At 42.3% G+C, this 48,233-nt stretch carries 46 protein-coding genes and 1 tRNA gene (1 of these 47 cut by a window edge); 13 read left to right on the forward strand and 34 right to left on the reverse strand.

Annotated elements, in window-relative coordinates; all coding sequences use genetic code 11:
* On the forward strand, positions 1-61 hold the end of the coding sequence (locus G5B30_RS14445) for a hypothetical protein (RefSeq protein WP_165320705.1). The gene continues 1,352 nt to the left of window position 1, outside the view; the window shows 61 of its 1,413 coding nt (coding positions 1,353-1,413); the start codon falls outside the window, past its left edge; the stop codon is at positions 59-61.
* A 96-nt stretch (positions 62-157) separates the two neighbouring features.
* Here G5B30_RS14445 and G5B30_RS14450 read toward each other — a convergent pair whose 3' ends face one another.
* The 11 genes from G5B30_RS14450 to G5B30_RS14500 form a co-directional block, all read right to left on the reverse strand.
* Positions 158-541 carry a hypothetical protein gene (locus G5B30_RS14450; protein ID WP_165320706.1) on the reverse strand — a complete coding sequence of 128 codons (384 nt, stop codon included), beginning with the start codon at positions 539-541 and terminating at the stop codon, positions 158-160.
* Positions 542-631: 90 nt separating this feature from the next.
* A complete protein-coding gene (locus G5B30_RS14455; protein ID WP_165320707.1) occupies positions 632-1,318 on the reverse strand; it encodes an SGNH/GDSL hydrolase family protein in 687 nt (228 codons plus the stop codon).
* Positions 1,315-3,804 (reverse strand): sugar-binding domain-containing protein, encoded by a 2,490-nt coding sequence (locus G5B30_RS14460; RefSeq protein ID WP_165320708.1) that lies wholly within the window; start codon positions 3,802-3,804, stop codon positions 1,315-1,317. The genes G5B30_RS14455 and G5B30_RS14460 overlap by 4 nt, the downstream gene beginning before the upstream one ends.
* A gap of 230 nt (positions 3,805-4,034) precedes the next feature.
* Positions 4,035-4,109, reverse strand: a tRNA-Val gene (locus tag G5B30_RS14465).
* 62 nt (positions 4,110-4,171) lie between these two features.
* Positions 4,172-4,855 carry a hypothetical protein gene (locus G5B30_RS14470; protein ID WP_165320709.1) on the reverse strand — a complete coding sequence of 228 codons (684 nt, stop codon included), beginning with the start codon at positions 4,853-4,855 and terminating at the stop codon, positions 4,172-4,174.
* An 18-nt stretch (positions 4,856-4,873) separates the two neighbouring features.
* Positions 4,874-6,061 carry an aminopeptidase C gene (locus tag G5B30_RS14475; RefSeq protein WP_165320710.1) on the reverse strand — a complete coding sequence of 396 codons (1,188 nt, stop codon included), beginning with the start codon at positions 6,059-6,061 and terminating at the stop codon, positions 4,874-4,876.
* Between the two features lie 68 nt (positions 6,062-6,129).
* Positions 6,130-9,888, reverse strand: a complete 3,759-nt coding sequence (locus G5B30_RS14480; protein ID WP_165320711.1) for a sensor histidine kinase — start codon at positions 9,886-9,888, stop codon at positions 6,130-6,132.
* Between the two features lie 93 nt (positions 9,889-9,981).
* Positions 9,982-10,755, reverse strand: a complete 774-nt coding sequence (locus G5B30_RS14485) for a succinate dehydrogenase/fumarate reductase iron-sulfur subunit (protein WP_165320712.1) — start codon at positions 10,753-10,755, stop codon at positions 9,982-9,984.
* A 97-nt stretch (positions 10,756-10,852) separates the two neighbouring features.
* A complete protein-coding gene (locus tag G5B30_RS14490) occupies positions 10,853-12,787 on the reverse strand; it encodes a fumarate reductase/succinate dehydrogenase flavoprotein subunit (RefSeq protein ID WP_165320713.1) in 1,935 nt (644 codons plus the stop codon).
* A 21-nt stretch (positions 12,788-12,808) separates the two neighbouring features.
* A complete protein-coding gene (locus G5B30_RS14495; RefSeq protein ID WP_165320714.1) occupies positions 12,809-13,594 on the reverse strand; it encodes a succinate dehydrogenase cytochrome b subunit in 786 nt (261 codons plus the stop codon).
* A 164-nt stretch (positions 13,595-13,758) separates the two neighbouring features.
* Positions 13,759-14,373 (reverse strand): porin family protein, encoded by a 615-nt coding sequence (locus G5B30_RS14500; RefSeq protein WP_165320715.1) that lies wholly within the window; start codon positions 14,371-14,373, stop codon positions 13,759-13,761.
* Positions 14,374-14,641: 268 nt separating this feature from the next.
* Between G5B30_RS14500 and G5B30_RS14505 the strand changes: the two genes are divergently transcribed.
* The 9 genes from G5B30_RS14505 (at position 14,642) to G5B30_RS14545 (ending at position 21,267) form a co-directional block, all read left to right on the forward strand.
* Complete coding sequence (locus G5B30_RS14505; RefSeq protein WP_165320716.1) at positions 14,642-14,857, forward strand: hypothetical protein; 216 nt, start codon at positions 14,642-14,644, stop codon at positions 14,855-14,857.
* A gap of 1 nt (position 14,858) precedes the next feature.
* The gene (locus G5B30_RS14510) at positions 14,859-15,197 is read left to right on the forward strand and encodes a tRNA-binding protein (protein ID WP_165320717.1); all 339 of its coding nucleotides are present in this window, start codon (positions 14,859-14,861) and stop codon (positions 15,195-15,197) included.
* A gap of 139 nt (positions 15,198-15,336) precedes the next feature.
* Positions 15,337-15,807 (forward strand): nucleoside deaminase, encoded by a 471-nt coding sequence (locus tag G5B30_RS14515; RefSeq protein WP_165320718.1) that lies wholly within the window; start codon positions 15,337-15,339, stop codon positions 15,805-15,807.
* 97 nt (positions 15,808-15,904) lie between these two features.
* Positions 15,905-16,513 (forward strand): superoxide dismutase, encoded by a 609-nt coding sequence (locus G5B30_RS14520; protein ID WP_165320719.1) that lies wholly within the window; start codon positions 15,905-15,907, stop codon positions 16,511-16,513.
* Positions 16,514-16,644: 131 nt separating this feature from the next.
* Positions 16,645-17,271, forward strand: coding sequence for a peptide-methionine (S)-S-oxide reductase MsrA (msrA, locus tag G5B30_RS14525; RefSeq protein ID WP_240903227.1), 627 nt, complete (start codon positions 16,645-16,647; stop codon positions 17,269-17,271).
* Positions 17,272-17,283: 12 nt separating this feature from the next.
* A complete protein-coding gene (locus G5B30_RS14530) occupies positions 17,284-18,153 on the forward strand; it encodes an AraC family transcriptional regulator (protein ID WP_165320720.1) in 870 nt (289 codons plus the stop codon).
* A gap of 31 nt (positions 18,154-18,184) precedes the next feature.
* A complete protein-coding gene (locus tag G5B30_RS14535) occupies positions 18,185-18,742 on the forward strand; it encodes a cupin domain-containing protein (RefSeq protein ID WP_165320721.1) in 558 nt (185 codons plus the stop codon).
* 101 nt (positions 18,743-18,843) lie between these two features.
* Complete coding sequence (gene pruA / locus G5B30_RS14540; RefSeq protein ID WP_165320722.1) at positions 18,844-20,478, forward strand: L-glutamate gamma-semialdehyde dehydrogenase; 1,635 nt, start codon at positions 18,844-18,846, stop codon at positions 20,476-20,478.
* 198 nt (positions 20,479-20,676) lie between these two features.
* Positions 20,677-21,267 carry an RNA polymerase sigma-70 factor gene (locus tag G5B30_RS14545; protein ID WP_165320723.1) on the forward strand — a complete coding sequence of 197 codons (591 nt, stop codon included), beginning with the start codon at positions 20,677-20,679 and terminating at the stop codon, positions 21,265-21,267.
* A gap of 26 nt (positions 21,268-21,293) precedes the next feature.
* Here G5B30_RS14545 and G5B30_RS14550 read toward each other — a convergent pair whose 3' ends face one another.
* The 6 genes from G5B30_RS14550 to G5B30_RS14575 form a co-directional block, all read right to left on the reverse strand.
* The gene (locus tag G5B30_RS14550; protein WP_165320724.1) at positions 21,294-22,121 is read right to left on the reverse strand and encodes an endonuclease/exonuclease/phosphatase family protein; all 828 of its coding nucleotides are present in this window, start codon (positions 22,119-22,121) and stop codon (positions 21,294-21,296) included.
* A gap of 102 nt (positions 22,122-22,223) precedes the next feature.
* Positions 22,224-23,150 carry a BT_3987 domain-containing protein gene (locus G5B30_RS14555; RefSeq protein WP_206367141.1) on the reverse strand — a complete coding sequence of 309 codons (927 nt, stop codon included), beginning with the start codon at positions 23,148-23,150 and terminating at the stop codon, positions 22,224-22,226.
* Positions 23,151-23,299: 149 nt separating this feature from the next.
* Positions 23,300-25,177 carry a RagB/SusD family nutrient uptake outer membrane protein gene (locus tag G5B30_RS14560; RefSeq protein WP_165320726.1) on the reverse strand — a complete coding sequence of 626 codons (1,878 nt, stop codon included), beginning with the start codon at positions 25,175-25,177 and terminating at the stop codon, positions 23,300-23,302.
* A 13-nt stretch (positions 25,178-25,190) separates the two neighbouring features.
* On the reverse strand, positions 25,191-28,559 hold the full coding sequence (locus tag G5B30_RS14565) for a SusC/RagA family TonB-linked outer membrane protein (protein ID WP_165320727.1): 3,369 nt from the start codon (positions 28,557-28,559) through the stop codon (positions 25,191-25,193).
* Between the two features lie 130 nt (positions 28,560-28,689).
* Positions 28,690-29,742 (reverse strand): FecR family protein, encoded by a 1,053-nt coding sequence (locus tag G5B30_RS14570; protein WP_165320728.1) that lies wholly within the window; start codon positions 29,740-29,742, stop codon positions 28,690-28,692.
* 86 nt (positions 29,743-29,828) lie between these two features.
* Positions 29,829-31,016, reverse strand: a complete 1,188-nt coding sequence (locus G5B30_RS14575) for a metallophosphoesterase family protein (RefSeq protein WP_165320729.1) — start codon at positions 31,014-31,016, stop codon at positions 29,829-29,831.
* 153 nt (positions 31,017-31,169) lie between these two features.
* Here G5B30_RS14575 and G5B30_RS14580 point away from each other — a divergent pair, with 153 nt between their 5' ends.
* Positions 31,170-31,640 (forward strand): hypothetical protein, encoded by a 471-nt coding sequence (locus tag G5B30_RS14580; RefSeq protein WP_206367142.1) that lies wholly within the window; start codon positions 31,170-31,172, stop codon positions 31,638-31,640.
* Here G5B30_RS14580 and metQ read toward each other — a convergent pair.
* From metQ to nth, 5 genes are all read right to left on the reverse strand, one after another.
* Positions 31,624-32,433, reverse strand: coding sequence for a methionine ABC transporter substrate-binding lipoprotein MetQ (metQ, locus tag G5B30_RS14585; protein WP_240903228.1), 810 nt, complete (start codon positions 32,431-32,433; stop codon positions 31,624-31,626). The genes G5B30_RS14580 and metQ overlap by 17 nt on opposite strands.
* Before the next feature lie 7 nt (positions 32,434-32,440).
* Positions 32,441-33,097, reverse strand: coding sequence for a methionine ABC transporter permease MetI (metI, locus tag G5B30_RS14590; RefSeq protein WP_165320731.1), 657 nt, complete (start codon positions 33,095-33,097; stop codon positions 32,441-32,443).
* 8 nt (positions 33,098-33,105) lie between these two features.
* Entirely contained in the window at positions 33,106-33,852 is a 747-nt protein-coding gene (locus G5B30_RS14595; RefSeq protein ID WP_165320732.1) for a methionine ABC transporter ATP-binding protein, read from the reverse strand.
* A 114-nt stretch (positions 33,853-33,966) separates the two neighbouring features.
* Positions 33,967-34,977: a recombinase RecA gene (gene recA, locus G5B30_RS14600; protein WP_165320733.1), complete on the reverse strand. Its 1,011-nt coding sequence runs from the start codon at positions 34,975-34,977 to the stop codon at positions 33,967-33,969.
* Positions 34,978-35,044: 67 nt separating this feature from the next.
* Positions 35,045-35,722 (reverse strand): endonuclease III, encoded by a 678-nt coding sequence (nth, locus tag G5B30_RS14605; protein WP_165320734.1) that lies wholly within the window; start codon positions 35,720-35,722, stop codon positions 35,045-35,047.
* A 97-nt stretch (positions 35,723-35,819) separates the two neighbouring features.
* Between nth and G5B30_RS14610 the strand changes: the two genes are divergently transcribed.
* Both G5B30_RS14610 and G5B30_RS14615 read left to right on the forward strand, forming a co-directional pair.
* On the forward strand, positions 35,820-36,044 hold the full coding sequence (locus tag G5B30_RS14610; protein WP_165320735.1) for a hypothetical protein: 225 nt from the start codon (positions 35,820-35,822) through the stop codon (positions 36,042-36,044).
* Positions 36,025-36,423, forward strand: a complete 399-nt coding sequence (locus tag G5B30_RS14615; RefSeq protein ID WP_165320736.1) for a type II toxin-antitoxin system VapC family toxin — start codon at positions 36,025-36,027, stop codon at positions 36,421-36,423. Before G5B30_RS14610 ends, G5B30_RS14615 begins: the two co-directional genes overlap by 20 nt.
* A 6-nt stretch (positions 36,424-36,429) precedes the next feature.
* Here the strand turns inward: G5B30_RS14615 and G5B30_RS14620 are convergent, their stop codons facing one another.
* The 12 genes from G5B30_RS14620 to G5B30_RS17300 all read right to left on the reverse strand — a co-directional run.
* A complete protein-coding gene (locus tag G5B30_RS14620) occupies positions 36,430-37,923 on the reverse strand; it encodes an NADH-quinone oxidoreductase subunit N (RefSeq protein WP_165320737.1) in 1,494 nt (497 codons plus the stop codon).
* 3 nt (positions 37,924-37,926) lie between these two features.
* Positions 37,927-39,528, reverse strand: a complete 1,602-nt coding sequence (locus G5B30_RS14625; protein ID WP_165320738.1) for a NuoM family protein — start codon at positions 39,526-39,528, stop codon at positions 37,927-37,929.
* Between the two features lies 1 nt (position 39,529).
* Complete coding sequence (nuoL, locus tag G5B30_RS14630) at positions 39,530-41,545, reverse strand: NADH-quinone oxidoreductase subunit L (RefSeq protein WP_165320739.1); 2,016 nt, start codon at positions 41,543-41,545, stop codon at positions 39,530-39,532.
* Complete coding sequence (gene nuoK, locus G5B30_RS14635) at positions 41,546-41,851, reverse strand: NADH-quinone oxidoreductase subunit NuoK (protein ID WP_165320740.1); 306 nt, start codon at positions 41,849-41,851, stop codon at positions 41,546-41,548. It lies immediately after the preceding gene.
* Positions 41,848-42,390 carry an NADH-quinone oxidoreductase subunit J gene (locus G5B30_RS14640; RefSeq protein WP_165320741.1) on the reverse strand — a complete coding sequence of 181 codons (543 nt, stop codon included), beginning with the start codon at positions 42,388-42,390 and terminating at the stop codon, positions 41,848-41,850. The genes nuoK and G5B30_RS14640 overlap by 4 nt, the downstream gene beginning before the upstream one ends.
* Before the next feature lie 3 nt (positions 42,391-42,393).
* On the reverse strand, positions 42,394-42,957 hold the full coding sequence (locus G5B30_RS14645) for a 4Fe-4S binding protein (protein ID WP_165320742.1): 564 nt from the start codon (positions 42,955-42,957) through the stop codon (positions 42,394-42,396).
* A gap of 4 nt (positions 42,958-42,961) precedes the next feature.
* Positions 42,962-44,035 carry an NADH-quinone oxidoreductase subunit NuoH gene (gene nuoH, locus G5B30_RS14650; protein WP_165320743.1) on the reverse strand — a complete coding sequence of 358 codons (1,074 nt, stop codon included), beginning with the start codon at positions 44,033-44,035 and terminating at the stop codon, positions 42,962-42,964.
* 276 nt (positions 44,036-44,311) lie between these two features.
* On the reverse strand, positions 44,312-44,812 hold the full coding sequence (locus G5B30_RS14655) for a peptidylprolyl isomerase (RefSeq protein ID WP_165320744.1): 501 nt from the start codon (positions 44,810-44,812) through the stop codon (positions 44,312-44,314).
* Positions 44,813-44,822: 10 nt separating this feature from the next.
* A complete protein-coding gene (locus G5B30_RS14660) occupies positions 44,823-46,847 on the reverse strand; it encodes a thioredoxin domain-containing protein (RefSeq protein ID WP_165320745.1) in 2,025 nt (674 codons plus the stop codon).
* A 32-nt stretch (positions 46,848-46,879) separates the two neighbouring features.
* Entirely contained in the window at positions 46,880-47,401 is a 522-nt protein-coding gene (locus G5B30_RS14665) for a hypothetical protein (protein WP_165320746.1), read from the reverse strand.
* Between the two features lie 49 nt (positions 47,402-47,450).
* Positions 47,451-47,669 (reverse strand): DUF2683 family protein, encoded by a 219-nt coding sequence (locus G5B30_RS14670; protein ID WP_165320747.1) that lies wholly within the window; start codon positions 47,667-47,669, stop codon positions 47,451-47,453.
* 227 nt (positions 47,670-47,896) lie between these two features.
* Positions 47,897-48,233, reverse strand: a 337-nt coding sequence (locus tag G5B30_RS17300) for a hypothetical protein (RefSeq protein WP_206367144.1), incomplete at its 5' end; no start/stop codon positions are given.

Raw genomic sequence — 48,233 nt, forward strand, 5'->3', positions numbered from 1 at the left:
GTTTTTCAATGATATAGACGGGGAGTCTTTGTATTTCTTCAAGATAAATTTAGAAGGATAGTCTGAAGCAATACTTATGATTAGTTCTTTAAGTAATTACGGGGGTCCATCAGCTGATAGATCCCCGCAATAAGTACGTACGCATAGGCATCCGTATCTAGTCTTGATTTTGTTTCTTTCTTTCTTGTAAAGCTTTGCGCCGCTCGATCCTTTTTTCTTTCTGTATAGCTTTGAGTTGTTTACTTTGTTCGGGGGAGAGAATATGAGTATGGAGATATTGCGCAGCTGCAAGCCTGATTTCTCTCCGCTTCTTATTCTTATCCTGGCGGCTCAGAGACTTGTCTCTAAGTACGGTGTGAATTTGCTGTCGTACGGATTTTAAATGGTCAGTGAGCTGTGTTTTCTGCTCTTCATTTGCATTTACTAAATCCAGCGCTTCTGTACTTAATACCTCAAAAGGTTTAGGCACCTGTACCTCCTGTGCATAGATGGTTAACACTAATCCCAACATAACTGCTAAACTTAAAATTGCTTTTTTCATATCATTTATTTAATTTATTATTGTGTACGCTTACGGAAAATTCGTTTTTTCGAAGTTAAAATAATTTTTTTGCCCACGAGAGCAGCTGCTTCATTTTAGCTTCTTCTTTATTGCGTCGACTATCGGTTTTGACAGTTCCTCATACCCCTCTTTGGTGTAGTGGACATCGCCTTCCTTTAGTCGATATTGTTTATGTATATCTACGGAATACCTGTGGAGGTCTACTATGTCTACATCGTATTTTTTCATGACTTCTGCAGCGGCTTTATTATAGATGACCTCATCTCCCTCAAAGCGACCTGCTTCATCAGGAGGGACCACGGTCGTGGTAACGAAAAGAAGTGGTGTTTTGGTGTTTTTCAACTTTTGTACAAGTTTGTCCATATTCGCTTTATACCTATCGACTGTAAAGGTTACTTTACCATTAACCTTATCTCTTTTTCCCTGCACAGTGGATTCCGGATGCCGATAAGTAAGATCCCATAACCCCCAATTGAAGAGTATGAGGTCATACTTTTCTCCATCTAACCATTTATCCAATAACCTGAGTCCCGCGCCTGTATGCCGGGCATTTCCTGGGTTGTGCGAAACCTCTGCACTTTGGGTTAATGCATTCCTTACAAAAGGAAAATAACCGATAGAAATAGAATCACCTATTATCAGCACTTTCTTTTTAGGTGGAGCGGACGCTGCTAACGCAATTATGGTTACAGATAATCCGATGAGGAATAGCCAGTTATTTGTCTTCCGTTTTCTTATGATCGTCTTATTTTTCATCTTTTTTTGTTAAAATTTACATAGCCGGACTTTAAGCCTTTAGCACTGAAATCGACGCTCACCGGCTTATCATTGCCTGCTTTTATTTTTATATAAGCAGTTAAATTGCCTCGATGTGCGTTATGTTTGTTGTCGGTATAATTCCCCATGTCACTGTTGTTACCACCCTCCAGTCCGAGTAGCTCGGCCTCTCCGTTGATATTACATCGGATTTCGTGGGAAGCATCGGTCACAAGGTTTCCTTTATCATCAACAATTTGTAATCTGACTTGTGCTACTCCATCTTTTTTGCGGATTAAATCATCACATTCTACCACTTTTATGGCATATGGCTTTTGGGGCGTCACAATGCTATAGTGTGCTACTTGCCTGTCGTTGGCGTCCATACCAATTACTTCCAACGTACCCGCTTCATAGGGCACGTCCCAATACGTAATGCCTGTTTTGGAGTCGTAAGGCTTAGGCAGTCCCCATTTTTTTCCGTTTAGTATCAGCTGTGCATGAGCCGTATTTGTATAACATACGACCCTTATAAGTTCTCCCGGCTCGTATTTCCATTGCGGCCAAGCGTCCATAGATAGGCGTATTCTTGCTTTGCGCTTATGTTGCTCTGTCTGGGACAACACATCTTCGGATATAATCTCCTTAGCTATGGAATAAGTGCCTAAATAGGCCATAGGCTTATCGCTCCAGAGCGACTGTCGGAAATAGCCACGCGGTTTTATCAATCCGGCAAAATCCATTAGGCCCGAATAAAACCCCCGTGATGGCCATTTTCCCGATTCGCCAAGATAATCTATTCCGGTCCACAGAAACTGCCCGAAAATATGGTCGTTTTCCATCACAGCTTTCCACGCTTTTAAATCGTGGCGGTTTTCACTACCATAAATCACACGATTCGGGTATTTTTTGTGATCCGAGATATATCGGTTTTCCGTGTAATTGTAGCCGGCAATATCCAGTGCGCCTGGATATGTTGTCTCATTAGACATAGCCACGCCAGCTAACCCTGCTGTCACAGGTCGAGATGTGTCGTGCTGTTTTACCACTTTCACCAATTTCTCGGCGATTGTTCCCAGGCGATTGGCATCCGGTGCTTCTTTTTTATATCCCCCGAAGCTTTTTTGGGTAAATCCGCCGTCTCCATCCAGAATAGGGTGAGAGTAAGGGTCATTAGGGTAGTCTACCTCATTTCCAATGCTCCAGGCAAATATCGATATGTGGTTTCTGTCACGCTTGACCATATCGGCAAGATCCTGTTCTCCCCAGCTCTCGAAGAAATCATAGGAGCCATCCAATCCGGGTATACCCACATTCCATCCTTCTATCCATTTCCTTTTGGGAAATTCCCACTCATCAAATGCTTCGTTGAGCACCAGTAAGCCTAATTCATCGCAGAGCGCATATAAGTCTGGCGATTGAGGATTGTGTGAGGTGCGGATAGCGTTACAACCTATTTCTTTGAGAGTTAGTAGTCGCTTTCGCCACACTTGTTTTGGAACTGCCGCACCCAATACACCGGCATCGTGATGCAGACATACGCCTTTTATTTTCATCGGCTTTCCATTCAACGCAAATCCCTTATTCGGATCGAAGTTAAATGTACGAAACCCCGTGGCGGTATTTGTACTGTCTAATATCTTTCCATTGAGGCTCACTATTGTCACGAGCTGATATAGATTAGGATGGTCAACGTCCCATAGTAAAGGATTCTCCGGTTGCAAAGAGGTGATAAGTTTATTGTCTTGTTGTTTTTCTACAGTCAGAGATTGTGATTTTTTTGCCACCGATTGGCCATTTGGTGCAAATAGTTCGTTTGTTATCAAGAGTGTCTCACCATGAGGAGTATGGTTTTGAAGGGAAACTTCTATTTTGAGTGACGAATTATCTTTCTTTGGATAAGCAGAGACACCCCATTGCGCAATATGGATAGGAGGGCTGTGGATCAACCAGACATTCCGATATATACCGGATCCCGTGTACCATCGCGAATCTGCATGACGGCTGTGATCGACTCTTACAGCAATCATGTTGTTCTGATCATATTTGATATATGGGGTAATATCGTACATGAACGAGATATAGCCATTCGGGCGGTGCCCCAATAATTGTCCATTGATATAGACATCGCTACGATTGTATACGCCCTCAAAATAGATATAGATTTTTTCTCCACGTCTGTCGCCAGATATCTTTAAAGTTTTCCGATACCACCCTATACCCCCAGGCAGATAACCGGTACAGCTGGCCAGAGTCGGATCCAGCTTTCCTTTTACACTCCAATCGTGAGGTAGGTTTATGGATTGCCATTTTGTTTCGTCAATAGCTGCGTTTTTAGCGTCCTTTGTGTCTTCCAGTATAAATAACCAGTTCTCGTTGAGTAATTCGCTTTGTCCGAATCCAACTTGGGCTTCTGTCCATTTTGGGAGACCCAATAGAGACGAGATGAACAAACAGGCCAAAAGATGCCAATGCTTTAAGATCATATGATGTTACAAAAGTTTATGTTTGATAAATAATACCACAAGGGCTGTCTGAAAATTCTCACAAAGCTTACTTTTTAGAAACACCCTTGTTTGCAAAGGAACGTACTTATTGGATAAAAAATATCTCAATATGGGAGTGTGTTTATCTCAAAACAAAGTAAACCTACGATTTCTTTATACAAGGGAAGACAACCGGAGGGCAGATAAGAAAATAATAAGGGGGAAGTTTGTGGGAATTACTGGATTCGAACCAGTGACCCCTACCTTGTCGAGGTAGTGCTCTAAACCAACTGAGCTAAATTCCCAAACTGTCTGCAAAGATTAGAAAAAAAAATGAAATACAACCCATCTATTTGCAAATATTATTTTAGGGCTCTAAGCTCCATATTTCGTAGATCGGATCGCCTTTAGAGCTCAGCCCGTTGTGGTGCCAATCTTTGTTTTTGATCTCTCCTTTAAATTCCAAAGTATTTCCCACACGGCTATTGTCTCGGGAGAAAAATAGAAGATGTTCGGTGTAGTTGTTGTCCGAAAATGTATAATGTCCACCGCCTGTGCCATAGAAGCCTTTTTCTGCCGGATTGATCGCAATCCACTGAAAATAGCCATCGACTAATATCTTAATCGTTTTGCGGTCTCGTCGGGGAATGGTGCCCATACTTCCGTCCTTTGCCTGACGGCCCGTAATACGCCACACGCCATCTAACCCTTGATTCTGTGCGGGTTTCTTGGCGAGTGCCTGTCCTCCGATGGATAGCGATTCGCTGCTGCTTGATGTAGGGAGACGGATCTGTGTACCAACGCTTTGTGGGTTTTCATCGTTATATTCTAAAGTAATGTGCAGGGTCTTGCCGTCAAACTGATACGGCCCTCCTTGCGTAGAAAGATATTCCTGATCTTTAAATAAAATCTGGCTGCTGTAACCATTTTTGAAAAGCCATACCGTATTTGTGTCGTCTGACTTTCCTACATATACACCGTCCAGATTTATGGCCTGACCGAAAGCTGTCGTGGATACACACAGACACAGCAAAAGTGTTTGCAGTTTCATAAGAATATAATTTGAGATTTACCCCATGTTCAACTTACCTCTGATTTCTTTTTGTATCGCGTCTTTATGAAGCAATATTGAGATTGTTTTGTAGCGTACAAATTCTTTGGTCACATACATATATCCCTGATAATCGTTGGATGTACCCCACGAGTTTTTAACGATATAATATTCCTTTCCGTTTTGATCGCGACTGATTCCCACAATATGCATGCCATGGTCATCCGTTGTCCTATAGTCATCAAACGCCGCCTGACGTTCGGCCGGACTTTTTGTTCCTTCTGCTTTTGGCCCGTTAAACATATCCTTTTGCTCTTCTTTCGACATCGCTGCAAGTTCTTTTGCCGGAACATAAGCTACACCATTTTTCCAGCTGAAATATTTCTCCGAAACATCTGTAGCCCACGCTACGGTATATCCGGTCTTTAATGCATGGTCAATGATGTCGGTTAAGTCTCGCATCTGCACATTGTAAAAACTTTCGAACGACCAGTTGTCGGGTATCAATAATACGAAAGGTTTATAATAAGGGTAAGCGTCGAAAGAGCTGATACCGACATAGTCGTCCGGATGTATCCCGACCACCTGGTCTGCCCAGGAGCGTGGTGTATAGCTTTTCCCTTTATAGGTGAAAATCTGTGGTGGAGTGCCGAGGTAGGCATCCATGACACCGGTTATTGCTTTTTGCCAGCTTTTGGATAATGTTTTGTTTTTAGCAATGCTTTCGTTCATACTCTCGAGAACACCGCTCATTTCGCTAAAATTATTGCGTGTCTGTCCGTCGAGTAAACCTGTGTAAGCCTCCTGGGGTACCGCTCCATATCGGCGATAAATAGTCAATACATCATGTAACTGCCCGCCTTGACCCTGACTTTGCCCGCCGTGCAACCGCATAAAGTTTTTCGCCTTTTCGAGATAGGTATAGTAAGCCGTGAAAATCTGTGATATCTCTACAGGCTGCCTGCCCATGCGGATCATCTCTGATTCGAGAAATGAATTTCCGGAATAGGACCAGCAAGTGCCGGATGAGCCTTGATCTTTGACAGAAGTGGTCTCGAGATTGATAACTTCCGTAAAAACAAACTGATTCTTACTGCTATCGCTAACATTACTCTTGAGCGCGTGGATTAAATTATCCTGTGCAAAAGTGTGAAAAGTAGCGGCAAATAATAAGGTAGCAATACCTAGTGGTTTTCTCCAATTCATATCAAAATACTGTTTTTTACGAATATAAAAATTGATTGGGCAAATCGATCCCCGATTTTGTAAAATCTTTATGATACGAGGTCTTGTCCTTCTATATACAGTGGAATATCGATAAAGAATGTTGTCCCTTCATTTAACGTACTTTCAAACCTTATCGTGCCATTCATGCCCTCAATGGTCTGTTTGACAAAAGCAAGTCCCAATCCTGTGCCTGAACTTTTTGTCGTAAAGTTTGGCCGGAAGATATTGGGAATAACATCCGCTGCGATACCTAGGCCATTGTCCTTGACCTGGATCTCTATTCTATTGTTGCCTAAGTTATTGATAATAAAATCAACTTTGAGCTTTCTCCGTTTTGGACTGGCCTCCATAGCGTTTTTCAGAAGATTGTTGAAGGTACGGAGCAGCTGTCCTCGATCACCCAAAACATTAAGTTTTGGTATACCTGTATTATTTCTTATCGAAATCTGCGTGTTCGGATTGCTACTGAATGTGTCGATAGATTTGGTGATCTTACCGATTAAATCGATCACGACCATTTTTGTTTCAGGGAGCTTGGCGAAAGAGGAAAACTCAGAGGCGATATGTGACAAAGCATCGATTTGTTCAATAAAGGAAGTGGATATCTTTTTGAAACGTTCTTCCAGTTTGGGATCTCCTTCATGGAAGGACCGGCTTAATTGCTGTATACCCAACTTCATAGGTGTAAGCGGATTCTTAATCTCATGGGCAACCTGCTGTGCCATTTCGCGCCACGCGGCCTCACGCTCTTTGTTGCGGAGCTGTACGGCATTTTCTTCCAGCTTGACCAACATGAAATTGTACTCTTTGATCAGCGAGCCGATTTCGTCATTTTTGTCCCAATATAGCGGTTCGTTGGTCTTGCCGCTGAGCGATGTTTCAGCCAGTTTCTGACCGATAAACTCTAAAGGTTCGGTGATTTTCCGTGCAATAAAAGCAGACAGAAAGGCAAGAATGATAACGATAATCGTATAAATATTGAGGATCGTGTTTAATAGCACATTTTGGCTGCTCGTCTCTTCATCGTTCGATAAAAAATAAGGAATACTCAGGTATGCCAACGTCTGATAGTTGGCATTTCTAATGGTAGCATAGGTGACATCATAGTTAAAGTCAGCCACATTTTCTTTATTCATGATCTCGCTTTTCTTCAACACGTTCAGATTTAACAGCGCATCAATATGGATATATTGGGAAATCAACTTTTGGTCATATATCTTAGGTTGTGTCGAATATATAAGTTTTCCGTTGCTGTTATATAAGTTGAAGTCCATGGTCAATACATCGGAAAGATTTCTTATCAGATCCTCGATATCATGCACGACTTCCCGGGAGGCCGAGTTATATATATTGCTTTCTATTTTATTGGCAATTTTAGAGATGTGTTCTATTTTTTCGTTTTTTCTGTTTTCTTCCGATTGATAACTGATACTGATAAAGGTGATGACACCGGAAATAATGACGGCAAGGAGCACGGATGAAATGACCAGCGTTTGTATCCGTGTACTATATCGGATATTTTGCCGGAGCCGATACAATCGAAATACCAGATGACGAAAAGAGAGGTTTTGAGAAGTGAAAACAGGGATGATAGTCAATAAAAGATTGATGAATGTTGTAACAACGTAGAGTAATAGAAATGATGCGGATGCTAAGGCAATAAATTCCCAATAGGATTGGGTCTCTTTACTTACGATAATCGTCGTGTAGCTGTTCGGCCTATACATAACCTGGACAAAGCGGTCGTCTTCCTTTAACACGATATACTCTTCGATCGCCTGAGGGAATGACGCATCGGTACTTGGATATATGTATTTGCCGTTTTGTGTAATTAACGTTCCATTTTTATAAAAAGCATAACTGTTTTCACCAAAATTCTGCTCATTTAATTGTGCATCATTCTTATTTGCACCCAAGAGTATCGGAAAGGGTAACGCTTGACTGAACACCTTATTGGTGAAATTCAGAATCAGGGTAAGTTCATCTTCCGTCGAGAGGGGTATTTTTAAGATAGCAAAGTATTCCAACTTGCCGATTTCTGTGGCGTGTTTGTAAAAATTGGATGTAGAGTTTATTTTTGTAGAGTTGATAACCTTTTCACGATAATCTGTAATCTTGTTTGACGTATATTTCTCTATTGGATCCGTGTTGAGATAGTAATAGCCCTGAAAATCATATTTCGAAAGATACCCGTTGAGGTATTTTCGTTTGATGTAGGAGGACAAGAACTTACCGTCAATATCCGGATAGCTGAAATGTAAAATTTTTAGCAGGTGATCGTCGCTTAAGAGATCGCTTTCGATGGAATCAAATTGTACGATAGCCTCGGGATCATCGTTAGACTTCAATAAGGAGATGGTCTGTTTTAATTGTTTTTCCTGTGCTTTATTGTAGGATTTGGAGAAGATAATTGCTGTTATCAACGCCAAGGATACCAATGAAATAACATGTGTAGAGATTCGATTTTCTCGAAACATCGAGTGATCAAATGATCGGATCAGTACAATCAAACCAATAAGAACATTCACGAGGTCAAAACTATCGAATACAGCCGATAAGATCAGGAATTGGACCAGCACGAGCAGCTGTATATTGAGAATATGGGTGGATGAATTGTGACAGAGACCTTTGCCGAGATATAGGATAAAATCGGTCAACAAAACCAAAGAAACGATATTGATACAATAGATGAGAACGAAAAGTAAACTAAAAGAATGTGTCTTTAGTAGTTCAATAAAGTTGTAATCAATAATGGCCGAATGTGTCACCAGTGTTCCGAGATAATGGAATATCTGGTGATAGACAAGGTACAGAAAACACAATAAGAGGTAAAAAAAGATAATGTTGTTCGGCTTCTTTTTGAATTTCTCCTTAATGACAAGATTGTTTTTTACATAAATACAGTGACAGATTACCCAAAGGATCGCCACGCTATTAGCGATAAAAGTCCGTATGTTGGTAATAAAAGGAGGGTAGGAGTAGATTTCGGATCGGAATATCGGGAGGTTAGAAATTTCGACTAACCAGTTCGTATGCGTGTCTAGTAACCTGACCAGAAAAAGTAAGGTAGCTATAACAACGATGGACAGCCAGGGGTATCCTTTTTTCGCGATATCGATACATATACCCTGAATGAGTATAACAAAAGTAAGGGTCGCTAGAAACCAGCATAGCAATTGGATCTTTATAAAGATGCTATTGTGTTTATCCGTGTTGAGTTTGACCGAAAACAGGTAAGTATCGTCTTTTGAATAAATGTTTTTGATATTCTGACTGTCGCTGAAGTCAGCGATTTCCAGGTTATTTGTCTTTAGGATGCGCTGTGAGACAGCTGGTTTTAGATAATCGTCATTGTTTCGAAATAACCTTTTAACGGTTATTATCGCCAAGAGTGTCGTCTCATCGTTGATCTCTTTTTTCTTAACGATAAAGGACCTGTTTTCAACGGTGATGTACGAAATATTATTTTTTAAGCCATTTACGGTTTCCGGTACGTAGATATTTGAACTCCAGAATATAGGAGCATTGTTTTTATAAATAAAGAGGAAGATCGATTTTTCCCGATATTTTTTTGATATTTCTCTTACCTGTAAGGGGTATCTTTCACTGTTCGCGAAAGTTTTTAAGAGTAAGTCATCGTTAAAAAGATGATCGATAATTTCTTCTTTTTCATGGATATTCTCTGTCAGGAGTTTGCTGTCCATATCAAGAATCTCATTATCGTTTATGCTATTGTTGATCGTAACAGCCGTTGCTATAAATAGAACTGTAAGTACAAATAAAAATATCCGTATATTATTACTCATTAGCAGAGAGCTTAACGTTGCAATAGTAAATATAACAAAAAAGTCCTTACAAGATTTTTTGTAAGGACTTTTTTAGTACCATTTGTGATAAGACTAACTGTGAACGTCTTCCTGACGGAATATTTTAGCATTCAGATATTCCCGATTTAGTCTTGCAATATTCGTTAATTTAATACCTACCGGACATTCTGCTTCACAGGCACCTGTATTGGTACAGCTACCGAAGCCCTCCTTATCCATCTGATCGACCATCGCCTGTGCACGCTCGTAACGTTCTGTCTGACCCTGTGGAAGTAGGGCAAACTGCGATACCTTTGCGGAAACAAAGAGCATAGCCGAAGCATTTTTACATGCCGCAACACAAGCACCACATCCGATACATGTCGCTGACTCGAAAGCCTCATCAGCAATACGCTTAGGAATAGGTATAGTATTGGCATCCGGTACACCACCTGTATTCACGTTGACATAGCCTCCCGCTTGTTGTATACGGTCGAACGCCGTGCGGTCGACGGCTAAATCTTTCAATACAGGGAAGGCTGCGGCACGCCAAGGTTCGATAACGATGGTTTGCCCATCGTGAAAGCTTCGCATATGCAGCTGACATGTCGTTGTTCCTTCCTTAGGTCCGTGTGGCCGGCCGTTAATGACCAGCGAACACATACCACAGATACCTTCGCGGCAATCGTGGTCAAAATATATAGGATCTTCACCTTTACGGGTCAAATCTTCATTCACAACATCCAACATTTCCAAGAAAGACATATCGTCAGCGATGTTGTTAGCCTGGATAGTTACAAACTGTCCTTTTGCTTTGTTATTTCTTTGACGCCAAACTTTCAGCGTTAAATTTAACTCCTTACTCATATGTTTATAGTATTTAGTAATTAGTATTTAGACTTTAGACATAAGAATTTTGTTTCTAACGTCCTCTATCTAATGTCTAATATCTATTATCTAATGTCTATTTATAACTTCTTTGTGTTAACTTCACATTTTCGAAAATCAACTCTTCTTTGTGCAGTACTTCCGGTTGATTGTCTCCCTTATATTCCCATGCGGATACATAGGCGTAGTTCTCATCGTCGCGTTTTGCTTCACCTTCTTCCGTTTGTGATTCCAACCGGAAGTGGCCACCGCACGATTCGTTGCGGTTCAGCGCATCGTCGACCATCAGTTCGCCGAGTTCTAAGAAATCGGCTACACGTCCGGCTTTTTCCAGCGACATATTAAGCTCTTCGTTCTCACCTAGTACACGCGCATTCTCCCAAAACTCTTTCCGAAGTTCCTGGATAAGGCCTTTTGCTTTAATAAGTCCTTCCGCCGTCCGGGCCATACCGCAGTATTCCCACATGATATGTCCGAGCTGCTTATGGATATCATCCACAGTCTTGTTCCCATTCAACGATAATAGCCTGTTGATATTACTTTCTACTTCTTTGCGTGTTTGCTCAAAAGCCGGGTGATTTTGATCCACAGGTGCAAAGCTTCCTAAATTTGCCAAATAATCGCCGACCGTATAAGGGATGACAAAATAACCATCCGAAAGCCCTTGCATCAATGCGGATGCACCCAAGCGGTTGGCGCCGTGATCCGAGAAGTTACATTCTCCTAACGCATATAAACCGGATACTGTGGTCATTAGGTTATAGTCCACCCATACTCCGCCCATGGTATAGTGAACAGCAGGGTAGATACGCATCGGTTGTTTGTACGGGTTCTCGTCTGTAATCTGATAATACATATCAAATAAGTTGCCATACTTTGCACGTACGGTGTCTTCACCCAAGCGTTTTATAGCATCTGCAAAGTCGAGGAAAACCGCTACGCCGGACTTACCGACACCACGACCTTCGTCAACGACCTCTTTTGCATTCCGCGACGCAACATCCCGGGGCACTAGGTTACCGAAAGAAGGATATTTACGCTCTAAGTAGTAATCGCGATCCTCTTCTTTGATATCTGCAGCTTTCAGTTCGCCTTTCTGTAATTTTTTTGACAGCTCAACGGTCTTTGGTACCCATACGCGTCCGTCATTACGGAGTGACTCCGACATCAGTGTCAGTTTTGACTGATGGTCACCTGTAACCGGGATACAGGTCGGATGAATCTGTGTGTAACAAGGATTGGCAAAGAAAGCACCTCGTTTGTGCGCCCGCCATGCAGCTGTTACATTACATCCCATGGCGTTTGTAGAAAGGAAATAGACGTTACCATAGCCTCCAGTACAAAGTAACACAGCATGTCCCGCATGTGATTCTATTTTTCCGGTCACCAAATCACGTGTAATGATACCTTTCGCATGTCCATCAATGGTAACGATGTCCAGCATCTCGTGGCGTGTATACGATTGTACTTTGCCCTTTTTGATTTGACGGTTCAGTGCCGAATACGCGCCTAACAATAATTGTTGTCCCGTTTGACCGCGCGCATAGAACGTACGGGATACTTGTGCTCCACCGAAAGAGCGGTTGTCAAGCAAGCCCCCATATTCACGGGCGAAAGGAACACCTTGAGCCACACATTGATCAATAATGTTGACAGACACTTCCGCAAGCCGGTAGGTATTACCTTCGCGCCCACGGTAGTCACCGCCTTTAATAGTGTCGTAAAATAGACGGAAGACTGAATCTCCGTCATTTTGATAATTCTTTGCCGCATTGATCCCTCCCTGTGCAGCGATGGAGTGCGCACGGCGAGGAGAATCCTGATAGCAAAATGTCTTGACGTTATAACCGAGCTCTGCTAATGAAGCTGCAGCTGATGCACCGGCTAACCCTGTTCCCACCACAATAATCGTAAATTTACGCTTGTTGGCCGGATTAACCAGTTTCATGTTGAATTTATGATTGGACCATTTTTGGGCTAATGGACCCGCTGGTACTTTTGAATCTAACATATTTATTCCTTTCAATAGATGTTATAGACTTTTAAAATAGAAATATAAGGGCATCGTTGCAAACGCTATCGGTATGATGATACCGAATACCCATATTCCGATTCCTCTTACTAAACCTATATATCTTCTGTGATTAAATCCTAATGTCTGAAAAGCCGATTGAAAACCGTGAATAAGGTGGAATGCCAGTGCTGCCATCGCAACGATGTAGAGCAGCACGATGAAAGGGTTTTGAAAGATATAAGCTACCTGCTTATACAAATCTTTGGATTGCACGATCTCCACACCATTATTGACGTAGATTTTGTAGCCGGTGTAATCCGACGGTAGGTCATCCGAAGCAATAATCTGGCGGTTGCCTGTGGCAAGCTCTGTTTGGTATTCGACGTAAGGTGTCGTGCCAAATTTATATTGCCACCAGAAATGTTGCATGTGGGTAACTAAAAATACGAGAATGACCGTTCCCAGGATTCCCATGTTACGCGAATTCCATTTACTGTTTTCGTTACCGCTGCTCTTATAGTAGCCAACAGGCCTTGCTGCCTTGTTTTGCCGGGTTAAAATAAGGGCATAAACAGCATGGATGACAATAGAGGCATAAAGTAGGTAAGAAACCACCTTAATAGGTGTAAAATGGGTCATGAAGTATGCATAGTTGTTAAATGCATAACCCGCGTCATCTTTAAATAATTGTAAGTTGCCAATCAAATGAACGACCAAAAACGAACACAAAAATAGTCCGGTTAAGCTCATGATTAGTTTCTTCCCAAGGGAAGAAGTTAAAACTGGCTTCGATTTACTACTCATTATCCTTTAAAATTTAATGTAATGCACAAAAGTATCCATTTGATTTATTTAAAACACGTCCTGTTTTAAAAAACATTTAATTTAGAATTATTCTAATCAAAACAAACAAGCTGCATGATTTTTATGATCATGCAGCTTGTTTTCGCCATAGGAAATAACCCGGATTATAACAGATTAAACCCAAGGCTTACCGTCCAGATATTTAAGGTCTGTTTTTCCCCTTCGTATTTCGTGATATTACCTAATCCGTATTCATAGCGTGCATCGATGGTGAATTTGCCGATATCCAGGCCCAATCCACCTACAACAGCCGCGAAGTTGTTTTTATAATCTTCTAACGCATTTTTAAAAGTCTCTGAGGCACTAGCGCTATAAGAGGCATTTTTATCGATGACAAAAGAAAATAACGGACCAGCTTGAATTCTGCCTTTAATCGGGCCAAGTGGAAAATTGGTGCCAATTAAGAGCGGTATGTCAATATTGCTGAATTTTAAATCACCGGTCATCAAATCTTCCGCAGCTCCCCCTGGGGCCTGTCCTTTTACAGTGGTATTTTTACTGGTAAAATACACCTCCGGCTGAAAATGGATCACACCTGCACCCACACGTCCCCACGCTCCTATGATATATCCTGTGTTATTATCCGAGTCGAGCCATTGTTCATCGCTTTTCAACTGGGAGAAATTCGCTCCGGCCTTGATGCCGAGTTTAATGTCCTGTCCAAAGGAGGTACTCGCCGCTATTATCAGCCCGAGTATGGAAAGTATTATTTTTTTCATGGATAAAGTGTTATTTTTAGCGATCTAAAATTAGCTATTTTTTGTTTAAGTAAGGTAAGAGCCTGTTTAAAATTTTACCGAAATTTTTATTATACACTTTTGGACTTATCTTTGCTATATTTTTATGCTCTTTTGAGCCTATTTTTCACTTCATATTCTTGATTTAGCCCGCTAAATCTATGAACAAGAAGCAAAAAATCCTTCTCAAAATAACTATAAAAATATTAGCAATAAAATTTAAACAGACTCTAAAAGTAAAATATAAATCATGAGTGTCTTTAAAATAACCGCTTCGGACTGGGAAATTCTTAAACTGAAACTCCAACGTAAATATAACCATCTGTCGGATGCCGACCTTCAATATACGGAAGGGGAGGAAGATCAGTTGGTCGATCGGCTGGCAAAACGCTTACACCGGACGAAAGACTATGTCCTATTTACCCTTTCCAAACAGTTGGCTGATTTATCAAGCAACAGTTTGTAGTATGGAAGAGATTACATGGGCAGATTTTGAGCAGGTCGAACTGCGTGTGGGGACGATTATAGGTGTTGATGATTTTCCAGAGGCCAGGAAACCTGCTTATCGTTTAACGCTGGATTTTGGCCCGCATATAGGTATAAAGAAATCGAGTGCCCAGATTACGACATTATATACAAAAGAAGAGTTGGTAGGCAAGCAGATTGTCGCGGTGGTCAATTTTCCGAAAAAGCAGATCGGAAAGTTTATGTCCGAATGTCTGGTTACCGGTTTTGCCGATGAAAATGGAGATATTGTACTGACTACCGTGGAGCGCACAGTGCCCAATGGGGCCAGATTGGTGTAAGGTGACGTGGTTATGATGGTTATGTAAGTTATGCGGTTATGGTAGTTATATAGTTATGGCGGTGGTGGGTATTGTGTGTCGAGATAGGTGGGTGGTAGGATGATTCGTAATTCATAATTCTCAATTCGTAATTAAAATAATGCAGGTATTCAATTTTGAAAATCCGTCAGGGGGACCAACGCCAGACGAAATATATATGAAGGAAGCGCTTAAGCTTGCGCAGAAAGCGTTTGAAGAAGATGAGGTGCCTATCGGTGCCGTTATTGTGGCACAGGGTAAGATCATTGGCAAAGGATACAACCTGACAGAACGGTTGAATGATGTGACGGCCCATGCGGAGATGCAGGCCTTTACAGCAGCCTCTAATTTCATGGGGGGGAAATATTTGAAAGACTGCACATTATATGTAACCATAGAACCTTGTGTGATGTGTGCGGGAGCCTCCTATTGGACGCAAGTGTCCCGTATCGTGTATGGTGCGCGTGACGAAAAGAGAGGATATTCGTCTTTTAGCCAGACCATTGTTCATCCCAAAACGGAAATAGTCGCGGGGATAATGGCGGAAGAATGTGCCGCTCTTATTCAATCATTTTTTCGTAATAAAAGGTGATTTTTCCACAATATGGGCATTGTATAGAACAATGACCTGTCAAATTTGTTATATTCGTATTCATTTCAAAAATTTAACAACTTAAAAATAAATAATTATGGCATTTGAATTAGAGGCGTTACCCTACGCTAATGACGCATTAGAACCACACATTGATAAGGAAACCATGGAAATTCACCATGACCGTCATCATCAGGCTTATGTTGATAATCTGAACAAGGCAATTGCCGGTACCGACGCCGAGAATAAATCATTGGAAGATCTGCTTAAAAATATCAGTAAATATTCTGCTGGTGCGCGTAATAACGGCGGTGGGCACTACAATCACAAATTGTTTTGGTCGGTATTAGGTCCAAACGGAGGCGGAGCACCTACAGGGGAGTTGGCTACGGCGATCAACGAGGCTTTTGGATCGTTTGATGAATTGAAAAAGAAATTACAGGAAGCGGGTGCCACACGTTTCGGATCGGGATGGTCTTGGTTAATTGTGACGGCAGACGGTAAGTTGGCCGTAACTTCCACACCGAATCAGGATAATCCGTTAATGGATGTAGCGGAAGTGCAAGGAACACCTATCTTTGGTATTGATGTATGGGAACATGCTTATTATTTGAAATATCAAAATAAACGTCCCGCCTATTTGGAAGCAATATTTAATGTGGTCAACTGGGATGCCGTGGCCGCAAACTATGCTGCTGCAAAGTAACAGAACAAAACGGCTTAAATGAAGTAAATTACTCCGTCATTTCGTTGTATCCCCTCATCGAAATGACGGTTTATATTTTTAGATAATTTCTTTTTTAGATATTTGTCTATATGCGCAACGTGTCATCCTATATGTTTCTTATAATCTTTGTGTTGTTGTCCTGTGGGCAACAGGCATCAAGAAGCAGAATGGCTGCGCCTCAGGAAAACAAGGTTATGATGGAAGATAATATAGCTATTTTTGCGGGAGGCTGTTTCTGGTGTACGGAAGGGCCTTTTATGTTGTTGGAGGGTGTCCAAAGTGTGACATCGGGATATATAGGCGGGCATATGCCCCATCCTACCTATAAGCAAGTCTGCACTGGAGCAACTGGTCACGCTGAAGCGATCAAGATTGTCTACGACACAACGAAGGTGAGTTATGAAGAGCTGCTGGAGGTCTTCTTTACGGTACATGATCCGACGCAGCTTAACAGGCAAGGTAACGATATCGGTACCCAATACCGTTCAGCTATCTTTCCGGTCAATGATGAGCAGCGAGCGAAGGCAACGCATTATATCGCAGCATTGACAGAGGCACGTGTATTTGATAAGGCAGTAGTGACGACCATCGAAGATGCAGATGCTTTCTATCCGGCAGAAGATTATCATCAGGATTATTTCAATAAAAACCCGGAGGACGCCTATTGCCTCTTTGTTGCTAAACCTAAGTTGGATAAAGTCAGGAAGCTGTTTGCCGATAGGTTAAAGAAAGAATAATACGTTGACGCTATGAAGCCGATCCAATTTACAGTTCCGGTATATGGAGAAGGTGTATTTGCACTATTGGAAGACAGAAAGGAAAATTTTTACAATTATTACCATCGTCACACAGAGTTGCAGATTACTTACATCCTGAAGGGGAGCGGTACCATTATGGTCGGTAATATGGTGCAATCGTTTCAGGTTGATGACGTGTTTGTCCTCAAACCGGATGAACCGCATATGCTGGATAAATATGGTGATGCTAATCCGACTGATGGTGAAATACATGCCGTACATGTGTTCGTCAATCTAGTGCGCATGCAAAAGCTGTTTGTACTTCCAGAATTTGAGTCTGTAGGACGGTATTTATTGGAGTTGGATTCGAGTAAAAAGATCGATCCCACCGTTTCGCCACTTTTGAAGGGTTTCTTTGTAGATTTATTGACCCAAACCTCGATTCCCCGGTTTGCAACATTCATTCAATTACTATATAGCCTTGTACAACATGCAAATTCAGCCATTTCGCTTTATTCAGGCGTGCGTTCCTTAGCCTATTCCGATAGGGATGGCGTAAGGATCAGCGAGGTCTATAAATATACTTTTGATCATTTTCACGAAGATCTCACAGTCGATACTGTTGCTTCGATCGTACATATGACACCCACTTCATTTTGTAAGTTCTTTAAAAAACACAGTATGAAAACCTATATTGGTTTTTTGAATGAAGTGCGGATTGAAAAGGCCTGCCAGCTGTTGATCAACAAACGTACGGAGAGTATTGCAGAGGCGGCTTTTCAAGTAGGGTTTCATAATGTTGTACACTTTAACCGGGTATTCAAACAAGTGACAGGAATGCCGCCCCGACAATATCTACTGCGCCATCAGGCGAAATCATGAACAAAAAATTTTAACATCAAATCCAAACAAAATGCCTAAAAAAGGACAAATAATCACCAACCCGATAAACGGAGACTCTTATGAGTACATGGAAACCGCCAATGACACGAAAGGCGAGCGTATTACTTTAAAAGCTACTGTCAACACAAAAGGACCGCTCGTGCCTAAGCATTACCACGTTTTACAGGAAGAAGCATTTGAGGTTGTTTCAGGACAGCTCAACATTTGGGTAGATGGTAAAACCACCATATTGACGGCAGGTGAAAAAATGACACTGCCCAAAAATAAGCCGCACAATCATTATAACAATGATGATGTCCCTGTTGTGTATATCCATACCGTCACACCGGCATTAGACTTTGATTATTTAATTGAAAACTTAGTCGGGCTGGCTGCCGATGGTAAAAGTAAAAACGGCAAATATGGCTTAGTGCAGGAGTTGGTAACACTCAAATACATGGATAGTAAAACATTTCTCGCAGATATTCCACAAGGTGTTCAAAAGCTATTGATGAATATCATTGCGCCGGTTGCTAGACTATTCGGTTATAGAGCGATTTACAAAAAGTATTCGGACATCGAAAAATAATCCTACGTCTCTTTTCAAGATAAGATATGTTAATAGATGGACAGTAGCCGTCTATAATTTCGGCATTCAATTTCCGTTCTTTATAAAAGAAAAGAAAAGCTATGTTGAAAGGATTTTTTAATGTTCCGGCCCCTGTCAATGAGCCCGTCTACACATACGCTCCCGGAACCACAGAACGTACATTATTGAAAGAAGCCGTAGCGCAAGCTCGCAGCCAGGAGATCGCTATTCCCATGTATATCGGTGGCAAAGAGGTCTTTACCACGAAAGAGGTAAAGTTAACACCCCCCCACGATCATAAACATATTTTGGGCTATTATTCCCAAGGTACAAAAGCGCATGTCAAAGAAGCTATACAGGCGGCTTTAGAGGCCAAGGGAGCATGGGAAAACCTGCCTTGGGAGCAACGTGCAGCAATTTTTCTCAAGGCTGCTGAGCTTATTGCAGGAAAATATCGCTATAAGCTGAATGCCGCGACCATGTTAGGGCAATCGAAAAACGCTTTTCAGGCCGAAATAGATTCGGCCTGTGAGATCGTTGACTTTTTGCGTTTCAACGTTAAATATATGGCTGAAATTTATGGACAGCAGCCCCCGGCTAATAGCAAAGGAGTATGGAATAGGGTAGAGCAACGTCCATTGGAAGGCTTCGTATTTGCATTGACCCCGTTCAACTTTACGGCGATTGCCGGAAATCTTCCGACCTCCGTCGCCATGATGGGCAATGTCGTCGTGTGGAAGCCTTCGAATACACAGATTTATTCGGCTAATGTATTGATGCAAGTCTTTCAAGAAGCAGGGTTGCCCGATGGCGTTATCAATTTGATCTATGTTTCCGGTCCGGATGCTGGTGATGTTATTTTCAAACATCCGGATTTTGCCGGAATTCATTTTACCGGATCTACGGCCGTTTTCCAAAACATATGGAAAACAATCGGCGAAAATATCCATTTGTATAGGTCTTATCCGCGCATTGTCGGCGAAACAGGCGGCAAGGACTTTATTCTGGCTCACTCTTCGGCCGACCTCGATGTATTGAATACCGCTCTGGTTCGGGGAGCCTTTGAATATCAGGGACAAAAATGTTCGGCTGCCTCCCGCGCCTATATTCCAAAATCACTATGGAAGGATTTAAAGAAACGGATGGAGAGCGATATCAAGACGTTCAAAATCGGAGGTGTAGAAGATTTTAGCCATTTCATCAATGCGGTGATTGATGAAAAGTCTTTTGACAAAATTACAGCCTATATCGACCGTGCCCGACAGTCGAAAGATGCGGAAATCGTCATAGGTGGTGAATATGACAAAACAAAAGGTTACTATGTTCATCCTACCGTGATTGTCGCCAAAAAGCCGGATTATGAGACGATGACCGAAGAATTGTTCGGCCCTGTGTTGACTGTGTATGTTTACGAAGATAGCAAATGGGAGGAGACCTTAGCGTTGGTCGATCGTACGTCGATCTATGCATTGACCGGTGCTGTCATTGCCCAGGATCGTTATGCTATCGATCAGGCCACCCATGCATTGCGGCATGCCGCAGGAAATTTCTATATTAATGATAAATGTACAGGGGCAGTGGTAGGTCAACAGCCTTTTGGTGGCGCCCGAGGCTCCGGAACAAACGATAAGGCCGGCTCGATGGTCAACTTGCTGCGGTGGGTATCTCCCCGAACAATTAAAGAAACCTTCCATCCAGACACCGATTATAGGTATCCATTTCTGGCGGAAGGATAGATGGTGATAGCTGTTAAGCACAATTAAAATACTTTTATATGTGGCGTAATTATAATTGCATATAAAAGTATTTTTATTTAAGTTTGAGCATATATAGACCTGACGGAAAATCATTTTGTTTGTTTTTTTTGTTAAAGAATATTTAATATCTAATTTATATAGAAGAGATAATTTAGGGATCAAAAGGGAATAGTTGTTATGTCAGTAACCACAGAGGTGTATTGGATTAATATTCGTTTGCGGGATGGCGATCATAAAGCTTTCTTGGAAATCTATAATCGTCATGGTAAGACGTTATATTATTTTGCCAAGAAATTCATTCAGGATACAGATGTTATTGATGACATCGTTCACGATTCGTTCCTTAATCTCTGGAATGCCCGGCATCGTATAAAAAGTGAATACCCTATTGAAAATTATCTATTCCGTATTGTCAGAAATTTAGTATTCAAACATCTCAAATCGCAGTTAAAATCTCATGAAGCTTTGGTGGAACTGAAGCATTTTGAAGAAAAGCGGATTGTCCAGCAATCTGCCGAGCAAACTGTTATCGAAGAAGAGTACGATGGTATTTACGAATTAGCTATTGAGCGTCTACCTCCGCAACGTAAGAAAATATTTATGATGTGTCGGGAAGAGGGGCTGAGCCATAAGGAAATAGCACAGTTTCTCAATATATCGCCTAATACGGTAAAAGAACACATGTCCTTAGCGATGAAAACCATTCAGGATTATATCGCCAAGGATCATGGAGTTATTCTTTCATTGGTGTTTGTTCTTTTATTTTAATAAGACTGAACTCTTTTTGTGAATTCTTAAAAATTGAGTTTAAAAGTAGCCAATACGGGAAAATGGTCAGACTCTTTGTTGGCCCATGTATATGCACTGTATAATTGGGGTGTAAAAGCATTCAACGGAGCATAGATGAGATAGTCTATTGTTCTATTTGGGTTATCGGTAGAAAAAGTGAATTGCGTGCAATTGCCGTTTGGACAGCCGTATGTGAAATGCGTACGTAATATGTTCATAGGATTGGAATCGGGTAACGCATTGAAATCAGCTCCCGTGATAACAGGTTTGTCAAAAGTTTTTGCCAATGCAACAAAATCGGTAGCTTGTTTTATACGATGGCGTTCGTCGCCAAGATGGTCAAAGTGTGTACTTATGAAATAAAACTGCTTGTTGTCTTTTTCAACAAGAATACGTGCTACGGACCGTCTTTCACCAGCTAAAGTTGGGTCGATCTCTAGGTTGTATCCTTTCTTTTCTTTAATAGGTAATTTGGAGAGTACTGCATCTCCGTATTCTCCACCATAAAAATTTTCCGCTTTGGCAAAAAAGTAATCCATACCCGTTAGCTCCCCTAATTTTTTGGCGATATCGCCGTGCTTGGCATTTCGTGTCGTGTTTTTATCTACTTCCTGCAATGCAACCAAATCCGGATCAGCACGTTTGATAACATCGGCAATCACCTGTAAATCCGGAATGCCGCCACTTCTTGCTCCGTATATATTGTAAGTCATCACTTTCACCGTAATTTCTTTCTCTTTGGGCGGTTGTTTATCGTCAGGATTATCAGGTTCCTTTTTCCCACAGGAATAGACGAATGAGAGAGCTAATAGGGTATAGAATATTTTTTTCATTGCGCTTTTTTGTATATAAAGTATCTGTCTCTAATAAAAGCAAGGTTCACCACAGGTCTCCAAAGGTTTATATCGTTCGGAGATCTGTGGTGAACCTATGATCTAAAATGCTTCAATCTCTGCAATAGCAGTCGTATCTCCATTGTTACTGTGGCTGCTCAATACTGTAATTTTGAAATACCTACAGGTTTTACTCTCTTCCAAAAATACTGTAGCTTTCGGGAAACGCGTTGCTTCGTTTCCTACCTCACCACCTGAGGGATAAGGAATAGTAAATACTCCGGCCGATTCCCATGTGGTGCCGTCGAGACTGGTCTCTATATGTATTTGTTTTGGAAATAGGTAGGTGTTCTGAGTCGCACTTGTAGTGCTTATACGTCCATGTATAGTAACTCCGTGTAAGGCCATTTCTGTTCCTTCATTATCCTTGTCTGTATCAATTACAATATGGTGCGGGTGCTGAGGACGCCAGTTATTTACTTTTGTATAATTGGAAAGCCAAGCCGTGGCTACATTCCCATCGATAGCATGGCGACCCAAGCCTTGCACAACAGGGGTGCCTTCCGCTCTATCTGACGATACCTCTATTACTTCCCAATCAGTCCTTTCATAAGGTTCATACGGATTTGTTTCATAAAAGCCTTTTACGATGAAGTAGGTCGTCTTCAGCTCTTCTATAACAGGGATGTCGGCGCTTACTTTACTAATCCTAACGGGTAGTAAATAGGCTTTGGTACCGTTTAGTTTTACGGAATTTATTTCAACTGAGGTCGAGTTGCTACCTGTCTTACCTGCAGGGATTTCTACCTTCAGATTGTCAAATCTGTAACTGTCAGCTGGCGGAAGTTCATAATTTGTGTTGTTTTGCTGATTATATATGTCTACTTGATCCTGGGCAATTTCAAAATTGACCTGTATGTTTTGGTCAAGACTGGCAGGACCGCCATATCCTGCCCCGAATGAAAATGTAACCCACTCGTCTGCTATCGGTAACGATTTTTCGATAGCGCCATTACTTGCAGATTGCATAAAAATTCGGGAATATGATTCCTGATTTTCCAATTGGTATATTGGTTCCTTGCAGTTTTGTAAGAATATAATTGATAACAGGGTTATCAATAACATCAAATGTCTTCGTTTCATGGTCTAATATTTTCTGTTAATACCTTATTTATTTTTTACCATCCTGAATTTTGTACCAGATTAGGGTTACGCTGGACTTCGGCCTGTGGAATTGGGAAGAAATAGAAGCTTTTCCGGAAGACGCGGCTTTCAAAACGTGTACGTTGGAAAAATGCTAAATCGGTATTGGAGGTTCCTACTTCGACATTCATGCCATAAAAGGCACCTGCATCCGTTTGCTCCGCAATTTTCCATCTCCTCGTATCGAAATAACGAAGATGTTCCATAGTTAATTCAATTCTTCTTTCGGTACGGATTTGTTCACGCATTTCGTTCTGATTCAGTCCTGCACCTAAGGGAGGGATTCCTCCCCGCTCACGGATTTGGTTGAGATATTTTAAGACATCCGGGTTAGTGGGGTCTGATTCGTTTAATGCTTCCACATAATTCAAAACTATTTCAGCGTACCGCATCATGACAAAAGGTCGGGCTACGTTGTTTTGTGTAGGATGATAAGTGGGAGATACGTTTTTCCGAAAGAGGTATCCTGTCTCCGAGTAATCATGTGAGCCTCCCTTTCCTGACTCACCAGTGTAATAGAGTTCAATTTCACGTACACCTAAGCTTGATGTCGTATTGATCCAATCACTGCCGCTGTAGGTTACTGTTGCGTAAAACCGTGGTTCCCGGTTGACGTACATGTTAAATGTATTTTTCGCACGAGTTGCACCGGGAGCAGTAAAGCTGGAAAAGCCTGTTTCGCTGTATCCGCTTGCGGTGTTGATTATCGGGCTGCCATCGGCGTTATGGCCCGTGATTGGATGCTCCCCATTTGCCATGCGATAGGTATCAACCAACTGTTGAGTGGGGCCCATAGAGGCATAGCCATTTGCAAGACGAGGAGTACACGAACGTTGATAATTTCCTATGGAATTATTGTTTCGTGCTAATATCCATTCCATGTTCCATGAGTCTAAGAAAACATCCCGGTATGAAAGGAATGGATCTAAAGTTGCGCCATTGTACTTTTTATACAGCCCAAGCTTTCCTCCCGAAGATTCTGCATAGTCGATCACAGCTTTTGCTGCATCAGCGGCATCGGCCCATTTGTTGGCATTGTAGGTCGTATTGATGAGTGCCTTGCCGTCTTTGTTTTTGAAATTGGCATATTCCGTATTTCCGTTGACGAGAGGACTAGCTGCATACAGGAGTACCTTGCTTTTAGTAGCACGGCATAGTATCTTGCTGGCTCGGCCCATATCATTTTCCAAAACGGCATCTCCGCTATAATAATGTTCAACATCGAGATCATTTTCTGCCAAGTCTAACTCAGAGACGATATAGTCTACACATTCATCGTATGAACTTCTTGCAATCTGCATAGATGGATCAGTTGAGGGAAGATCTGGATCTATTTCTTCGTCACCTAGGATTATAAATGGTCCATATTGTTTTAAAATCTCAGCATAGAAGAATGCACGTAAAAAACGGGCTTCCGCTTTTCTTTTCTTGATAAATGCAGCACCCTCGCGTTCTTTCATAATTTCCTCATTGCCATCAATGAGATTAATATATGTAGTGGCTGTACGAATACCTTTGTAGTAATGTGTCCAAAAGTCCCAGTAAGTGGTTGCTTCGCTTGAGGCACTCCAGTTTCCCAGGTTCACACGAAAAGGATGATTACGTTGTGATACATCATTATCGTCAGAAAGTACGTCCCAAGGGGTACTATTTGTACGGTGAGCTTCATCACGAATATAATTGTAAGCATTGGCTAGCCAAGCCTCAGATAAGTCCCGACGATTAAAGACTTCTTCCAGAGTCAGTCGGTCGTCTGGCACCTGGTCAAAGAATTCTTTTTGACAGGATGTGTTTACTAGTAGAACAACAGCCAGGGTAAGAGCTTTTATTATAAATTTATTATTGAATTTCATATTGTATCCTTTTTTAGAAATTAACATTTAGACCCACAGAATATGTCTTCACATTTGGATAGCGTGTGCCTCGTCCATCACCTAACTCAACATCCCAAAATTTGAATGGGCTCCATGTCAATAGGTTATATCCAGCAAAAAAGATGTTAGCGTTCGAGATATTGACACTATTGACAAAGTTTTTCGGTAGCTGATAGGCCACTTGTAGGTCTTTTAGACGGAGATATTTCCCGTTCTTGAGCCACCAGGTACTATTCGAAAAGTTGCCATTTGGAGAGCCGTCTGATAGCCTAGGATAAAAAACATCCTGTCGTGGATTATCGATCGTCCAACGGTCTTCGATATTACTGAGTAGGTTCCCTCGACTTAAAGATACGGAGAAAGGATGTACGCCCTCACCAGACATCATGATATCCACATTGCCTACACCTTGGAAAAGAGAAGAAATCGAAAAGCTTTTATAGGTAAAAGATAATCCAAAACCATATACCCACTCGGGAATAGTACCATATCCTATAGGCATTTCGTCGAAGTCATCGATCTTACCATCGCCATTGGTGTCCTGGAACTTGATGTCGCCGGGTTTCACCGTTCCGGGATGCAGAGGGCCATTAGCAATCTCATCTTCGGATTCGAATAGTCCCAGAGCTATGAGCCCAAGACGACGACCGACTTTCATACCGCGCTCGTCCAACCACGGATACAGGGGAGTGGGTTGATCGTTTTCAACAATTTTGTTCCGGTTCCATGTTACATTTCCACGAAGCTGAACAAACAAGTCGTTAAATTTCTTGTTCCAGGTCAGGGATGCATCAAAACCCTTGTTGTCGATAATACCGAGGTTTCCTGTAGGTTGGCTCTGTAGACCTACATAACTGGGCACGCTACCACGTTGGAGGAAGATACCGGATCTCCTTTCTTTGAAGAAATCGAGCTGTAGATTTAATTCATTGTTGACTGTTTGAATATCTACACCAAGATTACTTTTAACTGCTGTTTCCCACGTCACGCTGACCGCATATTCGTCGACGTTATAACCCCCGAAATTGTTGTTTCGGCCTTTGCCAAAGCTGTAGCCTGTGGCCGATGTGATTTTGGATAAATAGGCGAATCGTTTTTCTTCATCGCCGATCATGATCTTGCTGTTGCCGACCTTACCGTGTGAGAAGCGGAGCTTGATAAGAGAGAATGTATTTTTGATATTTTCCATAAAAGGCTCTTCACTCAAGGCCCACGCCACACCGAAAGAAGGAAAAAAACCATAGCGATTTTCCGGTGCAAAATTTTCAGCACCATTATAACCGAAGTTTACTTCCGTGAAGTATCGGTCTTTGAAGCTATATGTTGCTCTTCCGGATAAACCCATATAACGAAAGGGAAGAGACTCTTCTAGAGTTTCAGCTTGTGTGTCTACCCGATCGCTTTTATTAAATAAGAGCATACCGGAAGTGTTATGATTCCCGAATATGCGTTTGTAGTTTAAGGCACCTTCGATATAAATGGTACGCTCTCCCTGATTAGGGCTACTGAAACTTAGAAAGCGTTCTCCTACATAGGTTTGTTCGTATTGCATTTCGCCGTTGGCATCCCGACCTATGGCTAAAAAGCTGTCAGGGCGTTTGGTACGGCGCATACTCGTATAATTGTATACATCGAAGGAGAACATAGCTGTTGCTGAGAGTCCTTTTGTAATAAACGGCAAATCTTGAGTAGCCCGTAAGTTGGAAAATAGTTGATTGCGCCATTGGTTGGCATATCCCGTTTGGGTTACCTGTGCATAGGGATTGACCAGTGAGCCTGCGCGCTGATCTGGTACAGTACCATTTTCAAATACTTTTGGATGTAAGACTGGTGTGACCATCCATATATCTTCAAATATATCTCTTTGACCAGAGCCTGGATAGTTCGCATTGGCGAGATATCCCTGTATGCCGAGTTCAATTTTAGTCAGGTTGGATGCCTGTATGTTTATATTGGATGTCATATTGTACCTCTTGTAGCCCACTTGTTGATTATAATTAACAGCGGGATCTTCTTGATACAGACCTTTCTCATCGAAGTAACTTGTACCCACATAATAGGTTACTCTATCTGATCCTCCATTGACATTGAGATTTCCACGACGTTGCCTGCCAAAATCTCTGTATACAGCATCCATCCAATTCACATTGGGATAGAGATATGGGTCTTCACCACTCGCTGTTTTGGCGATGGTCTCCTCACTGTATCTTTCAACGGCTCCTCGGTTGGTCAGCGCTTCATTGGACATACGCATGTAAGTTATTCCGTCCGCAAATTCGGGTCTTGTTGTGAGGGAGGTCAACCCTTCGTAATACCTGAAACTGAATTTTGGCTTACCGGGTGTACCCCCTTTTGTTTTTATAATAACAACACCATTTGCTCCGCGGACACCATATACCGCTGTTGCAGCAGCATCTTTCAGCACGGTAAAACTTTCGATATCTTCTGGATCAACGTTGGACATTTTGCGTGGAGCGCCATCAACCAAAACTAACGGTTCGCTCAACCCTTGGCTAAATGTAGATATACCCCGTATCCAGATGCCTGCATCGTCAAATCCAGGTTCCCCTGTACGTTGTACAGAGACAACTCCTGAGATGCGTCCTGCTAATGCGTTGGTTAAATTGGCTACAGGTACTTGTAGATTCTTTGCTTCGACTGTTGATTGTGCACCGACAAGACTAATCTTACGTTGTGTACCGAAACCTACAACGACGACCTCGTCCAATCCGGCTTCCGTTATTTCCATGACAATATTTAAAGATCTTTGGTTGTTGATAGGTACTTCTATGGTTTTATAACCTACCATCTCGAAGACCAAGGTGCCGGAATTAGGTACAGCTAATATAAATTTACCATTGATATCCGTTGTGGTTCCTACTGTCGGTTTTTCTTTCAAACTAACCGATACGCCTGCTAGCAGCTCTCCGTCTGCACTGCTTATACTTCCTGTAATCTCCCGTTGTTGTTGGGAGAAAATTGTTTTTGAAACAACAGTCTTCCTAACCAGCCGTACGAAGTCATGCCGGACTTCGTAGGTCATATTTTGGGTTTGAAGGATATCTTTTAGTACATATTTCGCTTGCTTATGGGCGGAATAGTTGATTTTGGAAGTAAGAGAATTATCCTCATTGCTATATGCTAACGGGATAAGGTATTTTGTTTGGAGCTGTTCCAATGCATCTTTTAGACTGATGTTTTTAAAGTCTACGTGAATGATCTTATCCAGTTCTTTTTGTCCAAAACTCTTATTGCTGGCGAATACTATACAGGTAGTGAAGAGAAGACACCAGAGCATAAATGAGATACGCATAATCTGAAAGAGGTTAGAAATACGATAATTATGTCTTTTTTTTTGCATCTTTGCAATAATTAATAAAGGTTAATACTTTGTTAATGACCTAGATGTGGATCAGTTTGTTTCTCAGGCGCGCTGATCGCATCGTTTGCTAAAACCGGAAATGCCTGGCATTTCTGGTTTTTTTAATCCATTACTTTTTTGTGATTGTCCAAGTGTTTGTCATCTTGTTGTAGGTTAGTTTTCCATTACATAATTCTGCTAGTGTATTTAAAACTTGTTCTTTCTTGCGGTTTTTGAACGTTATAGTGATGTTTTTATCTACCATACTGGGGTGTACAGCTATTGAATCACCATAGTTTCGATAGGCCTTTCTAATCACTTGATGAAGCGGTTCGTTGAGGTGTACTAATTCATTGTCAAACCAGTTTTTATAATAATAAGTCGATACTTCCCAACTATTCTGCTGGTTGAGCTGTGCTTTTTGCCCATTTAATAAGAATACATGCGTATTTGATGTTTTATTAATCAGTGATAGTATATTTTCGGAGGTGTTATGGCTCATATCGATAAGCTCAATTGTTTTATTCTCCGGTACGGCAAAGACATTTACTTTCCCGGTATTTACCTCAACGACCCTGCCGATATCGGAATCAATATTGAATGAAGTTCCGACCACCTGCGTTGTAAAGTCTTTTGAAACAATTAGAAAAGGTTTTTTTTCATTTTTTGCCACATCGAAAAAGGCTTCTCCCTTCAGTTTTACTAACCGGATATGCTGCAGCATTTGCGTGGGATAAGCTAACGTTGTGTTACCATTTAATAATATGATTGTGCCATCACTTAACGTTACTTTCTTACGTTCTCCCGCCTGGGTGTCGACTGTGGTCCATTTCAGTTCCCCATTGGTATCTGTGACTTTGTCCGTTAAAAAGACGAAACCAACAATAAGGCAAACAGCCACCACTGCAGAAGCCCAGTAATATCGTCTCACCCGGTTCTTAGGAACGATAGAATTTTTCTCTATATGTCTAATCAACCGCGACCGAATGGCTTGCTCTTGTTTAAAGCTCTTTAGGGCTTCGGAAGAATCGGAAATCTCATCAAATTTTTCACGCATCAACTGAAGAAGAGCTTTATTGCCACTGGCTTCATGAAAAAGATGCTGTAGCCTTTTTAATTCCTCTGTAGAGATGGTCTTTAATTGAAGTTTTTCAATCAGGTATAAAATTTCTTTCTCCTTCATACCCTATACTATCCAAAAGATAGATATTGGTAGGGGTTGAAAAAGAAAATATTTTATAAATATCTTATAATCAATAGTTTTTTTTATTATGCTACGTCAAAACTATTCACCACCTCGCCATTTTCTTTTCGAAGTATCAGATTGAACTTTTTGCTAGAAGAGGTCACCTCGATCAATGTTCGCTGCCCCTCTTTTGGCCCTCCACCAATGATGACGTGGTAGTTGTGATCCTTGTCTGGTGGGTAGAAGCCAAACTTATGGGTATGCCCTGAGATAACAGCGCTTACTTTGTGTTTTTGTAGGAGATCATGGAAGCAAGCTCTGTTATGCAGTGTGCCGTGCCAATCGTCAGAATGGAAGAAAGGTATGTGTGTCACGACGACAGTACGTTTTGCTTTTTTCCTTTCGTTGGACTGGAGCACATGCGATAGCCATTCCTGTTGCTCGAGTCGATAGCTATCGTAATCTGTCGTGTTTGCGTAGACTTCGTGTGTGTCCGGTTTATCTTCGCCGCCATCTAATATGATCCAAAATGTAGAGCCTAAAGAAAATGCCTGATAAAATTTATTTTGCGGATAATCAAAAAAGGTTTTGAAATGTCTTGCAAATGCTCCTCGCGTTTCGTGGTTGCCACGAACCATAATAAAGGGTGTTTGGGAAGCAAAGACATCGGCCACCGGTTTCAGCAGTTTGCTGGTGAGGTCCTGCGGTTTGGTCGTATAATGAAAAGAATCTCCATTTAGAATGACCAGATCTTTTTTCGGCAGTGTACTCTGATCATACAGCAACTTATAGCTTTTTGTGTTTTCATGGATGTCATTGAGTATCAATACGTGCGCTTCGGAATCTTTTGTGATGAGAGGGAAGGCTGTTTTGAATGTATCAGACTGTATGCTTGCACCATATTCAATCTTATAGGGATCAAATCGAGTAATTTCCTTTGCCCGAATGCGGTATGAAATGTCTTTCCCCTCATGTGGAACCTGAAACTTAAAGAAAGTAGCGTTTGCATTTCGCATACCATCTTCTACTTGGTATAACATCTTTTTGATACTGCCATCGGTGTTTAGTATTTCTATCCAGGCTAAACAGGGGATATTGAAAACAGTACAAACTGTCACGTAGTTGGCGGTATAATTTTGTAGATAGGGTGGGGTGGTGAATGCAAAACCTTCTTCCCGCAAAGATGCTGTATGTGCAGAAACCTTTTGTGTAGAGGCAGCCAGCCCCAATACCCCTATACTTTTTAAGAAAAACCGTCTATCTAATGTCATCGTTGTTGTGATTGGTTGGCCTAAATTAGAGAATAGTGCAGGTATTGTAAAGAATGAAACATCTTTTTTACGTATGTGAATAAAATACTTTTTTATCTTTTATATTTGTGTAACGATATCAGATATCTAAATCATATTTTTTAAATGAACTTTATGAAAAATCCCGTAGCCATCCCACTTATTTTTATATGGGTAGGATTTGTATGTGCAATTAGTTTTATGGAAGCTTGGCTCAAATTTCAAGCTCCGGGAGTTACTATTCCGATCGGTTTGGGAATAGGTCGTTTGGTTTTTGGTGCGCTGAATAAGGTGGAATGGGTTTTATTTCTGGGCAGTGTATGGAGCTTATTTCCGATAAAAAATCTATTTTCCAGACAGCGCGTATTCTTAATTGTATTGTTCATTATCTTGTCTATACAAACTTTCTGGATGCTGCCGGTATTAGATATGCGGGCTGAACTTTTTATCCAGGGAGCGGAGGTGCCACCGTCGAATATGCACGTTTATTTTGTGGCTGTGGAGCTTCTCAAAGTAGTAGCGCTTGTCCTATTGGGCACGAGTTTGTTTGGGAAGTCGACCGAGACTGTTTCTCAGCAAGCAATGAAAGTTACCAACCTCGGATAGCCCCTCCTTTAAATGCTTCTTCGGCAGTAGCTTCGACCTCTGCAGATTGGTAGGCCTGTACAAATTTTTGGATTTTTGAATCTTCCTGATTGTCCCTCCGGCAAACGATGATATTGACATATGGGGATTGCCCATCTTCCATAAAGATGCCGTCTCGTTTTGCCGTCAGGTTGTTGCTGGCGGCAAAGTTGTTGTTAATAATGGCTACGGTTACCTGTTTGTCATCCAAGGTCCGTGGTAGCTGAGGCGCTTCTAATTCCAGTATCCGAAGGTTCAGTCTGTTTTCCCGGATATTTTGTGCCGTTGGCAGTAAACCTACGCCCTCGTCCAATTTGATTAAGCCCACTTTCTCTAATAGGAGCAAAGCTCTCCCCAGATTACTGCGGTCGTTGGGTATGACCACAGTATCTCCGTTTTTTAATTCACTGATATTTTTTATTTTCCGGGAATAGCCGGCCATCGGGTAAACAAATGTGTTTCCCACGATAACAAAATCATATCCCCTGTTTTTAGACTGATCGTCGAGGTAAGGCTTGGTCTGAAATACATTGACATCGATGTCCTGTTGATGTAAGGCTTCATTCGGCATGACATAGTCATTGAAAGATATCAGTTCGACATCAAGACCATACTTCTCTTTGGCTACCCTTTGTGCTGTCTCCGCGAGTTTGTATTCCGGACCTGCCTGTACGCCTACACGGAGCGTATTGCTGTTGGTGGAAGGTCCACAGGACCAAAGTAATCCGATCAAAGTGCATAAAGCGATAAGCTTATAAAATAATGTCATATTCATGAGTCTGTTATTTACGATGGTCCACATATTTTGAGATTTTATCACCGATAAACTGTATGCCGAAGACCGTACCAATTAAGAGGATAAGAACGGTATTCATGATGAGTGCGTCATAACCGATATAACCATATTGGTAGCCGATATGACCAAGCCCACCTGCTCCCACGGCACCTCCCATAGCGGAATACCCCACCAAGGTAATAAGAGTTAACGATGCATTGTTGATTAAGGATGGAAGGGCTTCGGGAATAAGCACTTTCCGAATAATTTGTAAGGTTGTAGCCCCCATGGATCGAGCAGCTTCAATCACGCCATAAGGGATTTCCAATAAGCTGTTTTCGACAAGGCGTGCGACGAAGGGAGCAGCGCCGACACTCAATGGAACGATCGCTGCGGCGGTACCGATGGAAGTTCCGACAACCATACGTGTGAACGGGATCATCCATACGATGAGTATGATAAAAGGTATAGAGCGAAAGATATTAACAAAAAAAGCCAGTATGCGGTTTAGTGTTGTGTTATGAAGCAATTGGCGTTCTCGGGAAATAAAAAGAAGGATGCCGAGCGGTAAGCCTAACACGAAACTAAAGAAGCCCGAAGTAAAGGTCATAAATAAGGTCTCCCAGGTGCCATTTGCTAAAAGCCAAAAGGTATATTCGGACATACGATAGATTATTCGGTAAATAGTGATGGATTTAACAATTCTTTTGTTACGGGCATTGTCGGATGTAGAAATAACTGTTCGACCGTATTCTGCTCGATAATTTCGCCATCCGATATGACTGCCACTTTATGACAAATAGATTTGACGACTTCCATTTCATGGGTAATCAATACGATCGTAATATCCAGCTCTTGGTTGATTTTTTTTAATAGGGACAGGATCGACCGGGTTGTTTGCGGGTCTAAAGCGCTTGTGGCTTCATCACACAGGAGAATTTCCGGGTCCGAAGCTAATGCACGGGCTATCGCAACCCGTTGTTTTTGACCACCCGATAGCTGGGAAGGATAGGCTTCTTTCTTGTCCGTCAGATCGACGAGGGTAAGGAGTCTATTGATCTTGGTATGTAGATGAGCCTTGTCCATTTTACTTAACCGTAATGGGAAAGCAATGTTTTCAAAGACGGTAGCGGAGGATAACAGATTAAACTGTTGAAAAATCATCCCCATCTTTCGTCGGTAGGTTATCAGCTGCTTATCGTTAAATGTGGTGATATCCGTGCCGTCAAGATATACCGCTCCGGATGTAGGCCTTTCCAATAAATTGATCGTCCGTATTAACGTACTTTTCCCAGATCCCGAATAACCGATTATCCCAAAGATATTTCCCTTGTCGATAGTTAAATCTATTCCTTTCAGGGCATGGACTTTCTTCCCTTTTTTTTCAAAAACCTTATGTACTTGTTCTAGTCGTATCATGCGATCGATATGCCTTGCCTCGACAAAGATAATGGCTTTTTTGGAAACAATAAAAAAAGGCCATTCTATTTAAGAACGGCCTTTTCACAGCATGTTGATATGGAAAAACAAAAATTATATGTCTTGCTCCAGGGATTCTCCCGTGACTTCAGCACGGATCTTTGCTTCCAATTCGTCCATGAGATCGGGATTGTCCAGCAGAAGATTTTTCACAGCATCCCGCCCCTGACCAAGCTTGGTATCTCCATAGCTAAACCATGACCCCGATTTCTTGACGATATTATATTCTACCCCTAAGTCAATAATCTCACCTACTTTGGATATACCTTCACCAAACATAATATCAAACTCGGCAATACGGAAAGGAGGAGCTACTTTATTTTTCACTACTTTTACTTTTACACGGTTGCCCGATACCTCGTCCGAGTCTTTGATCTGAGATGTGCGACGGATATCCAAACGTACCGAAGAATAGAATTTTAAGGCATTACCTCCTGTCGTTGTTTCAGGGTTACCGAACATTACACCGATTTTTTCGCGCAGCTGATTGATGAAAATACAGCAGCAATTTGTTTTCGAAATGGTACCGGTTAATTTACGTAGCGCTTGAGACATCAGACGTGCTTGTAGGCCCATTTTAGAATCACCCATTTCACCTTCAATTTCGCCTTTAGGTACCAAGGCTGCCACGGAGTCGATGACAATAACGTCTATAGCTCCTGAACGTATAAGATTGTCGGCAATTTCTAACGCTTGCTCGCCATTGTCGGGTTGGGAAATAAGTAGATTTTCGACATCTACACCCAGTTTCTGGGCATAATATTTATCAAAGGCGTGCTCGGCATCGATAATGGCCGCTATACCTCCTTTTTTCTGTGCCTCGGCCACGATATGTGTTGCCAGCGTAGTCTTTCCGGATGATTCAGGACCGTAGATTTCAACAATACGACCTTTGGGTACACCGCCTATACCTAACGCAATGTCCAATCCCAAGGATCCTGTGGATATCGCTTCGATAGGCTCTACAGCCGTGTCCCCTAATTTCATAATGGCACCTTTGCCGTATGATTTTTCCAGTTTATCTAATGTAAGCTGTAGCGCTTTGAGTTTGTCTGTGTTGCTCATATATTTAGTATTGTTGAGTCAAAAATAAAATTATTTATTTTAATTACAAAATAATATGCTAAAAAAATTAGTCGTTAGGGTTTGTGGCCGGCTGTATCGCTGTGGCTTTATAATTCTTTTCAAAATATTTACAGAAATAGGTGATTGGACATAGCTCACATTTTGGTCTTCGGGCCACGCAGATGTAGCGCCCATGTAAGATCAACCAATGGTGGGCCACAGCTATGGTCTCCTCGGGCAGATATTTTATCAATTGCTTTTCCACAGCGAGGGGAGTCGTGGCATTGCTCGTTAACCCGAGACGATTGCTCACCCGGAAAACATGGGTGTCGACCGCCATTGCGGGACGATGATATACAACGGAAGAAATCACATTGGCGGTCTTTCTCCCTACGCCGGGTAGTTTGATGAGATCTTCAATTTTTTCGGGTACGACGCCCTGAAAGTCACCTATTAACTTTTGGGCCATACCGACCAAATGCTTGGATTTATTGTTGGGATAGCTTACTGATCGTATATAGGTGAAGACCTCCTCGGGATTGCTTGCGGCCAATGTTTCGGCATCCGGAAAGCGTTCGAAGAGTGCCGGTGTGACCTGATTAATACGCTTATCCGTACATTGGGCAGAGAGTATGACAGCAACCAGCAACTCGTAAGGATTGCTATAATGCAGTTCGGTCTGCGCGTCAGGATTGTGTGTGGAGAAGTACTCGACAAAGGCTTTGTACCGATCTTTTTTTAACATGTCTAAAGATACGAATTTTGAAAGAAGCTCTATATAGAGGACAAGCGATATGTTAAAAATATTTCGTAACTTCGATTTAAATAATAGGAGGTTTACTATGAAGACTGTATTGTTGGAGGTAAATAGCAGAGAGGCGTATAGGTTACTTAAAAACTTGGAAGAATTAAAACTCGTACGCATCTTGAAGAATCTCAATAAAACTGAAGAGACAAAATATTCCATATATGATTTTGTTGGTGTGCTGTCGAAGGAAGAAGCTGTCGAAATGCAAAATGCTATAACAGAAAGTTGCGAAGTGATAGATGAAGACGACTGGAAGTAATTATCTGTTAGATACAAATATTGTTATCGAGGTTTTTTCGGGTAATCGAGATATTGCTGATAAATTACATCAACTAGACACCTTTTTTATATCAGCAACAATACTTGGAGAGTTGCATGTTGGAATTAATAGAGTCGTTAACCGGACTAAACATTTAAAAAAGCTTATAAATTTCCTGACCTTGTGCGACGTAGCATTAGTTGACACCCGTACTTCAGAGATATTTGGTGAGGTATCTGCACAATTATATAAAAAGGGAAAGCCTATCCCTTCAAATGATGTATGGATATCGGCAACTGCACTTCAGTATGATTTTACTCTTGTTACACGAGATAAGCATTTTAGTGAAGTGGAGAAATTAAAAGTAGAGATGTGGTGATCTTAACTACCTCAAAAATTCCAATACTATATTTGGAAACAGTCCCAACACCAACAATAAAACAGTTATTCCTATCCCTAATAAAGCTGCAAGGCGATTGTTTAGCGGCGTAACAGGAGACTCGTCATCACCCTTCCTGAGAAAGGAAAATAGTGGAATTTTGAAGTAATAAAATAAGGATATGACTGATGTCAGCGTGCCAATAATAAGGAGCAGCACAAACAAAATATCTTTACTGCTTTGGTATACTTCAAACACAGCCGTGAATACCAACAGTTTTCCGATGAATCCTGCAGTCGGAGGGAGGCCGACCAAGGAAATGCCCACAATGGTAAAACAGGTGAAAAGTAAGGGGAATTTTTTGCCTAACCCAGTGTAATCGGATAGTTCTACACTACCCGTTGTACATTCTATGGCATCGATGAATGCAAATGTAGCCAAATTCATCAAGGTATAAACCGTGAGGTAAAACAACAAGACCTCTTGGTTATTATTCGAGATCGCAAGTATTGTCATCAATAGAAAACCGGTATGCCCTATAGAGGAGTAGGCCATCATGCGCTTGATGTTTTGTTGGCGCAAAGCGATGAGATTGCCAACCAACATGGTGACGATGGCGACGACAACCAAGAATAGGTAAGTCACTTCGCTGAAATAGAAAGGTGTAGGCAACCAAGCATGGACTAACCGGCTGAACAATACAATGGCCCCGATTTTGGGTATGGTAGACAGAAATGCTGTAATAGGTGTCGGGGCGCCCTCGTATACATCTGGTGTCCACAGGTGGAAAGGGACAAACCCCAACTTGAATCCAATACCTGTAAAAATAAAGAGTATCGCGACCGTACATAGTGCTACAGGCGCTGCCATTAACCCTTGCAGATGTGCAGCAGCTGTAAAATCCAGATTTCCCGTGAAGCCGTAGATTAGGGACAGACCGTATAACATTGTTGCTGCCGATACGGAACCGAAAAGTACGTATTTCATCGCAGCTTCGGATTGTCTTTTATGTTCAGAGAAGTAACCCACCAATACGTACGAACTAATAGATACGGTTTCTATGGCAATAAAAGCAATGAGCCAATTGCTTGTGGCCGTGAGCAAATGTAATCCCAGACCGGCAGCCAGAAGGATACTATATACCTCGCCAAGGGGTCTTCGGGTAGGCTTTTCGCTGAAATGCTGCCGGATGAGTACACCCGTTACCAATAGGGCAAAAAGTAGAAGCATACGTGCATATACCGAGAAGCTGTCGATGATGAGCATGTCGAAAAAACCTCGGTCGGGTTGACCAAGTTGCTGACACAGGAGCGGAAACGAGATAAGCAGGCCGCCTATATAGATCATAAAGGAGGATTGTTTCCAGTGCTTATCGATGAATAACGTGGCGCACACAACAGCCAAAAAGGCTCCTATTAATGCGAGCTCGGGTTTGAACAGGGGGACAGACTGTATGACCTGATCGAGCGTTTGCGGTAAGTTTGCTACAAAATCATGCATAGACTATAGCTGTTCAGTGATTAATGTAACCAAATTCAGTACAGAGGCATTGAGTTTGTCGAACACCAGAAAAGGCATCGTGCCCAAAAGGAGTGCGAGGGCCAGTGCTGGGAATAAGATAACCTGTTCCCGAACAGTGAGATCTTTCAATGCTTTAAACCATTCTTCGCTACCTTTGAGACGTGTCTTGCCAAAAAACATACGTTGCAACGTCCACAAAAAGTAGACTGCGCTTAACAAGATCCCGAGCGAACCAGCGATAGCCATCCATCGGGGAATACCCGTCCCGACACTCTCGGCGTTGAATGTTCCAATGATGACAAAAGCTTCGCCAATGAAAGCCGAAAAGCCGGGTAACCCGAGCGAGGCAAAAAAAGCGATCGCCACATAACCGGTATACTTGGGCATAATATTGGCTAACCCTCTGAAATGGTAGATATACCGATCGTGCACCCGATCGTATATGACACCCACAAGAAAGAATAGCGAGGCGGAAAGGAAACCATGACTGATCATCTGGAACATGGCACCCGAAACACCTTCAGCCGTTAACGACGCCAGACCCAACAGTACAAAGCCCATATGGGATACCGAAGAGTAGGCGATGGTACGTTTAAAATCTTTTTGTGCCAATGCATTCAGTGCGCCATATAAGATAGATATCACACCGATGAGGCCCAGCCACCAATTGGCACTTGCCGATGCATCCGGGAAAATACTCATACACACCCGAATGATTCCATAGCCTCCTATCTTCAACAGAATACCGGCCAGGATGATGGATACAGGCGTCGGTGCTTCGACGTGCGCGTCAGGTAGCCAGGTATGTAGCGGTACAATGGGTATCTTGATCGCAAATGCAATGAAGAGTACAATAAAGCCCAGCATCCGTGCGGGAATACCCCAAACGGCATTGCTACTGCCGTAGGCGAAAAATGAGCCGTCAATATAGTTACCCGGATTCATCATGTACAGCATGTTGAACGTGTGTGCGCCGGTTTCGGGATTGGTCACCGAAAAATAGAGACCGACAATAATCAGAAGCATGAAAACCGACCCAAATAAGGTGTAGATGAAGAATTTAATCGCTGCATATTCCCGGTTTACTCCGCCCCAGATACCAATAAGAAAGTATAAAGGGAATAGCATTACTTCGTAAAAAATGTAGAATAAAAAGAAATCTAATGCCGAGAATATGCCCATTACCGCCATGTTCAACAACATCAGTAAGGCGAAATAACCTTTGGCTTTCCGCTGCATATTCCAGGATGCACCGACGGCCATCAGCATGACAAGGCTGCTTAGCAAAAGTAAGGGCAACGAGATACCATCAGCCCCTATCAGATAATCGATTTCAAGCTGCCCTAATCCACCAAGATCCAAACGTATCCAGGATAGCTGTTCGACGAAACGATAACCCGATAGTTGATTAATACCTGTTGCACTGCCGTCAAACTGACTGTACATATAGCCCGCTAATAAAAACTGGAACAAGGTAAAACCTAATGCAATATACTTAAAGGTACCTTGCAGCGTTTTTGGCAACAATACGATCAGGAGTAATGCAGCCAATGGTAAAAATATGAGTAGAGAGAGTAATCCCATCTTATCTAAATATCAAATAAACTATTCCAATTAAAATTATCGTAAAGGCAAACCCAAAATAATTTTGAATGCGCCCGTTTTGAACCCACCGCAACAAGTGTCCTATATAGTAGGTTGTGTCGGCTACCGTATTGACAAGTCCATCTACGATATGCTTGTCTACCCAATAGATGGCTCGCGATAAGCTCTTTACCACATGGGCGGTGCCGTGTACGATCAATCCATCCAACACATGCTTGTCGCACCATTGGCTCGCCCGACCTAATGCCAATGTGCCATTTACGAATGTTTTCTTATACAATTCGTCTAAGCCAAACTGTTCGCCTCCACGTGTAATCCATAGGCTGTTTGCCTGAAGGGGATATTTTCCCTTTACGTACCATTTCCAGGCCAATATCCAGCTACATAAAGCTCCCACAGTTAACACTATAGGGATAACCAGATGTAAACTATGTATTTCTTCAAAGGCATATCGCACCGAAAAACCGGTCAGGATTTCCGCCTGATGATAAGAAAGGGGATTCAGGGAGAAAGCAAAGAAAAGCGAGCCTAAACCTAAAAAGATCATAGGCACTAACATCGTTTGGGGTGCTTCACGGATATGAGGAGCCTGTTGGTCTATCTGCGGAATACGGATCGGACCAAAGAAAGCTTTAAAGATCAAACGTCCGATATAAAATGCCGTCAATATACTGACGATAACGAGGATGATAGGAATTACTATATATCCCGGTCCGTGTTGGGCAGCCCATTCAAAAGCTGCAATGATGATAGCATCTTTGGACAGGTACCCCGAAGTCAATGGAAAACCGGCAAGGGCTAATGAAGCGATACTCATCAGTACGAAAGTTTTCGGCATGTACTGCCGTAAGCCGCCCATGTGGCGTAAATCCTGTGGGTCAAAATCCAATTTCGTATGTTCCTTGTGGTGCACCATTTCATGAATGACAGCACCTGCGCATAGGAAGAGCAAACATTTGAAAAAAGCATGCGTTGCCAAATGAAACATGGCCGCATCCCATACGCCGATACCTACTGCCGCTATCATATAGCCGAGTTGCGATATGGTGGAAAAAGCCAGTACTTTCTTGATATCATATTGGCACAAGGCAAAATAGGCAGCAGACAAGGCAGTGATCGTACCCACAATCGCCATGAGCAGCAGGACGTTTGCGTTAAATAATGGAAATATGCTGGCCATCAGGAATACGCCCGCGGCAACCATGGTCGCCGCATGGATCAACGATGATACGGAAGTCGGCCCCTCCATGGCATCAGGTAACCATACATGTAGTGGAAACTGTGCTGACTTAGCCATAGCGCCCAGGAAGAAGCATATACCTGCAAGTGTAATAAGCCCTGTATCTTTATATAGTCCTGCGGCAAAAACGCCTTCGTTGCCAAAAAGATCAACCAGATCCAGGGTGCTAAACAAACTGAAAAGAATAGCTATGCCGATTAAGAAGCCGATATCGCCGATGCGGTTGACGATAAAAGCCTTTTTGTTGGCAGCGACAGCTGCCTCTTTGGTAAACCAAAAGCCGATAAGCAGATACGAGGCAATCCCGACCAGTTCCCAAAAGACGTACATCATAAACAGATTCTTGGACACCGTCAGCCCCAACATAGCGAAGCAGAATAAACTCAGGTACATCCAATAGCGATGTATGCCCGGATCACCTTTCATATACGCTTTTGAATAGATATGGACCGGTAGTGCAATAATGCAGACGATAAACTGCATCAAGGCGCTCAGGTTGTTGAGGAGTATACCGAGTGTAAAGACACTGTCCCCAATGGTAAACCAATGTACGGTTGCCGTAACCGGAGCTTCCTGCCAAACCTGGGGAAGGACGAACAGTCCACTGATGAGGGTGGACAAAGCTATGGAAACCAAGGCAAACAGCCCCGAAGTTGATTTCTTTCCCCGAATAGCTTGAAGGAGAAATGCCAAGAGCGGAAGTCCAACGACTACGATGCTGGCATAGATGGGTGATATGTAGGGTAATCCACTCATTTAATCGCGTAGATCGGTTATATGATCTGGGTTGATTGTTTTATAATGCCGATAGACGTTTAGGATGATCGCGAGTCCAACAGCAACAGCTGCAGCGGCCAATACAATGGCAAATAAGGCAAATATCTGACCACCATAATGCAGCTTATCATATTTTCCGAAAGCGACAAAGTTCAGAATCGCGGCATTGATCATCAATTCTATACCCACCAGTATCATAATCGCATTTCTTTTCGCCAGAATGGCATATAAACCGATACAAAAGATACAGGCGCTTACGACAAGAAAATGGGTCAATGTAATCATTCGTCGCCCTCCTTTCGTGAAAGCTGGGACGCACCGATAAGTGCCATCAACAGGAAGATGGAAATCACTTCAAAAGGCAGGATGTAATAGGTCATGAACTTCACCCCCAGCTGACTGATATTGTTGTCTGTGGGTTGTATCACTTGGTTCATCTTGATATTCTGCATGATCCACTCTGGCGTTTGCTGTTGCCACGCTATAATACCGTAGGTCATCAACGCCAAAAAGGCGATAGACAACAATAGAGACTGTATATTAGGCATGGCAATAAATCGCGAGGATGTCGATTGAAGATCTTTGAGCAGTTCTTTATTGGACAGCATAAATGCAAATATCATCAAGATGAGGACACCACCGACATAGACCAATATCTGTGTGATAGCGACAAAATCTGCCAGAGCAAACAAGAAAAGTCCTGCCATAGCAAATAAGGTCACGAAGAAAAGGAATAGCGCACGTGCTGTGTTTTTTAAGCTGACGACCAATAATGCCGATGAAATAGCTAGGGCCGCGAAAGCATAAAATAAAAGTTCCTCCATCTGTTATTTCTTTTTGGCTGCCTCCTTCTCAGCTTGAAAGCGAGTCCATTCTTCTTTGCGTTGCGCAATTTCTTCATCCGTCATGTCCGCAAATCCATATATCAGATCGGTCAATTTGGTGGTGCTGCGGTCATATTGATCGGTCATGGTGATACATTCCGTAGGACATACGACCGTACATAATCCACAGTACATACATTTGGCCATGTCAATGTCGAATTGAGCAGCATACAGCCGTTTGACACTACCGTCGGAAGTTTTGCCGATCGCTTCGGGTGATTTGACGGCTTCGATCGTGATACAATCGACCGGGCAAGCCTTGGCACAGAGATCGCAGACGATACAATCATCAATTTCGACGTCCAGCTGATAGCGTGCAACTTCCGGGATCGGCATTTTTTCTTTTGGAAACTGCACGGTAGTAACGCCTTCCTTTTGATCGAAATAGGCATCTTGACGAATATCAACCACCTCACGCTTTTGCCTTGCGGCAAAAAGGTGCCTGATCGTTAAAAGTAATCCTTTTACCGCCGTTGTAAATCCCTGTATCGTCGTTTTTAGTATCATAACCTCATACCATCACTAAAATTCGCCATAATCCCGATATTGCCATACAGACAAAAGCAATGGGTATCATGATTTTCCAGCACAAGTTCATCAGTTGATCTGCCCGAAAACGAGGTAAAGTCCACCGTATCCACATTTGTATCCCTACGATTGTCAATGATTTGACAAATGTCCAAAAAATGCCCCAATAGATTCCTGTCGTCCAGTCGGCTAATTTAAGCCCACCGATGTTAGGCAAGGGTGTGTTCCAACCGCCCAGAAAAATAACCACCCCCAGCATGGCGACTAAAAACATCATCGCATATTCCGCCAGAAAGATGAATGCAAACCGTATGCCGCCATATTCGGTGTGAAAACCACCGATGAGCTCACTCTCCGCCTCGGGAATATCGAACGGAGCACGGTTACATTCTGCCAATGTGGCGATGAAAAAGATTGCATACACCACCAAAAGATGTGGAGTTTGAAAAATATTCCAAGCCAGTATACCTCCTATATCCGTAACATTCCATATACCGAGGAAATAGATATCTTCATTCGCCCAGATACCTTGATTGAAGGCAATATCATTCAGATTCAAGGTCTGGGTAATCATGACAGCGGAGATAAGAGCAAGACCCACAGGTATTTCATAGGATACCATTTGCGCAATAGCACGGATAGATCCCAAGAGCGAATATTTATTGTTGGAGCCCCATCCGGCCATTAATATGCCGATTGCATCAATAGCGACTACGGCCATAATAAAGAACAAACCTGTGTTGGTGTTTGCCGGTAGTACATCCGGGCCCCAAGGCATAACGGAAAAGCCGATGAAGACAGCAATAAAAATAATGATAGGGGCAAGGGCAAATAGAATTTTATCGGCTACGCTGGGTGTAATAAATTCCTTTTGGATAAGCTTGAGGATGTCAGCTACGGTCTGCAAAAGACCATATTTGCCGGTTTCCATCGGACCTAACCGGTCTTGCACAAAGCCCGCGATCTTTCGTTCCGCATAGACGGCAAATAACGTAAATAAGGCGATAAAGCCAAATATGACGATAGGTACGATTATATGAATTATTAATTCTCCCAATGCCTACTTTAGATCAATTCTTAATTACCTGCAAACATAAGCAAAACATAGGAAAAAGAACTACATTTTTTTTAAAATATACTAAGTTGGTAGATTTTTTTTATTTTGTTAAATAAATGTTAAAGTGTAGGTTGTTGACGAAGAATTGGCGCAGTATTTGTGTTGTCTTTACCAAAGAATAGATAAAGAATTAAAGACTTCATAATTTCATATTTAGGTTAATAATTGGTTTGGTTAAAATCCTGGAGCTCCCCGCTTCAGGATTTTTTTTGTTCCTTAATGACCTTCAGTACCGTCCTCACCGTGTGAATGACCATGTGCCAATTCTTCGTCGGTTGCCGGACGTACAGCAAGAATTTCAATATCGAAGTTTAATGTTTTACCTGCCATAGGATGGTTCAGGTCCGCTACCACGGCTTCCGGAGTGACTTCCATAACTACTGCGCGAAACTGATTGCCTTGATTATCCTGTAAGGGTAATATCTCGCCAACCGGAGGTAGGCCACTTTCCTGAAACATATCGGCGGGCAATTGCGCAATCGCGCGGTCATCCCGTTCGCCATAGGCATCGACAGCAGCAAGTTGGAAGGAAGTTTTATCTCCTACTAAGAGTCCGCCTATGTTTTCTTCAAATTTCGGAAGCATCATGCCTACTCCATATAAGAAGGTCAGTGGGTTTTCAGTTGTGGTCTGTTCTACAAACGTTTTTTCACCATTGTCTTCAATTGTATGAAGCGTGTAATTCAATGTTACTACGTTGTTGTTTTCTATTGCCATTTTGAGTTGTTTATGAAGGGATACGCCCTTCGTTTTGATTAATTAATTCAATGAGTTGTGCAATCGACGTTTGTGGAAGACTACAAGTTTTATGGCGACAAAGGTATGCTTTTGAATCAAAACCTTGTCTATTTATTAACAATGGAAGGGTACTTTTTGTTCCTCCTAAGGTAATTTTGTTAGGAATATAACAGGATCTATCCAATTCTTCGCGCCAGGAAACAGCTTGCTCGCCCGTTAGCGCGATCTCATTTACACCAAAGTGATGTTCCAACAGTTGTATCGCCCAGTTCGAATAGGCCGATCCATAGCTTTTGATATGTGGAAAGACATTGGCGAATACTTGATCTGCTATATAAGTGAATGTAGGCTCGTCATACAACACACCTAATTTATACAACTGTCGTACCATGGTGGATGATGAGGATGGAATCACATTGTCCATGATTTCACTTTTACGGGCTATCAGTTTCTCGGTATTGTCAGCTGTATAATAAAAGACTTGGTTTTCTGTATCGTAGAAAAGATCGATAGCCCTTTCGGCAAGTTCCTTTGCCCGGGTTAGCCATTTTTCGTCGAATGTGGCTTCATAGAGCGCCGTGAAAGCTTCTATCGTAAAGGCATAGTCATCCAAAAATGCCGGAATCCGACGATTAAGGTCAGCTGGTTGATGTAAGAGTTGGCCCTTGTGCTGGCAGATCTCCTCAAGAAAAGAAGCAATGCCCAAAGCGGAAGATAGATACGCTTGCTTGCTAAATACGCGATAAGCATCTATCAGGCCTTTTAACAATAACGCATTCCAGGTCGTAAGTTGCTTATTATCCAATCCCGGACGAATGCGTTTGGCGCGGTAGTTTAACAGTTTGGTTTTGATTTCACCGAGGTAAGCGGCCCATTCTGCAGCAGAAAATCCGGCTTCCGTGGGTATGTTGTCATTTTCCCCGTTGACAAAGGGTATATTCGTCTGTTCGTCCTCCCAATTGCCTCGCGCTGTAATATTAAAATATTGACGTGCGAGCTCCGCGTCTTCGCCGAGTATATCAAATTCATCATAGTCAAAGGTGTAGAATTTTCCTTCCACGCCCTCACTATCTGCATCAAGGGCGGCATAAAAGCCCCCATTCGGATCTTTCATTTCCCGTTCAAGCCATGAGATCGTTTCTTCTACTACCCGTTGATACTGTGGTGTTGGCTTTTCTTGGTATGCCTCGCTATACAGGCTGATCAACTGCGCATTGTCGTACAGCATTTTTTCAAAATGCGGTACCAGCCATTGTCCGTCTACCGAATAACGTGCAAACCCGCCGCCGATCTGATCGTAAATGCCGCCATTGGCAATCTTTTCTAAAGTGAAATGCACATGTTGCAGAATTTCTTCGTCTTTTGTTAAAGTACCGTATCGTAAAAAAAACAACCAATTGTTAGGTAGTGGAAATTTGGGCGCTCTTCTATATCCGCCATCTTGTGTGTCAAATTGCGCTTTCCATGGCTGTACAATGGCCTCGATGTCAGCTAATGTATATTGTTCGGGAATGTCGACAAGGGGTAAACGTTCGGCTTGATGAATACCGGATATCAGCCGTTCTGCATAGTCGATGGCGGTATCTGGCGTTTCTTCCCACATCTGGGCGATTTGTAAAAGCACATTTTGCCAATCCTGCGGTCTGAAGTAAGTCCCTCCGTAGATGGGGCGTCCATCAGGTAGGCAGATGACATTCAGTGGCCATCCCCCCGCATTCGTCATCAGCTGTACAGCGATCATATAAATCTGATCGATGTCCGGACGTTCTTCACGATCCACTTTTATCGAGACAAAGAGTTTGTTCATCGTCTGTGCGATGGTTTCGTTCTCAAAACTCTCGCGTTCCATGACATGACACCAGTGACAAGCCGAGTACCCGATACTGACGATGATAAGCTTGTTTTCCTGTTTTGCTTTTGTCAGTGCTTCCTCGCCCCAAGGCATCCAATGCACAGGATTGTGTGCATGTTGTTGTAGATAAGGGGAGGTTTCGTTTTGCAGTTTATTCGCCATATCTTTACGAAGGTACAAAAAATCAGGAAAACCTATTCTGTGACAGTTATGGTGAGGGCTTCGCCGTTCATCACACCGCTGATATTTTCTCCGTTATATTGTAGGGTGTAAGTTCCCACTTCAATACGATAGCTTTTTTTGAGGTCAAAGGTGACACTTTCTTTTTGATCCGGTGCTATGATGTGATAGGTGTCTGCAGGTGGGGGCATTACACGCTTAACCATTGGACCTATATAATCCACTCCATTTCCAGCGCTGTCCTTGATCGTTAAAAACTTACTTATCGAACCTTCAAAAGGTGTATGATAGGTCGTAAATCTCAAAGTGTCCTGTGTTGGGTTATTCACGGTAAAGCGAATCAGTACACTATCCTGTAAACTCGGCGTCGCTTCAACACTTTCCAGCGTCGCATATAAGGCCGTGTCTTCGGATAGATTTCCTATGTTTTCCTTAGTTTCACTCGCAGCAGATCCGTTGGAACGTCGTTGCTGGCATTGTACAGTTAGCCCAATAACCGCGACCAACAATGCTGTGTTGATGATATACTTCTTCATGTTTGTTTTTTTTACTACACTAAAGTCAATAATTGTACCAGTGCGTTGCTTATAATGACTCAAGAAAAGAATGAAGTTGTTCTTTTGTGACTTTGGTCGTCTTGCCTTCTTTCACTTCTTGCTTTGCTTCATCAATTTGTGTGAAAAATTCTTCCTGACTCATCTTGGTCTCGTCGTCTTTGATTTTAAAGTGAATTTTCATTTCTTTTAAAAATGCCTGTATAATAGACGATTGATTCTTATTTTTTGGAATAATAATATTGTCCATAACAATCCTTTTTATAAAAATACGTTTTTTCGTTGAATTATAAAGTTAAGATAAAATGCAAACGGGGTTGTATAGAATCTTTACAAAAAGCTCTTGATTAACACTTAAATAAGGCATAGAAGTGATCGATTCCGTTGTGGAGACAATTGGTTGCGCTTCGCAAGTGGTTGGTTCCGAACGGGAAACAACGGTCTCCGATCCTTAACCGATTGGTTGCGCTTCGCAAATTAAAGGTTGCGCCCTGCGAATGATTGGTTCCGAATGGGAGGCAACGGTTTGCGATCCTTAATCGATTGCCTAAGCCCCGCAAGCGAAAGGTTGCGCTTCGCAAGTGATTGCTTCCGAGCCGGAGGCAACGGTTTCCAAACCTTAACCGATTGCTTAAGCCTCACAAGTGATTGCTTCCGTGCCGGAAGTAATTGGTTCCGGTCCTTAATCGATTGCCTAAGCCTCGCAAATGATTGCTTCCGTGCCGGAAGTAATTGGTTCCAGTCCTTAACCGATTGCCTAAATCTCGCAAGCGATTGGTTCCGGATGGGAAGCAACGGTTTCCGAAGCGTAAAT

This window comes from Sphingobacterium sp. SGG-5 (genome assembly GCF_011043525.1).
In the GTDB taxonomy this organism is placed as follows: Bacteria; Bacteroidota; Bacteroidia; order Sphingobacteriales; family Sphingobacteriaceae; genus Sphingobacterium.

Coding starts and splice junctions, on each gene's coding strand:
- G5B30_RS14580 (WP_206367142.1), top strand. CDS start 31,170: ATGAAAAATCCCGTAGCCATCCCACTTATTTTTATATGGGTAGGATTT.
- G5B30_RS14485 (WP_165320712.1), bottom strand. CDS start 10,755: ATGAGTAAGGAGTTAAATTTAACGCTGAAAGTTTGGCGTCAAAGAAAT.
- G5B30_RS14520 (WP_165320719.1), top strand. CDS start 15,905: ATGGCATTTGAATTAGAGGCGTTACCCTACGCTAATGACGCATTAGAA.
- nuoK (WP_165320740.1), bottom strand. CDS start 41,851: ATGATTACATTGACCCATTTTCTTGTCGTAAGCGCCTGTATCTTTTGT.
- G5B30_RS14460 (WP_165320708.1), bottom strand. CDS start 3,804: ATGATCTTAAAGCATTGGCATCTTTTGGCCTGTTTGTTCATCTCGTCT.
- msrA (WP_240903227.1), top strand. CDS start 16,645: ATGTTTCTTATAATCTTTGTGTTGTTGTCCTGTGGGCAACAGGCATCA.
- G5B30_RS14570 (WP_165320728.1), bottom strand. CDS start 29,742: ATGAAGGAGAAAGAAATTTTATACCTGATTGAAAAACTTCAATTAAAG.
- metQ (WP_240903228.1), bottom strand. CDS start 32,433: ATGAATATGACATTATTTTATAAGCTTATCGCTTTATGCACTTTGATC.
- metI (WP_165320731.1), bottom strand. CDS start 33,097: ATGTCCGAATATACCTTTTGGCTTTTAGCAAATGGCACCTGGGAGACC.
- G5B30_RS14450 (WP_165320706.1), bottom strand. CDS start 541: ATGAAAAAAGCAATTTTAAGTTTAGCAGTTATGTTGGGATTAGTGTTA.
- G5B30_RS14535 (WP_165320721.1), top strand. CDS start 18,185: ATGCCTAAAAAAGGACAAATAATCACCAACCCGATAAACGGAGACTCT.
- G5B30_RS14530 (WP_165320720.1), top strand. CDS start 17,284: ATGAAGCCGATCCAATTTACAGTTCCGGTATATGGAGAAGGTGTATTT.
- G5B30_RS14620 (WP_165320737.1), bottom strand. CDS start 37,923: ATGCATGATTTTGTAGCAAACTTACCGCAAACGCTCGATCAGGTCATA.
- G5B30_RS14640 (WP_165320741.1), bottom strand. CDS start 42,390: ATGGAGGAACTTTTATTTTATGCTTTCGCGGCCCTAGCTATTTCATCG.
- G5B30_RS14670 (WP_165320747.1), bottom strand. CDS start 47,669: ATGGACAATATTATTATTCCAAAAAATAAGAATCAATCGTCTATTATA.
- recA (WP_165320733.1), bottom strand. CDS start 34,977: ATGAGCAACACAGACAAACTCAAAGCGCTACAGCTTACATTAGATAAA.
- G5B30_RS14660 (WP_165320745.1), bottom strand. CDS start 46,847: ATGGCGAATAAACTGCAAAACGAAACCTCCCCTTATCTACAACAACAT.
- G5B30_RS14490 (WP_165320713.1), bottom strand. CDS start 12,787: ATGTTAGATTCAAAAGTACCAGCGGGTCCATTAGCCCAAAAATGGTCC.
- G5B30_RS14455 (WP_165320707.1), bottom strand. CDS start 1,318: ATGAAAAATAAGACGATCATAAGAAAACGGAAGACAAATAACTGGCTA.
- G5B30_RS14475 (WP_165320710.1), bottom strand. CDS start 6,061: ATGAATTGGAGAAAACCACTAGGTATTGCTACCTTATTATTTGCCGCT.
- nuoL (WP_165320739.1), bottom strand. CDS start 41,545: ATGAGTGGATTACCCTACATATCACCCATCTATGCCAGCATCGTAGTC.
- G5B30_RS14495 (WP_165320714.1), bottom strand. CDS start 13,594: ATGAGTAGTAAATCGAAGCCAGTTTTAACTTCTTCCCTTGGGAAGAAA.
- G5B30_RS14470 (WP_165320709.1), bottom strand. CDS start 4,855: ATGAAACTGCAAACACTTTTGCTGTGTCTGTGTGTATCCACGACAGCT.
- G5B30_RS14645 (WP_165320742.1), bottom strand. CDS start 42,957: ATGATACTAAAAACGACGATACAGGGATTTACAACGGCGGTAAAAGGA.
- G5B30_RS14510 (WP_165320717.1), top strand. CDS start 14,859: ATGGAAGAGATTACATGGGCAGATTTTGAGCAGGTCGAACTGCGTGTG.
- G5B30_RS14615 (WP_165320736.1), top strand. CDS start 36,025: ATGAAGACGACTGGAAGTAATTATCTGTTAGATACAAATATTGTTATC.
- G5B30_RS14550 (WP_165320724.1), bottom strand. CDS start 22,121: ATGAAAAAAATATTCTATACCCTATTAGCTCTCTCATTCGTCTATTCC.
- G5B30_RS14480 (WP_165320711.1), bottom strand. CDS start 9,888: ATGAGTAATAATATACGGATATTTTTATTTGTACTTACAGTTCTATTT.
- G5B30_RS14555 (WP_206367141.1), bottom strand. CDS start 23,150: ATGCAATCTGCAAGTAATGGCGCTATCGAAAAATCGTTACCGATAGCA.
- G5B30_RS14625 (WP_165320738.1), bottom strand. CDS start 39,528: ATGGGATTACTCTCTCTACTCATATTTTTACCATTGGCTGCATTACTC.
- G5B30_RS14505 (WP_165320716.1), top strand. CDS start 14,642: ATGAGTGTCTTTAAAATAACCGCTTCGGACTGGGAAATTCTTAAACTG.
- G5B30_RS14545 (WP_165320723.1), top strand. CDS start 20,677: ATGTCAGTAACCACAGAGGTGTATTGGATTAATATTCGTTTGCGGGAT.
- G5B30_RS14575 (WP_165320729.1), bottom strand. CDS start 31,016: ATGACATTAGATAGACGGTTTTTCTTAAAAAGTATAGGGGTATTGGGG.
- G5B30_RS14595 (WP_165320732.1), bottom strand. CDS start 33,852: ATGATACGACTAGAACAAGTACATAAGGTTTTTGAAAAAAAAGGGAAG.
- G5B30_RS14610 (WP_165320735.1), top strand. CDS start 35,820: ATGAAGACTGTATTGTTGGAGGTAAATAGCAGAGAGGCGTATAGGTTA.
- G5B30_RS14665 (WP_165320746.1), bottom strand. CDS start 47,401: ATGAAGAAGTATATCATCAACACAGCATTGTTGGTCGCGGTTATTGGG.
- G5B30_RS14565 (WP_165320727.1), bottom strand. CDS start 28,559: ATGCAAAAAAAAAGACATAATTATCGTATTTCTAACCTCTTTCAGATT.
- G5B30_RS14560 (WP_165320726.1), bottom strand. CDS start 25,177: ATGAAATTCAATAATAAATTTATAATAAAAGCTCTTACCCTGGCTGTT.
- G5B30_RS14500 (WP_165320715.1), bottom strand. CDS start 14,373: ATGAAAAAAATAATACTTTCCATACTCGGGCTGATAATAGCGGCGAGT.
- G5B30_RS14515 (WP_165320718.1), top strand. CDS start 15,337: ATGCAGGTATTCAATTTTGAAAATCCGTCAGGGGGACCAACGCCAGAC.
- G5B30_RS14655 (WP_165320744.1), bottom strand. CDS start 44,812: ATGGCAATAGAAAACAACAACGTAGTAACATTGAATTACACGCTTCAT.
- nth (WP_165320734.1), bottom strand. CDS start 35,722: ATGTTAAAAAAAGATCGGTACAAAGCCTTTGTCGAGTACTTCTCCACA.
- pruA (WP_165320722.1), top strand. CDS start 18,844: ATGTTGAAAGGATTTTTTAATGTTCCGGCCCCTGTCAATGAGCCCGTC.